This window comes from Rouxiella silvae, assembly GCF_002093625.1.
GTDB classification, from domain to species: Bacteria; Pseudomonadota; Gammaproteobacteria; order Enterobacterales; family Enterobacteriaceae; genus Rouxiella; species Rouxiella silvae.
This window is the reverse complement of sequence record NZ_MRWD01000051.1, coordinates 1-41,796: the sequence shown is the minus strand read 5'-3', so window position 1 is coordinate 41,796 and position 41,796 is coordinate 1. Positions and strand designations below refer to the sequence as shown.

The window sequence follows — 41,796 nt, the reverse complement described above, 5'->3', positions numbered from 1 at the left end:
CCTGATATTGATATTTATAGATAAAACATTCACCAAGTATTAACTTCAGTAGCTACGGAAATTAATCTATCAGACTATTCTTGAAGATCCCAATGAATTAACACTATCTTTTCACTTCTGCCGATTCCCTTTCAAACGACACAGTTTGGACATATTTAAATTAATGCTTTTACCCTAATACATAAAGCAAGATGCGCAACGTTGATGACTATCAGACCACGGCTCTCGTCAATGCGTCACAATACAAGCGTGGTTGATTTGTTGTCGCTTGCACTTTTTTGCAAAAAAAAAGGCCGCTTTCGCGGCCTTTTTATCAGTGTTGCTTATTCTTTCGGCGTGGCGTTTTCCACCCGACTTTTTAACTTCTGTCCTGGACGGAAGGTAACCACACGGCGCGCCGTAATTGGAATGTCCTCGCCAGTTTTCGGGTTACGCCCCGGACGTTGGTTTTTGTCACGCAGATCGAAATTGCCAAAGCCAGACAATTTAACTTGTTCACCGTTCTCTAAAGCACGACGTACCTCTTCAAAGAACAGCTCAACCAGGTCTTTGGCATCCCGTTTGCTCAGCCCGAGCTTTTCAAACAGGTGTTCTGACATTTCAGCTTTAGTAAGCGCCATAGGTTCAATCCCTCAAGGATGCTTGGAATCGCTGTTTTAGAGCCTCTACACATCTTGCAACAGTAGCGGCGATCTCCTCTTCTTCCAGTGTACGAGCGGTATCCTGCAATACCAGGCTGATAGCCAGACTTTTATAACCGTCCGCCACGCCCTTGCCACGGTACACGTCAAATAAGTTTACGCCAACTACCTGATTTGCGCCAACTTTCTTACACTCTACCAAAATATCGTCTGCGGCGACGTTTTCGGGCACTACAACAGCGATGTCGCGACGGTTCGCTGGGAAGCGAGAAATCTCGCGCGCGTCAGGCAGGACGCGGTCTGCGAGCTTGTTCCACAGCATTTCAAACACCACAGTACGACCATTCAGGTCGAGCTTACGTTCAAGCTCAGGATGCACTACTCCAATGAAACCAATACGTTCGCCGTGTAAATAAATTGCCGCACTCTGCCCCGGATGCAGTGCAGGGTTAACTTCTGGCTTGAACTGAATCTGGTCTAATTTGCCGGTAAGTTCAAGAATCGCTTCAAGATCGCCCTTCAAATCGTAGTAGTCAACCGACTGGCGCGCCAGGTCCCAATGCTCTTCATTTTTGTTGCCAGAAATCACGCCTGACAGCATGACATCCTGACGGATACCTAAATAAGCTGCGGAATCAGGAACAAAACGCAGGCCGCTTTCGAATAAACGTACGCGATTTTGCTGACGATTCTGGTTATTAACCACCGCAGAGAGCAGACCGGTCCAAAGAGACAGACGCATCGCAGACATTTCAATCGAGATTGGGCTCGGCAACAACAGCACCTCTTCACCCGGGTGAAGCCACTGCTGAACCTTAGGATCGACAAAGCTGTAGGTGATCGCTTCCTGGAAACCACGATCGACCAGCAGGTTTTTCACACGCTTGAGCGAAAGGTCCGCCTCACGGTGTTTGGTCATTTCCAGATTCGCTTTTACCGGCACGTCTGGAATATTGTTGTAGCCATAAATACGGGCAACTTCTTCAACCAGGTCCTCTTCGATTTGCATATCGAAGCGCCAGCTTGGCGCAAGAGCAACCCAGCTTCCGGCCAAAACGTCTACCTTAAAGCCCAGACGCTGAAGAATATCGGTAACCTGAGCATCTTCAACGTGATGACCGATCAGACGATCGAGTTTTTCACGACGCAGAGTAATTTTCGCCGCTTTAGGCAGTGCAGACTCGGTAGTCGCATCAATAATCGGACCCGCCTGTCCGCCACAAATTTCAAGCAACAGCGCGGTAGCACGCTCGATAGCTTTATGCTGTAGCTGCGAGTCTACGCCACGTTCATAACGATGCGATGCGTCAGTGTGCAGGCCCTGACGGCGCGCACGGCCAGTAATGGACAGCGGATTGAAGAATGCGCACTCAAGCAGAACGTCTTGAGTCTGCTCATTGACGCCGGAGTGTTCACCGCCAAAAATGCCGCCCATCGCCAGCGCTTTCTTGTGGTCAGCGATCACCAGAACGTCATCGTTTAATTTAACCGTAGTACCGTCCAGCAGCGTCAGCGGTTCGTCTTTCTGCGCGAGACGAACAACGATGCCACCCTCAATGCGATTCAAATCGAAGGCGTGCATTGGCTGACCCAGCTCAAGCAGCACATAGTTGGTGATATCAACCACTGGGTCGATTGAACGAATACCGCAACGACGCAGTTTTTCACTCATCCACAGCGGGGTCGCCGCGGCAACGTTAATGCCTTTAACAACGCGGCCCAAATAGCGCGGACAGGCTTCAGTCGCCTGAACGTCGATAGGCAGCGTGTCGTCGATGGTTGCAGCAACCGGTGACATGTCCGGCTCGTTCAGCGGTAACTGATTGACCACCGCGACATCGCGGGCAATACCCATGATACCCAGGCAGTCGGCACGGTTAGGCGTCACGCTGATTTCAATGGTGTTGTCGTCAAGCTTAAGGAACTCGCGAATGTCGGTGCCAATTGGCGCGTCAAGCGGCAGCTCAATAATACCTTCACTCTCAACGTTGATACCCAATTCAGAAAACGAGCACAGCATGCCTTCAGAAGGTTCGCCGCGAAGTTTTGCTGCCTTGATTTTGAAATCGCCTGGTAATACAGCGCCTACGGTAGCCACGGCCACTTTAAGCCCCTGACGGCAGTTTGGCGCACCGCAAACGATATCAAGCAGGCGATCGCCGCCTACGTTGATTTTAGTCACGCGCAGTTTGTCAGCATTTGGATGTTGGCCGCACTCAACCACTTCACCCACTACTACGCCGTGAAAAGCACCGGCAACGGCATCAACGCCGTCAACTTCTAAACCGGCCATGGTAATTTGTTCTGATAATTCTTCGCTGCTAATGGCTGGGTTTACCCACTCACGCAACCAGAGTTCACTGAATTTCATGTGATATTCCCGCCTTACTTAAACTGTTTGAGGAAACGCAGATCGTTTTCGAAGAATGCACGCAGATCCGTCACGCCATAGCGCAGCATGGTCAGACGCTCCATGCCCATACCGAAGGCGAAACCGGAGTAAATTTCCGGATCGATGCCCACGTTGCGCAACACGTTCGGGTGAACCATGCCGCAGCCCAGCACTTCAAGCCATTTACCATTTTTACCCATCACGTCCACTTCGGCAGAAGGCTCGGTGAAGGGGAAATAGGAAGGACGGAAACGAATCTGCAGATCGGCTTCAAAGAAGTTGTTCAGGAAATCGTGCAGCGTGCCCTTCAGATTACTGAAGCTGATGTCTTTATCAACGATCAGGCCTTCCATCTGATGGAACATTGGCGTGTGGGTCTGGTCGTAATCGTTACGATAAACACGGCCCGGCGCAATGATGCGGATTGGCGGCTGCTGATTTTTCATGGTGCGGATCTGCACGCCTGAAGTCTGGGTGCGCAGCAAACGAGTGGCATCAAACCAGAAGGTGTCGTGATCGGCACGCGCCGGATGGTGGCCTGGAATATTCAGGGCATCAAAGTTGTGGTAGTCATCTTCGATTTCAGGGCCGGTCTCAACCGAAAAGCCAAGCTCGCCGAAGAAGGTTTCGATACGATCGATAGTGCGGGTCACTGGGTGCAGACCGCCGTTCTCGATACGACGACCCGGCAGGGAAACGTCGATAGTCTCCTGTGCCAGACGTGCGTTCAGTGCAGCAGATTCCAAGTCATTTTTACGCGCGTTAAGTGCGTCCTGAACTTCCTGCTTGGCCTGGTTAATCACCGCACCGGCCGCCGGACGTTCTTCGGCTGGCACTTCACGCAGTGAAGTCATCTGTAGGGTCAAATACCCTTTCTTGCCTAAATATTCGACGCGCACTAAATCTAGCGCGACGACGTCCTGGGCACTCTCTACGGCTGCCTTGGCATTGGCAACCAGTTCTGCGAGATGTGACATTGCTTTCCTCTTCTTCTGGTCGATATGACCCGATGTGAAATAAAAGTATGAGTAAATTAATTAAGACCGGTAATAGCAAAAAAAAAGCCTCCACAGGGGAGGCTTTAGCGCTAGTTTCCGTTTCTTCTCTTACGCGCGAAAGCCTTCCTGAGTCAGGCGCTAAAGTAAAAAAAGAAGCGGAAAATAGCAGCATTCATGCTTGCATTACCTTACGTATTTACGGTTTTATCAACACAATATAAAAGAGGGAGCAAGCTCCCTCTTTCACCTGACTTACGCCAGAGCTGCTTTCGCTTTCTCGACCAGTGCAGAGAATGCCACTTTGTCGAATACTGCGATGTCAGCCAAAATCTTACGGTCAATTTCAATAGAAGCTTTTTTCAAGCCATTGATGAATTTGCTGTAAGACATGTCGTTCTGACGAGCTGCTGCGTTGATACGCGCGATCCACAGCTGACGGAACTGACGTTTCTTTTGACGACGGTCACGGTAAGCGTATTGACCAGCTTTGATAACAGCCTGGAATGCAACACGATATACGCGCGAACGGGCACCGTAGTAACCTTTCGCCTGCTTTAAAATTTTCTTGTGACGTGCACGTGCAATCACACCACGTTTTACGCGAGCCATATGCTCTCCTGAGTTTTATTCTTGATTAAAAAAAAGTGATATATCTTTTAACAGATATATTTTTAAGCGTACGGCAAACATGCAGCAACGAGACCCAAATCGTTCTTGGATACCATGCCTTTTGGACGCAGGTGACGTTTACGCTTAGTCGATTTTTTGGTCAGAATATGACGCAGGTTAGCGTGCTTACGCTTAAAACCACCATTGGCAGTCTTTTTGAAGCGTTTAGCGGCGCCGCGTACTGTTTTGATCTTTGGCATTATTAATAATTCCACTTCGCATTGTTAATAACATGAATCAGTAAGGCGAACTTGAATCACAGCGTGCAAGCACACTGTGATTCAGGCTACTTGTAGAGCCTTATTGTTTCTTCTTGGGTGCGAGCACCATAATCATCTGACGGCCTTCGATCTTCGTAGGGAAGGATTCGACAACTGCCAGATCAATATCTTCACACAGGTCTTTACGGACGCGGTTAAGCACTTCCATACCGATCTGCTGGTGCGCCATTTCACGTCCGCGGAAACGCAGCGTGATTTTGGCTTTATCGCCATCTTCCAGAAAGCGAATCAGGTTGCGTAGTTTGACCTGATAGTCGCCATCATCGGTGCCAGGTCGGAATTTAATTTCCTTAACCTGAATAACTTTTTGTTTCTTTTTCTGTTCTTTAGTCGATTTGCTCTTCTCGTAGAGGAACTTGCCGTAATCCATGATTCGGCAAACCGGCGGCTCGGCATTCGGACTGATTTCTACTAAATCAACACCAGCTTCCTCAGCTTTTTCAAGAGCTTCATTTAGACTCACAATACCAAGTTGTTCGCCTTCGACGCCTGTTAGGCGAACTTCTAGGGCGCGAATTTCTCTGTTAATGCGATTAGGACGCGCCGGTTGAACTCGTTTTCCGCCTTTAATACTTTATTCCTCCAGTTGATGAAGACTTCTGCTGCGGATCTCCGCCAGCAGTTTGTCAACGACTTCGCTGACGTCCATGCTTCCCAAGTCTTTGCCACGGCGAGTTCGAACGGCAACTTTGCCTGCTTCGACCTCTTTATCGCCACAAACTAACATATAGGGAACACGACGCAGCGTGTGTTCGCGGATTTTAAAGCCAATCTTCTCATTTCTCAAGTCGGCTTTAACGCGAATACCTGCATCTTGCAGTTTCTTGGTTAATTCTTCGACGTAGGCAGCCTGTGTATCAGTAATATTCATTACCACTACCTGTACCGGTGCAATCCAGGTCGGGAAGAAGCCCGCGTATTCTTCAGTCAGAATACCAATGAAGCGTTCCATTGAACCCAAAATTGCTCGGTGAATCATAACCGGGGTTTTACGATCGTTGCTTTCGCCGATGTAAGTCGCGTCTAAACGCTCCGGTAATGAAAAGTCGAGCTGCACGGTACCACACTGCCACGCACGATCCAAACAATCATGCAAGGTAAATTCAATTTTTGGTCCGTAGAAGGCACCTTCACCCGGCTGATATTCGAAAGCGATGTTATTTTCGACTAACGCAGCGGCCAGGTCTTTTTCTGCACGGTCCCACATTTCGTCAGTACCGATGCGCTTGAGAGGACGGGTCGACAGCTTAACCACAATCTTTTCAAAGCCAAAAGTACCGTACATATCGTAGACCATTTTGATGCAGCTGTTCACTTCATCACGAACCTGCTCTTCTGTACAGAAGATATGTGCATCGTCCTGAGTGAATCCGCGTACGCGCATCAGTCCGTGCAATGCACCCGAAGGTTCATTACGGTGACAGCTGCCAAATTCGGCCATTCGCAGCGGCAAATCGCGGTAAGACTTCAATCCTTGATTGAAAATCTGCACGTGACCCGGACAGTTCATCGGCTTGATGCAGTATTCACGATTCTCGGAAGAGGTGGTAAACATTGCATCTTTGTAGTTGTCCCAGTGGCCGGTTTTTTCCCACAGCACACGGTCCATCATGAACGGGCCTTTGACTTCCTGATACTGATAAGACTTCAGCTTCATGCGCACAAAGGCTTCCAGCTCGCGGAAAATAGTCCAACCGTCATTGTGCCAGAACACCATCCCCGGTGCTTCTTCCTGCATATGGTAGAGGTCGAGCTGCTTACCGATTTTACGGTGATCGCGCTTGCCCGCTTCTTCCAGACGTTGCAGGTAGGAATTCAACTGCTTTTTATCCGCCCAGGCCGTGCCGTAGATGCGCTGCAACATTTTATTGTCGCTGTCACCACGCCAGTAAGCGCCAGAGGTTTTCTGAAGCTTAAAGTGATGGCAGAAACGCATATTGGGTACGTGCGGACCGCGGCACATATCAACATATTCTTCGTGATGATACAGGCCAGGACGGTCGTCATGACTGATGTTTTCATCAAGAATGGCAATCTTGTACTGCTCACCGCGACTCTCGAAGGTGTCGCGCGCTTCCTGCCAACTGACTTTCTTTTTAATAACGTCGTAATTCTTTTCAGCCAGCTCGTGCATGCGCTTTTCAAGCAGGTCGATATCTTCCTGAGTCAGCGTGCGGTCCAGGTCAACGTCGTAATAAAAACCGTTGTCGATAGTAGGACCAATGGCCATTTTGGTGTTAGGCCACAGTTGCTTGATAGCATGCCCCAACAGGTGCGCACAGGAGTGGCGGAGAATTTCTAAACCAGCCTCGTCCTTTGCGGTAATAATGGCTAATTGAGCATCGTTTTCGATAAGGTCGCCAGCATCGACCAGCTCACCGTTCACACGACCGGCGATACAAGCTTTTGCCAGACCTGGACCGATATCCAGGGCAACATCATAAGGGGAAACGGGATGATCAAACTGACGCTGACTTCCATCAGGGAGAGTAATAACAGGCATGTTCTTTCCTCATCTACAGTGGTGCCCCACACGACAGAGCACATATAGAAAAATATATGTATTTGAATTCATTTGGTTAATTGCGCTATTTAGCTTTACCTTGCCAAATATATACACGCCTAAGCCCAAAATACGGCAGAGCCGAGGATGTGACGCAAAAAACTGGCTAGAGTGTAACACCCGTAAAGCGCACTTTTCCAGCAGCCCGAGGCGCTAAATCTTGATTTTTTTCGTGTAATTTCGGGTTGTAAGTTGCATAACGTGCGGAAAACGTATCGATGAGCGGAGGAATATTAAAAATCTCCCCTTTCAAGCCGTGCCGTTAAGGGGAGAAATTGTATTGCCAAGACGGTGAGTTATGCCTAGCGCATTGCCAGATAGGCAGTGTTCACTTTCCATAGATAGCGTGGCGCCTGAGGGGCCGGATGATTCTGTTGAATATGCTTGTAGAACTGTTCTGGCGTCAGTTGATTGATTTTCGCCACGGCATAAACCCGGTCTTTCGAGAAGGTTCTCAACAGTGCTCCAGCTCCGTTTACATAAGCAACCGTAGTGGCATAGCGCAGGGTTTGAGGATTATTTATCCCGGCCAACTGCTGCTGCAACATGCTTAGGTAAGCGGTACCCAAATCAATATTTACTCGCGGATCTTTTAGTTCGTGGGTGCTGGGTTGTCCATAGCGCCCTTTAAGTCGGTAGGCATCTCGCCCGGCGGTGGAAGCTTTCAACTGCATTAATCCCACGGCGTTCGACTTGCTCACTGCACCAGGATTAAATCCTGACTCGACCTGAATAATAGCTTTTACAAGTGTCTCATCAACACCATAGGTGCTGGCGGCCTGTTTAATAACGCTTCCGTAAGGCCCCTGATGCATCAACGAGGAAGAGTCCTCGACAAAGGGTTTATTCGGTAGCAATTTACTTGTTTGCATGGGGGGTTCTTTTGCGCACCCCGCCAGTAATAGCGCAGTCGTCAAATAAACAAATTTTAATTTCACTTGATATCTCTCGCGACTAGGACGAAAGCAAGCATATACACATTTTTTAATCACTAGAATATATTTTTCGTCTATTATTAATAATGGTAGATGAAACAAGGATCTGGGGAATTAGTCGATCGGATAATTCCTGTATTAATGTCAGTTTTTGGTTGTATAGCATTTTTTAATGTTATTTCTTCATTTGTAATTAATGAGCCGTCAGGTCTCGCCGAGTTAAAAATTCACCGTCAGGCACAGAGCCTGTGCACTCGATCGGGGTTTTCATGCGGTAAAAAAGCTAACTTAATGAATTATCAGGCCAGTCAGAAGGGGTGATACCATGTGGCAAGCCGTTAATCGTCTGTTGAGTGAACATCTGGGCAGTGCAGAAATTCGTGAACGCGTAGAGCTGCCGGGCGGGGAGATTCATCCCGCATGGCGCGTCAGCTATGGCGATAAAGACGTTTTTGTGAAGTGTAATACCCGAGAGATGCTCCCACTCTTTGCCGCAGAGGCTGACCAGCTTGCCCTGCTCGCCAAGAGCGGTACGGTGCGGGTGCCAGAGGTTTATGGTGTCGGCAGCGACAGAGATTACAGCTTTTTACTGCTCGAATATCTTCCCCTAACCCTGCTTGATGCTGAGAGTGCTTTTGTTTTGGGTCAGCAGCTGGCCAGTCTACATCAGTGGAGTGAGCAGCTTGAGTTTGGCTTCGATTTTGACAATGAACTTGCTACTGTCCCACAACCCAATGCCTGGCAGCGACGCTGGGCGACCTTTTTCTCTCAGCAGCGCATCGGGTGGCAGTTACAATTGGCTGCCGAAAAAGGCATGCACTTTGGCGACACTGAGCTAATCATTGAACGTGTTCGCGCCAGGCTGCAAAATCATCAGCCTCAACCCTCCCTACTGCACGGCGATCTTTGGCCGCATAACTGCGCACTGTCCAGTGAAGGACCCATAATTTTCGATCCCGCCTGCTACTGGGGAGACCGCGAATGCGATTTGTCCATGCTGCCGCTTTATCCTAATATTCCCTCGCAACTCATTGACGGATATCAAAGTATTACCCCGTTACCTCACGGTTATATTGAGCGACAGTCGGTCTATCAACTTTATTATTTATTAAATCGCAGCAATCTCTTTGGCGGTCAGCATATGGTGGTCGCAGAACGGGCGGTAGAAAGATTATTACGTGAGAAATGACACAGCAAAGTATTAGGAAGAATCTCAATAAACCCGGCCAAAGAAATATGACCGGGTTATGATTTTGATTTTTATGTTTTTTATTAGCCCAGCAAGCCTAATAATTTCAATGCGAAGTAAGCCACGATGGCGATAATAAGCGGCAGAATATACAGCGGGAAAATCTGCAGGAAAATAGTGTGGCGAGGAATTAAGATCCGTTCCTCCAACTGCTGCTGCGTTCTTGCGTCTGTACCTTTGGTTTGTTCCAGAATGAGCTGATCCTGAACGCCTTCACGGATATGTCGCACCTGTCGTGACATGCGTGCTCCGCTTGCCTGCAGGGCGAGTCCCACGAATATAAGCCAGTAAATCACAATGAACATGATATTGGCACTGGTGATGCCCTGCCCTAAAACGGGTAACGGCGCGTTGTACCAAAAAACGTTCAAGAATGGGGTATTAAACTTTGCCATGTCAACCATAACATGAACAAAATCAATCATTACCGCATTAATCCCTTTCTCGGCTTTGGTTTGCTCATAAAAGAAATTAAGCAGTGAGATCACCGTTGAAAGCAACGCAGGTATAAAAATCACCCACCCCAGGATCCTTTTTAAGACGGCGACGCGCCCTGCCTGTTGATACGTCATGAATTCCCCTCGTTAGGACGTCTCATTAGAAACGTCAGTTTACCCGTAGTTAACGAAACACGCCTAAAATTTTAGTTAACATCTTTTAATGGCTCATTATTTCTGCACTGAGTGCCTTAAACGACTGTGTTATGCTCTTTTTCAATCTAGATAATTCAGTGTAATCGGGAGTGGTAAAAATGAGTCATGTAAAACCCGTTCAAGCCGCAATTTTTGACATGGATGGCCTATTAATTGATTCCGAGCCGTTGTGGATGCAGTCTGAGCTGGAAATTTTTTCAAGCATTGGGGTCGATATCACTAAAAAGCATCTTATCCCGCACACGCTGGGGCTGCGTATCGACCAGACGGTGCGTATCTGGGCGCAGGCTTTGCCTTGGAAAGGCCCCAGTGAAGCAGAAGTCACTGCGCGGATTATTGCCCGCACTCTTGAACTGGTTGAAGAAAAAAAGCCGCTGCTGCCCGGCGTGGTGCAGGCATTAGCGCTTTGTCAGGCGCGGGGATTAAAAATCGGCCTGGCTTCCGCTTCACCTCTGCACATGCTTGATAAAGTGTTAGAGATGTTTAATTTACAGGCCTATTTCCAGACCCGCACCTCGGCCGAAAACCTCGCCTACAGCAAGCCACATCCCGAAGTCTATTTGCTTGCCGCTGAAAGCCTAGGTGTCGACCCACTGGACTGCGTCACGCTGGAGGACTCCTTTAACGGCATGATTGCCACCAAGGCCGCCCGCATGCGCTCAATCGTGGTGCCAGACCACACGTTGAGTGATGATCCGCGCTGGACCTTGGCCGATGTCAAACTTGCATCGCTAACTGACCTGACCGCCGAACATCTGGGTTAACCCACGCATCCTCCAAACAGACGATAAAGACGGGCTGTAAAGTCCGTCTTTTTTTTGCGTCGATTTCACAAAGCATGACGTCACACTCAAAAAATAAAACATCATTTCATTTTTATTGAATTCGTATGTCAATGGTCCTATGCTTCTTTTATTGAGGATTAGCGGGGTATTGGAACTTTCCTTCTGAGTCCCCTTTTCATTTCGTACACGAAGAAGAGGCAATGACATGCAAGTCCGTCAAAGTATTCATAGCGATCACGCCAAACAACTCGACACTGCAGGACTTCGCCGTGAATTCCTGATTGAGAAAATCTTTGAGAAAGATACTTATACCCTCACCTACAGCCACATCGATCGCATCATTGTTGGCGGTATCATGCCGGTTAATCGCGCAGTGTCCGTGGGCGATGAAGTGGGTAAACAGTTAGGTGTCAGCTATTTTCTTGAGCGACGTGAACTGGGCGTCATTAACATTGGCGGGCCGGGCCTGGTTGTGGTTGATGGTAAAACTTACGAAATCGGCAATGAAGAAGCGCTTTACGTCGGCAAAGGGGCGAAACAGGTTGAGTTCAGCAGCGTAGACGCCCATCGCCCCGCCAAGTTTTATTACAACAGCGCGCCGGCGCACAGTCGCTTCCCGGATAAAAAGATTACGCTGGCCGAAGCCTCACCCAGCACGTTGGGCGATGCGGCAACCGGCAACCGGCGCACCATCAATAAATTTATCGTCCCTGACGTGCTTGAGACCTGTCAACTCACCATGGGCCTCACCAAACTTGAGCCCGGCAGCCTGTGGAACACCATGCCGTGCCACACACACGAGCGCCGCATGGAGGTCTATTTCTACTTTGACATGGACGAAGACACCGCCGTTTTTCACATGATGGGGCAGCCGCAGGAAACCCGTCATTTGTTGGTGCACAACGAACAGGCGGTGATTTCGCCAAGCTGGTCGATTCACTCGGGGGTGGGCACCAAGCGTTACACCTTCATTTGGGGCATGGTGGGCGAAAATCAGGTATTTGATGATATGGACCACGTGGCCATTAACGAGCTGAGATAGTTTTTACCCCACTGGATTTATCTGCATTCACTGTGTAGCGCCGCTGCATCATCGGCGCTACACAGTTTGAAGGGACATTCGGTTTGAACGGTAAATAAGAGAGTCAATCATGGTGCTTAACAGTTTTGATTTACATGGGAAAGTAGCGCTGGTCACCGGCTGCAACACCGGGTTGGGACAGGCCATGGCCGTCGGTCTGGCGCAGGCTGGATGCGATATTATTGGCGTTAACCGCTCCGAACCCCATGAAACGCTCGACAAAATACACGCGTTGGGTCGGCGATTTCTTGATTTACGCGCTGACCTGACCAGCATTGAATCTATTCCACGCCTGCTTGAGAGCGCCGTCAGCGAGTTTGAACACATTGATATTCTTGTTAATAACGCAGGGATCATTCGACGGGAAGATGCGTTAGAATTTAGTGAACAAGACTGGGACGATGTAATGAACGTTAACAGCAAAACGCTGTTCTTTATGGCGCAGGCCGTAGCGCGGCAGTTTATCAAGCAGGGCCGCGGCGGAAAAATCATTAACATCGCCTCAATGCTCTCTTTTCAAGGCGGCATCCGTGTGCCTTCTTATACCGCCTCAAAAAGCGCCGTGATGGGCATTACCCGACTGCTGGCCAATGAGTGGGCAAAACACAATATTAACGTTAACTCCATTGCCCCCGGTTATATGGTGACCAATAACACCGAACAGCTGCGTGCCGATGAAGGCCGCAGCCAGGAAATACTTGACCGTATTCCCGCGGGGAGGTGGGGCGAACAGCACGATATTATGGGACCCGTAGTGTTTCTGGCGTCGGGCGCTTCGGACTACGTGAATGGCTACACGCTGGCAGTAGACGGTGGTTGGTTAGCCAGATAGTGACAAAATGGCCATGACACTGTCACAAATGCACTATTTTAAACCTATTTTTCAACAAATTGACAAATAGTTACAGGGTAACACCTTCCGCAGAAAACAGCTTTCCTCTATACTGGATAAAATAACAGTTATTCAGTTCGGATGCATTATGACTGCGGAAGGTCATCTCATTTTTTCTATTGCTTGCGCAGTGTTTGCCAAAAAAGCGCAGCTTTCGCCCGAACTCGCCCACGGCGACTGGTGGCATATCATCCCTGCGTCTTTGCTGACCTCGCTGCTTCCGGATATCGATCATCCTAAATCACTGCTCGGTCAGCGGCTAAAATGGATATCGCAGCCGATTGCCCGCATGTTTGGCCATCGCGGGTTCACCCACAGTTTGCTGGCGGTTGCGGCGGGCATTTTCCTGCTCAAAACGAAACTGCCGCACGACTGGGTGATCCCTATCGATGCGCTGCACGCCATGGTGATTGGTTATTTAAGCCACATTATTGCCGATATGCTCACGCCTGCTGGGGTACCGCTGCTTTGGCCATGTCGCTGGCGTTTTCGATTGCCGCTGATCAGCAGCCAAAAAGGCAATCAGCTTGAACGCACCTTCTGCCTGTTAATGGTGGGCCTTACCCTGTTTTGGCCAAACTGGACGCCCATTATCGGGGCACTGAATCCGCACGGGCTCAGCTTCATTTTGAAATATTTAACCTGATAGCGACGATGAAATAGGCGTACTGCGCATAATTTCAACTAAATCAAGCGAAAAGTAATAGCCCATTCTTTTTGGTTATAATAACTCCCTCTTTTGATCTGCTACCCTATGCATCAGCGAAATACACTGGTGCACCCTTCTAAAGGCAGTATTCACTAGTACATTTAATTAAAGTTATCTCTGGAGCTTGGGTATGAATCTTCCGCTCGTATTAAACGTGGTGGTTTTCGTTGCCCTCCTTTTGCTGTTGGCTAAATCTAGCCGTACACAATGGAGTCTGGCAAAAAAGGTCTTGGTTGGCCTGTTAGTCGGTGTGGTATTTGGTCTCGCGTTACAGCTGATTTATGGCCCGGACAGCGCGGTACTCAAAACCTCGATTACCTGGTTTAACATCGTCGGTAACGGCTATGTGCAACTGTTGCAAATGATTGTAATGCCGCTTGTTTTTGTCTCTATTTTGAGCGCGGTAGCACGTCTGCACAACGCCTCGTCATTGGGTAAAATCAGTTTCCTGACCATCGGCACTCTGCTGTTCACCACGCTGATTGCTGCGTTGGTTGGCGTATTCGTTACCAAGCTGTTCGGGCTGACCGCAGAAGGTCTGGTACAGGGCACGCAGGAAACGGCACGTCTGGCAGCTTTACAAACCAACTATGTGGGTAAAGTGGCTGACCTTACCGTGCCGCAGATGGTGCTGTCATTTATCCCTAAAAACCCGTTCGCTGACCTGACCGGTGCAAGCCCAACGTCTATTATCAGCGTGGTTATCTTTGCCGCCTTCGTGGGCGTTGCCGCACTGCAGTTGGTAAAAGACGATGCAGAGAAAGGCCCTAAAGTATTAGCCTTCATCGATATTTTGCAGTCATGGGTGATGAAACTGGTACGGTTGGTAATGAAACTGACCCCGTACGGCGTATTGGCGCTAATGACCAAAGTCGTGGCCGGTTCAAACATCCATGACATCATCAAGCTGGGCAGCTTCGTAGTAGCTTCTTACCTCGGACTGGCAATTATGTTCGCCGTACACGCCCTGCTGCTCTCTTTCACCGGCGTAAACCCGGCGAAGTTTTTCCGCAAAGTATGGCCAGTGCTCTCTTTCGCCTTTACCAGCCGTTCAAGCGCAGCAACCATTCCACTTAGCGTAGAAGCTCAGACTCGTCGTTTAGGTATTCCTGAATCTATCGCCAGCTTTGCTGCGTCGTTTGGTGCAACGATTGGCCAAAACGGCTGTGCGGGACTTTATCCGACCATGCTGGCAGTGATGGTTGCCCCGACCGTGGGCATCAATCCGTTTGAACCGATGTGGATTGCTACCCTGGTGGGTATCGTAACCCTGAGTTCTGCGGGCGTTGCGGGCGTGGGCGGCGGTGCAACTTTCGCCGCGCTTATTGTGTTGCCTGCAATGGGTCTGCCGGTTACGTTGGTCGCACTGCTGATTTCAATCGAACCGTTGATTGATATGGGCCGCACCGCGCTTAACGTCAGTGGTTCAATGACCGCAGGAACAATTACCAGCCAGCTGCTTAAACTCACGGATAAAAAAGTGATGGATGAAGATGAGCACGCCGAGCTGGCGCATCGCTAATTTCCTCCACTAGAATGCAAAAAGGCGAAGCCCCGTGCTTCGCCTTTTTTATGCATTCTAGCCGCGCTTGATGGGCAATTTAAAACGGATACTGATGATACCCCAGCTGTTCGGAGATGTTTCGCGCCGCCGTGTGCAGCATGGCCACGTAATCATTTTTGCTCTCCTCCGAGAAGCGAATAGTCGGGAAGGAGATGCTCAGACCGGCAATCACCACGCCAAAGCGGTCAAATACCGGCACGGCGATACACCGCAGCCCCTGCTCCTGTTCTTCGTTATCTTCGCCATAACCTTGGCTGCGCACCTGATCGAGTACCTTAACCAAGCTTGGCGCATCCATCACCGTATGCTCGGTGCTGCGGGTAAACTGCATGTCGGCAAGCAGTGCGTCTACATCGTTCTGCTCGCCCCAGGCCAGCAGGACTTTGCCGATAGCGGTACTGTGCAGCGGATTACGGCGACCTATGCGCGAATGCATACGCAGGTTATACATCGAATCGATTTTATGAATATAAACGATGCCATCTTCGTCGAGCGCGCCAAGGTGGATGGTTTCACGGGTCAGACGTGATATTTCGCGCATTTGAATATCGGCGCTACGAATAAGATCGACATTCTGCAGAGCTTTCGCGCCCAATTCAAACAGCTTCAGGGTCAACGTATATTTTTCCGACTCCCCTTCCTGGTCGACATAGCCGAGTGATTTCATCGTTTGAAGAAAGCGATAGACCGTGCTTTTGGACATCATAACGCGCTGTGAAAGTTCAGTAATGCCAATTTCACGCTCATCACCCAGTGCTTGTAAAATGCCGAACACTTTAAGTACCGATGAAACGGAGTCGGGTTGCTTATCAAGATCTGCGAGAGCCATAATCTTTTTACCTGCCTGTTTTATATTTTGAGTATTATTCCATAAATGGGCGACAGATACTTTTTTTGTTTCATAAAAAATGGAACGGCATTTCTCTAAGAGTGAACCGGTAAAAATAGAAACTGTGAGTTAAATGTTAATTCTAGTTACAAATAATAAAGTTCACCCTTGGCCTGCGAATTCAGACGCAGGGTAGTTAGCGTGGTAATATTTGCCACTCTCACTAGCACAACGCTGACGATCAGACATGATAACCACGGTTAATGATGGACTCCCGACCCCACAACGCTATGGGGCAATACTGACAATTGCTCTGGGCATCACGGTTTCCGTGCTCGACGGCGCGATTGCCAACGTCGCACTGCCGACAATAGCCCAAGACCTGCACGCAAGCCCCGCTTCTTCAATTTGGATAGTGAATGCCTATCAGTTGGCAATCACCATTTCTTTGCTCTCTTTGGCTTCTCTGGGTGAAATCTTCGGCTATCGCCGGGTTTATATGATAGGCCTGGTCGTTTTCAGCTTTACGTCGCTGGCCTGTGCGCTGTCTGATTCTTTAATAACCCTGACCGTCGCCCGCGTATTACAGGGCTTTGGCGCGGCCTGTATCATGAGCGTGAATGTGGCTCTGGTAAGAATAATTTATCCGCAACGCTTTCTAGGGCGTGGAATGGGCATTAACGCGCTGATCGTCGCGGTCTCTTCCGCGGCAGGACCGACGGTTGCCGCGGCTATCCTCTCCTTCGCCAACTGGCCGTGGTTGTTCGCTATCAATCTGCCTATCGGGTTGATTGCCTTTTGCATGGGGTTGAAGTTCTTGCCCGCCAATTCCACCAAATCATTGGGGCAGAAATTCGATTTTATCAGTGGGATAATGAATGCCTTGACCTTCGGCCTGCTTATCAGCGCCATCAGCGGCTTTGCACAGGGGCAGTCTAGACTGCTTATTCTCGGTGAAGTTATCGTGCTGGTGATTGTTGGCTGGTTCTTTGTGCGTCGTCAGTTAAATAAGACCTCGCCACTGCTGCCGGTCGACCTGCTGCGTATTCCCATCTTTACGCTGTCGATAGGCACGTCGATGTGCTCTTTTGCCGCGCAGATGCTGGCGTTTGTTTCGCTGCCGTTCTTCCTGCAAAATTCATTAGGACTCGACGCCGTCTCGACCGGACTGCTGCTAACTCCGTGGCCGCTGGCGACGATGGTAATGGCACCGATTGCCGGACGTTTGGTTGAACGCTTCCACGCAGGTTTTCTTGGTGGTATTGGACTGGTGGTGTTTTCGTTGGGACTTTACTCCTTGGCGCTGCTGCCTGACCACCCTTCACATCTGAATATTATCTGGCGGATGATAGTCTGCGGTGCTGGTTTCGGCCTGTTCCAGTCACCAAACAACCACACAATTGTTTCTTCTGCCCCGCGCAGTCGCAGCGGCGGGGCCAGCGGCATGTTGGGGACCGCGCGATTACTGGGTCAATCGACGGGAGCCGCGATGGTAGCATTAATGTTTAACCTGTTTGGCAACCACGGCACCCACGCCTCGCTGATCCTCGCCGGTTCCTTGGCGCTGGGCGGCGCATTCATCAGCATTATGCGCATGACTCAGAAATCAGTGACTCAGCAAAAAGTGTAAGCCGTCTGAGCAGTTTAATAAAAAATAAAAGGCCCGGCATACGCTGCCGGGCCTTTCTCATCTGATTAACCTACTGCCTGAGGATTAAAAACTACTTCAGGTATTCACCGCTGCGCAGTGCTTCAATACGTTTGTCCAGCGGCGGGTGCGACATAAATAGCTCGCTAAAGGTCTTGGACTTGCCGTTAATACACAGCGCCATCATGCTGCTCGCTTCCTGCGGTTCATGACTGGTTTTCAAACGCTGCAACGCGGCAATCATCTTCTCGCGCCCTACCAGCTTGGCAGAACCTGCATCGGCGTGAAATTCGCGATGACGCGAGAACCACATGGTAATAATGCTGGCCGCAATACCAAACACCAGTTCAAGCACCATTGAAACCGCAAAATAGACCAGCGGGTTGCCGTTGCCACTCTCTTCATTGTCGCGGTTGCCGGACAAAAAGCCCGAGGCGATTTGCGCCAAGATACGTGAAATAAAGATAACGAAGGTGTTCACAATGCCCTGAACCAAGGTCATGGTCACCATGTCACCGTTTGATATATGACTGATTTCGTGGGCGATAACTGCCTCAGCCTCGTCTTGGCTCATGCTTTGCAGCAGGCCGGTACTGACCGCCACCAGCGACGCATCGCGACGCGCGCCGGTCGCAAAGGCATTAATGTCGGGTGCATGATAAATCGCAACCTGTGGCATTTTAATGCCCGCCTGCTGTGACTGACGACTGACCACGTTCAAGAGCCAGCGCTCGGTTTCATTGCGCGGCTGCTCAATCACTTCTCCACCCACCGAGCGTAACGCCATCCATTTAGACATCAGCAAAGAGACAAACGCACCACCAAAGCCGAACAGACCGGCCATAATCATCAGTCCCATCACGCTGCTAGAACGAATGCCTGTCAGGCTGAGTACCAGCCCGAAAACCACCATTACTGCCAGGTTAGTTAACAGGAACAACGCTATACGCATCATAAAATTAATACTTCCTCATTGTTGTTGTCATTGTTAGAACATTCATACCGTCTTAATCAGACAGGATAACCTGATCCTATGGGCTTACTGACAGGATTCAAGAGGTAAGGCGATTCAAAGCCGCTAATTCACAATACTTTACACTTTGAAGCGTTTTGTAGATAAAGCGCCAGCTCTAATTTGCAGAAAATAAAAAAGCGCACCGGAGTGCGCTAATTTAAAAGACCTTCACTGCCGCAGCATTAAAACCTACTTCGACTGACTGTCCTGGGCTTTTTCAAGCTTGGACAAGTCAACGGCGATGTGGTCAGCCTCGTCGAGGTAAGGATCCGGCGCAACATAATCTTTCGGTAAATCATCGAGAGATTTTATGGGCTTTTTGCCTTCACGTTTAAAGCGCTCATTTAAGCGAGTTAAACGAATCGCGTCGTCTTCTTTATCTTCTTTGTCACGCTGGGCGTAATTCAGAGAGACAACGTCGCGCTTGGTCTTGTTGGCATTGTATTTCGCAATATCCTGCTGGATATACTGGAACTCAGGATCTTTGGCGATACGTGCATCGTGCTCTTTCAACAGTTCAGGAATGAAAGGTTGCAGGTCGCCCGTCTTGGTATAAGTAGCAGCATTAATGCTGTCCCAAGGCATGGCGTTGTCTTCAAATCTCTCACCCACGTCATTGTCGATCAGGCCCGTAGGCATGACGATGTCCGGCGTAACGCCTTTGCGCTGAGTACTGCCACCGTTAATTCGATAGAATTTCTGGATGGTGTACTGCACAGAGCCCAGAGCTGGCCATTCAGGACGCAGCATCTGATCGTAAATACGGTTCAATGAACGGTATTGCTGAACGGTACCTTTACCGAAAGTAGGTTCACCCACGATAAGCGCACGACCGTAATCCTGCATTGCTGCCGCAAAGATTTCGGAAGCCGAAGCACTGTAACGGTCAACCAGCACCACCAGTGGGCCTTTGTAATACACAACGCCGTCAGTGTCGCTGTCTTGGCGAATATGACCGTTGTTGTCACGAACCTGCACCACAGGGCCGCTCGGGAAGAACAGTCCAGACAGAGAAACCGCCTCGGTCAGCGCGCCTCCGCCATTGGTACGCAGGTCGATAACCAGGCTGTTCACGTTCTGCTTGGCCATTTTCTGCAGCTGAACTTTAACATCATCGGTCAAGCCAACGTAGAAGCCAGGAATATCCATCACGGCAACTTTTTCGTTACCGACTTTTTTGATGGTCAACTTAACGGCGCGGTCTTCCAGACGGATTTTCTCACGGGTTAATGTGATAGTACGCGTTTTGGTTCCCTTGCCGGCAGGCAGAACTTCCAGACGAACCTTGCTGCCTTTTGGTCCCTTGATGAGCGAGACAACGTCGTCAAGACGCCAGCCAATTACATCAACCATAGGCTTGCCTGTCTGTCCGACGCCAACGATACGGTCACCCACTGCGATGGTTTTGCTTTTGGCCGCCGGGCCGCCAGCTACCATCGAGTTGATCACGGTATAGTCGTCATCGCCCTGCAGAACAGCACCAATACCTTCCAGAGACAGGCTCATTTCGGTATTAAACTGCTCAGTACTGCGCGGGGACAGATAGTTGGTATGTGGATCAATTTCGTGCGCAAACGCGTTCATTACCAGCTGGAAAACGTCTTCGCTGTTGCTTTGCGTAAGGCGTTTCATTGCAAAGCGATAGCGCTTGCCAAGAATGTCGCGAATTTCCTGATCGTTCTTACCGGTCAGCTTAAGGTTCAGTTCGTCATATTTGACTTTCTGATCCCAAAGATGGTCCAGCTCAGTGGAATCTTTCGGCCACGGAGATTTGGTACGATCGAGGGTTATAGAGTCATTTCCGGTGAAGTCCATCGGGCGCTCAAGCACGGACAAAGCATACTGATAACGCTCAAATCGACGTTTTTGCGCTAAATTATACAGTGCGTACGGCGTAACCAACTGACCAGATTTCAACTCTTCGCCCAGCGTGCCGCGCTTGTCGGCAAATTGGGCAACATCTGAAGCCATGAGTACGTTATGGCCATTATCGAGCATGTTCAGGTAACGATCGAAAATTTTACCCGAAAAATCTGCATCAAGACTGAATTGACGATAGTGCGAACGGGTAAAGCGCGCGGTAACACGCTCACTCACCGTTGCGTCCTGTGGTTCTTGTGCCAATTTAGGGAGCTGACTGATAGTGACCGGTGCACTATCATTCGCAAAGCTGGTGTTAACCAGACCTGTTCCCGCAAAAAGCAGACCCGCAATCACGCTTAATCTGACAAGTTTGTTCATGCCTGAGTTGGCCTCCGTATCAGAACTGCAAGTGTTCTGCGCGCACGATCATCGCCAGACCCGAAGAGAGTTGAACGCGAACGCCATCTTTTGCAATTTCCAAAACGGTGGCATCCATAGCACTCTGACCTGCTCTGACTTTGATTTCCTGGCCAATTTGCAGCTTGGTGATATCTGTAACTGGCACCTGACGCGGTTGGCTCACTTCACGTGCGGGACGTGGAGTGCGCGGTTTGCGATTTTCTTGACCAGCAACAGCGGCAGGCGCATTTTCACGACGCGGAGCAGGTTTTTTTGCTGCCGGACGTGGGCGACGCGGCTCGGCGTTTTCACCGTTAGCTTCGCGACGCTTGGCCTGTTGTTCAGCACGTTGTGCCTGAACGCGGGCTTTCGCTTCTTCCAATTGTTTACGGGCATGCTCGACGTGCTGTTCTTCAAGAACACCACAGGCATTGCCGTCAAGGTCAACGCGCTGAGCGCCAACTTTGACGCCATACAGATAACGCCAACTTGAGGTATAAAGGCGCAGAGCAGAACGCAATTGTGTCTTGCTCAAATTCTCTTCGCCCTGAACGCGCTCTACCAGATCCTGAAAGATACCGATCTTTAATGGGCGCGCTTCACCTTCGGCGCTAAAGCAAAGCGGGAAACGCTCTGCCAAAAAGGCGATGACTTCTTTACTACTGTTCAACTTAGGTTGATTTTCCATGAAATTTCCTGATTACAACGGGTTTGCCAACCGGCGCAGGCATGAACAGGCGTCATTATAATGACCCCGTCCGTAAATGCTACGTTATCCGTCGATCAACTTGCGATCAAATTGACATATTTTGCAGCACCACTGTTTTCCAGGTGCTTACAAAGCCCGGCTACCAATTCTGTTAGCCCCTGTTCATCCACTTCGTCGAAGCGTTGATAAATAGTGCTATCGATATCTAAAACACCTATAACCTGACCTGCAACGGTGATAGGTAAGACGATTTCTGCATTGCTGGCAGCATCACAGGCTATATGGCCAGGGAAGGCATGCACGTCACCCACGCGTTGGACCGCGTTTTCGGCGACTGCCGTTCCACATACGCCTTTACCTACCGGAATGCGCACACAGGCAATTTTGCCCTGAAACGGACCCAGAACCAGCGAGGAGCCGTCCATCAGATAAAATCCCGCCCAGTTCACGCCCTCAAGACGCTCGTAAAGCAAGGCACTGACGTTGGACAAAGTTGCAATAAAATTGTTTTCGCCAGCAATTAACGCGTTCAGGTCACGTTTTAATTCCGTGTAGAATGCTTCTTTAGTCATGTTGTAACCATTAGAACCAGAGGGTAGACCGCTATTTTGCACGCTTAGCCTCTATAAAATAAGCAATAAATGCGTATCTCGGCAAGGTTAATCCTATGTGACTTCAAAAAGACTGGCCTACAATATATGTTTTGCCAAAGACAATTTATGTTCTGACGTTTGCATGATACGTTATTTTACCTAAAAATCCTGACCTTCTTGGCTTTAACATCGCCAGATAACCAAAATGTCTGCTTTTTGAGACAATCAGCCACAATTTCTACTGCAGGTCATTTGCATACAGGCCCTATGAAAATAAACACAATATCAGGCCCGCTGCCACAAACGCGCTATCAGCGTTGCAGCGAGTGCGACTTCCTTTTCACCTTGCCCGCTCTGCGCAGAACGCAAACGGCGCACTGCCCGCGCTGCAATAGCAAGGTTGAGAAAGGCAAAGTTTGTTCTCTGCCTCGCCTGATAGTCATTGCCATCAGCATTCTGGTGTTAATGCCTTTTGCCTACACCGAACCTTTAATCAGTATCCGTTTGCTGGGCACCCGCATCGATGCAAGTCTGTTTGAGGGTATCTGGCAGATGTCGAGCCAAGGATCGCCACTGACCGCCAGTATGGTGGCCTTCTGCACCGTCGGCGCGCCTCTCACACTGGCGGGATCGATTTTGTACCTGCATTTTGGTAATAAATTTGGCATGAACCTCAAGCCAGTGCTGCTGATGCTCGACAGGCTTAAAGATTGGGTGATGCTCGATATCTATCTTATCGGGATGGCGGTTGCCTGTATAAAGGTGAAAGAGTACGCCGATATCGATATGGGACCCGCCTTGGTGGCCTATATCATGATGACGATTTTAGTAACGCTCACGCTGATTAATCTCAATATCGAACAGCTGTGGGAAGAGTTTTATCCGCAGCGTCGCCCGAAAGGCGTGCCGGACTCTCTGGTGCTGTGCCTGTCGTGCAAGTTTACCGGTCATCCTGACGCACGAGGCCGCTGTCCGCGCTGCCACGTTCCTATGTCGCTTCGCTACAAGCACAGCCTGCAAAAAACGTGGGCAGCGCTTATCTCGGCGATGGTGTTGCTGGTGCCAGCCAATTTGCTGCCCATTTCGATTATTTACGCCAATGGCCAGCAACTTAAAGATACGATTTTTTCCGGCGTTGTGTCGCTGGCCACTTCCGGTAACGTGCCCATTGCCGCTATCGTGTTTATTGCCAGCGTGCTGGTGCCTTTTACCAAGGTCATTGTGCTGCTGACCCTGCTGCTCAGCATTCACTTCAAGGCGCATCAGGGATTGAAAACCCGCATTCGCCTGCTGCGACTTGTCACCTGGATTGGCCGCTGGTCAATGCTGGATTTGTTCGTTATTTCACTGATGATGTCATTGGTCAATCGCGACCAGTTACTCTCTTTTACTATGGGTCCGGCCGCTTTTTATTTTGGTTCTGCCGTGATACTGACTATTCTTGCCGTTGAATGGCTCGACAGCCGCCTGATTTGGGATGCACATGCAACAAGAAACGCCGAATACACCGACTGAAGCACGGGTCAAAAATCGACGCCGGATCTCCCCTTTCTGGCTGCTGCCGTTCATCGCGCTGCTGATTGCTGGCTGGCTTATCTACAGCAATTATCAGGAACAGGGCACCACAGTTACCATCGACTTCCAGTCGGCGGCGGGGATCGTTGCCGGCCGTACACCGGTTCGATATCAAGGGGTTGAAGTGGGTACCGTTCAGTCTCTCAGCCTGAGTAAAGACCTGCGCACGATCATGGTCAAGGTCAGTATTCGCAGCGAACTGGCCGACTCTTTGCGTGAAGGCACCCAGTTCTGGCTGGTGACGCCCAAAGCCTCGTTAGCCGGTATTTCCGGACTCGACGCGCTGGTTGGCGGTAACTATATCGGCATGATGCCGGGCAGCGGAAAGGAGCAGGATCACTTTACCGCCCTCGATACCCAACCTAAATATCGTCTCAATACCGGCGAGTTAATGATCCATCTTCACTCGCGGGATTTAGGTTCGTTGAGCACCGGTTCTCTGGTCTACTACCGTAAAATCCCCGTCGGTAAAGTGTATGATTACGATATTGAAGCAGGCAACAACGGCGTAACTATCGACGTGCTTATCGACAAACGCTTCGCACATTTAGTGAAAGACAACAGCCGTTTTTGGAACGTCTCAGGGTTTAAAGGCGACTTTAGCCTGAGTGGCGCAAAAGTTGAAATGGAAAGCCTGGCCGCGCTGGTCAACGGTGCCATTGCGCTCGACTCCCCTGCCGATGGCAATCAGGCCAAGGCCGATCAGTCGTATGAACTATATCCCGACCTTGCGCAGAGTCAGCGCGGTGTAGATATCAATCTTGATTTACCCAGCGGGGACGGCCTCACCGAGGGTCGCACACCGTTAATGTATCAAGGTCTTCAGGTGGGTACGCTGACAAAAGTCACGTTGCAACCTGACAACAAGGTCACCGGTAAACTGACCGTGGATCCGTCGGTTATCGACCTGATGCGCAGCGGGACGCGTATCGAAATGAACAGTCCCAAAATTAGCCTGAACAATGCCAAAATTAGCCAGTTGCTGACCGGCAATACGCTGGAACTCATTCCTGGAGAAGGCGCACCCCAGAACCACTTCACCGTGCTCGACAGCAGTCAGCGCATGCTGCAAGACCCTGGCGTGATGACCTTGCAGCTGCTTGCGCCCCAAAGCTACGGCATTGACGCAGGCCAGCCGCTGCTGCTGCACGGCATCGTGATTGGTCAGGTACTTGACCGATCGCTGACCGATGCAGGCATTGTCTTTAATATCGCTGTGACCTCGAAATACAAGAATCTACTGCATCTTGACAGCAAGTTTGTGGTCAACAGCCGCGTTGACGTCAAACTGGGCCTCGATGGCATGGAAGTACTCGGCGCCAGCGCGCAAGAATGGATAGACGGCGGAATTCGCGTGTTGCCGGGGACTAAAGGCACACCGTCGGGTCAGTATCCGCTCTACAGCAACTCGGAGAAAGCCGAACAGGGTATCAAAGGGGATAAACCGACCACCACGCTGACCCTCTCTGCCAAAAGCTTGCCAGACGTGCAAACCGGCTCTGTCGTGCTGTACCGTAAATTCCAGGTCGGCGAAATTGTTAACGTGCGTCCGAAGGCTAACGAGTTTGAGGTGGATGTTTACATCAGCCCTGAGTACCGCAACCTGTTGACCGCAAAAACAATTTTCTGGGCCGAAGGCGGGGCTAAGGTGCAGCTTAACGGCAGCGGCCTTACCGTGCAGGCGTCACCGCTCGACCGAGCGCTGAAAGGAGCCATCAGTTTCGATAACCTCGAAGGGGTCACGGTCAGCAAAGGCACCAAGCGCGTGCTGTATGATAACGAAACCGCCGCCCGCGCCGTGGGGAGTCAAATCACCCTCAATACCTACGACGCCAGCAAGATTTCTCCGGGAATGCCAATCCGCTATCTTGGCATCACCATTGGCCAGGTTGAATCACTTAAGCTTGACCCCCAGCTGAATCAGGTGGCCGCAAAAGCGGTGCTTTATCCTGAATATGTTGATACTTTTGCGCGCCTTGGTACCCGATTCTCAATTGTTTCTCCCGAGATTTCAGCCGCGGGTGTTCAGAATCTCGATACTCTGTTGCAGCCATATATCAACGTTGAAGCCGGTAAAGGCCCGTCGAATCGCACCTTTGACCTGCAAAACGCGACTATCACCGATTCACGCTACACCGACGGTCTGGCAATTGTGGTTGATGCCACTGAAGTGGGTTCGCTGCAAATCGGCACGCCGGTGCTGTTCCGCGGTATTGAAGTAGGGACTGTGACCGGCTTCCGGCTGGGTGAAATGGCGGATCGCGTTAATGTTTCGCTGCGTATCAGTAAAAAGTATCAATACCTGGTGCGCGACAACACCACCTTCTGGCTAGCCTCTGGATATAATTTACAGTTCGGACTGACCGGTGGCAGCTTCAAGAGCGGCACCTTCCAGCAGTTTATTCGCGGAGGGATCGCCTTTGCTACACCGCCAACCACGCCAGTGGCACCAAAAGCGTCTACCGGACGCCACTTCCTGTTGATGCCTGAGGAACCTAAAAACTGGCAACAGTGGGGGACCGCCATCCCGAATAACTGATCCTGAACCTCCCGTCTTAACGGCGGGCCCGATTGCCTCAGGCCCGCCGTCACTCCCCCATCCTGCGCTTGAGTTTTTTCGTTTAGAGTTTTCCTATGGCACTTTTTGCACAATAAGCTATTCTCAAAATTGGGCTAACTGGTCATACCTGTAGTGGGCTATTTAATTCTAAAACTTAACGAGGGGCATCTGATGGGAAAATCCAGTATTCGAATCGGCAGTTTTGAAATAGATGACGCACAGCTGTCGTCACCCGAGGCCAAAGGGGGCGACAAAGTGCATATACCCTGTAAATCCGATCCCGACTTGTGCATGCAGCTTGATGCATGGGATGACAATGTTAGCGTTCCCGCCGTTTTGGATGGTCGTCACTCTGTGTTGTACAAAGAAAAGTATGACAGCCAAAAAGATGAGTGGATTATGCGTCTTGAGTAACCCAAGGCATTAGCGCCACCCCGCGCCCGGCAAAAAATCGGGCAAATTGGCTTAGCGGCAGTTGAACATAGGACTGAGTTGCCTCGTTGTGCCCTGATGGATTATGAAAGGTGATCACTCCCTGCTTAACGGCGGTGACCAACACCAGATGCCCACCCGTGCGCGGCGGCACGTCTTGCGGATGGCGAATGCTGGGATGCACAGAGGCAATAAAGAAGCGATATAGCTGCAACTCATGGGCAATATCCTCAGCGGTTAATTCAACTCTGACCCGTGCAGAAACATTAATTTCATGTTTTAAAAACTCGACAAATGGCGCATAGATAAGCCCGCGAATATGGTGACCTTGGCGCACATAGGCACCATAGGGCATACTGCGGCGAGTCAGCTCAAGGATGGGCACCACTTCTCCCGTGGTGGCGGCCAGCGCCATTTTCAGGCAACACATACCGCAAACGTGATTAGCCCACTCGATAAACTCCTCCTGCGACTGTGCGCCGGATTCTGGCCAAACCTCGATATCCCGCAAATCTATTTTGCCACTCAGAATATCGGCAGCCGAGGAGGCAGACTCCCACTGGCTGAAATACGGAATAAGCTGCTCGGTGTGGATTATGGGCGGTGATATATGTGCAGCAAACGTCATGGGATTAATTCTCCTGGGCATTGGCAGTTTATGGCAGGATTTTTACGTGCGACGGCCAACTCGCATAAAGCTGGCCGTCGGGGTCAATCAGAAGGTTTCTACCAACTCAAATTTCATCAGCAGCAGCGGCATGTCCGGGGAGAACATATCGTAGGCTTCAAAGAAGCGCTGAAGCTCCACGCGCCAGGAAGCCAGCGTGCGATCGCCCTCCCCCTCAGCATAAGCATGATCTTCAGTGACCAGGTCGAAAGGCACCTGTTTCACTTCCGTGAGCTTAACCGCGCAAACCGGGTGATTTTTACCGTCAACCACCACAAATACTTCCCCCACTTCCGGGGTGCCGTCATCGTCAAGATTGGCGCAGGTCGCCGTTTTAACCCCTGCGATGACTTTCTTCGCCAAATCATCGGCCTGCGCCTCATTGTCTCCAAAAGACCAACGCTCGGCGTCTTTGTACTTTTGCGGAAGAGGTGTAAGCATAATTTATCCTTTTAATTTAACCGGCCTACAGAGTTCACCCTGTAAACACTAGCACGAAATTTTAATAATCGATCACGGGCACTTAACCGGCAGGCTTTGTGGCCACTGACGGACATTGCCACTGCCGTAAAGTACCTGCACACCGCATTCACGGTCAACGCGCGCCAGCGGTTTGCCGGTCGCGTCCACCATCATCGACATTTTCCGGGTCGACACTATCGTCACGCCACTGTTGAAGGCAGAGACGGCCTTAAATACCGGAGGAATAACAAAGCTGCCCTGCGCATTAACGAAACCGTAATCTTCACCCACTTTGGCAAACGCCAGCCCTTCGGAAATCACCCCGAGATCGGCAAAGTTCACCGAAGGTGCCGGATGTCCCTGTGCGTCAATCCAGGTTTTGCTGCCATCAGATTTGGTTAATACCGCCTGACCGCCTTGCATACGGCTGCCAATGCCTGAGACGGTGATCGCCAGCTTGCCGGTTGAGTCCACATAACGAGTGGTCGGTTTGCCGTCGTCGCTATCATAAGAGAGTGACATATCACTGTTTTCCGGCAGAACCCAATTTCCTTCAGGCATGGCGGCTACCCGCGCGCCCTTCTCGTCGATAAGCTCGGTGCCCTGTGGCTGAATGCGCAGCGCACGCGAGTTCACAAACGCCGAACTGGGTAAAATTTGCGGCTGTATCTGCCAAATACCCTGTGAGTTTAAATAACCAATCTGCGGCTGACGAGAAAGTTTCACCCAATCGCCCACGGCGGTGATCTTCGTCTGCTGCTCGTGCAGTTCAATATCGCCCTGCGCGTTGAGCAGCCACGATTGACCTTCGGCCGAACTGGCAAGAATACGCCCATCGTTGAACTGATTGACGCTCAGATCGGTAGTCGGTGCTATCCGCTCCTTGCCGTCGTTGCCGATAATCGCCGACTGCATGCTTGAAGGCGTTTGCTCTGCCGTTTTCAACGGCAAGCTCAGCTGCCAAAGTGCGTTGTTAATACGACGCACGCTGGCATAATCGGCCGCCACTCGCGCTTTACCTGTCGCGTCAATAATGCCCCACAGGCCGTTTGGTAGTTGAACGTCGGCCAACCCGTTGGCATAGGTGCCGACCGACTGATAGGCAGGCTCGGCAATGACTTTTTGGCTCACAACGTCGTAAATACCCCACGCGGCCCCTTCGGCCGCCGTTTCGCGGAACCGGAACCAGCCGTTGCCCATCGACTGCAGTTCAAAGACGTTGGGCAGCGCAAAATGTTTACCGCTGGCGTCAATGACAGTCAATTTTCCCTCCTGATAGTCAAAGGCGTAGCCGTTAACGTAAGGGGCAATGTTGTCTTCGGTCAGAGGAATAATGGTTTTCCCCTGCGCGTCAATCACGCCGGTTCCTTGGGCAGTTTTAACAATAAACTGCTGGGCCATGCCGCCCTGCGCTGACTCACTGCTGTCGGCGGCCTGAATGTCCTGCCATTTGCTTTCGAGCTGAACGCTGCCGTCGGCGCGAATAAATCCGGTGCCCGGCTTAGGCTCATCAGGATCGGGACGGACCAGCGCTAAGGGTGCACTGCTTTCGCTCTTCGGTTGATTGAGCGGCTGGATCCGGTAGTCGTTTAATAGCGAAACATTTTTCGCACTCAGCAGCATTTTACCTGCGTGATCAACAATGTTGATTAACTGTCCGCGATCGTCATGCAGCCAGAGACGACCATTGATCACCTCCGCATTGTTCACCTGTGCCAGCCAATTGACGGCCTGACCTCCGCCAATCAGATTTCCGTCGGGGGAGATTATCGCATTGACCTTGTTTTGCTCACCGTGCGTCGTCAACAGAAAAGGACCGGTCGGCTGATCGGAAGGTGTGCTCTCTTTTGGCAGTACCACCGGCTGTTTTTTACCCGGTACATATACAGCCAGGTTTTCTTTGGCACTATTATCGAGTAAAAAATCGCCCTGTATGGTCAATCCCGCGACAGCCTCATCGCTTAAAGAGGCAAGCAGGTTGCCACTGTTGTCCAGCAGGCTATTTTTCTCTGCCGCTTTCGCCAGCCAGAAATGACTATTTAGCGCTTTTACCGACTGATAAACCTGTTCAACCAGCGAACCATCGGCGCGGATCAGTTGCACGCCTGTTGGCGTTTTAGCCATAGCCAGCGTGCTGTTCACGTCGCTTAGCGTAATATCGCTAAACTGCGGATTAATGCGCCATGCCAGATTTTGATCGGCAATACCAAAGCCGCGATCGCTGTCCCGCGCAATAAACAAGTCACTTTGACCAAAAGGTTGTCTCACTTCCATTTTATCGCTGGCGACGTGACGCTGATCGTCCGGCGAGAGCAACACCGTTTTGTAATCCAGCGCCAGTCGAGCAGGATTACCGTCGCCAAGCTGCACGTCATCCACCAGCTCATCGAGTGGTTTCCCAACCGTTTGACCTTTGCGATTAATAATCTCCGGTTTGCCTGCATTAATCACCACAGCAAGTTCAACCTGAGTAAATGTCCCTGCCTTGTCAAAAGCAGGCTGAATCGCCCAATTTCCGGTTGAATCGATGTAGCCCCACTTGCCTTTCTGCTTAGCAGCCGCCAGCCCGTAGTGAAAATCCCCAACCTGTTCGAAAATAGGTTTAATAACCAGTTGTCCCAGGTTGTCGAGGAATCCCCAACGGTGGCCGCTCAGCCCTTTAGTCAGCGCGACGTCATCGATGGCCTGTTGTGCGTCAGGGAGCAGTACGGCTGCTCGCCCCTCGTGCACCGCTCGGATACAGATATTTTGCGTGGCAGGCAGGGCCAATTCGGCACGCTGCGTGCCCTCAGCGGTGGCGTCAGGCGCAAAGCAGGAGGCGTCAGTTTCAGCCGCCAGCACCGGCAGTGCAAGCGCCATCAGACCCAGCGCGCCACCGGCGGTTAACATTTGACGAACGGCGCGCGCGATTGGTCTGCTATTAATGAGATTCATTGTGCCCCCCCGGCCTGCGTAGAACTGGCACAACTTACCGTTTTCGCAGGCCAGCTTTGCTTACCTTTGGCATCGGCAATAACCCGCTGATTGCATCGCAACAACAATTGCGCCTGAACGACACCGTCAGTATTAATCAGCTGTACCGACCCTTTTGCCGCCACCCAAGCGCGTTTTTCACTAAAATCTGTGGCCCAATCAAACTTCGGCAGCAGCGCAAACGTGCCCGAGCCGTTGATATAGCCGATTTGCGCACCGTAAGTATCTTGTTTCACTGCTTTGGCACGCGTGTCTTTCATCGCGCCAACTTGCGTAAAATAGGCGCCAATCAGGGGTTTGCCATTAGAATCGATAAAACCATACAGTCCATTGCTGCCGCGAAGTGGCACCATACCTTCACTCGACAGAGCAACGGCTATGCTGTTTAAACCAGAATAACGTTGAATTTCATTACCCTGCGTATCGTAAAGTACCGTTTCGCCGGTGTTATCGTCATTCATTGCAATGCGGTCCATAGAGGCCAGCGGCTGTGCGCCCTCTTTATCCTGCAAAGGCTCGACGCCGTTGGCATCAATCAGAGTAATGCGCTTGTCACTCAAGGCGCTCGCCCAGTTCTGCGGCGCAATAAAATTCAGTGCAGCCGAATAAATCGGTGCAATTTGCCAGTCGCCCTGACTGTCAATGGCACCGAAATGCGGGCCAAAGTGCAGCAACGCCCAGTTACCCGCTACGTGAACGGACTCAGGCACGATCTCTTTGCTCACCACCGAACGGCCGTCATCGTCCATTAAACCGACCCCGCCTTTCGACGGCTGAATCAGCCAATGACTGTCGCCCACCTTTTGGGGATTACTGACTAAATCCGTGGCCAAGGCCAGACCCGTCACGGCGCTATACAGGCTGTAACGACGGTTGCTGTCGCTGTGCTCTCCTGGCTGGTCACCGTCGGAAACAAGGAAAATGCTGTCGCCAACCGGCTGGGGTTTACCACTGCGGGCCGCATCGGGTGCAATTGCCCACTGACCCTTAGCGTCGATGACGCCCCATCCTGAATCAACTTTGGCGAGAGCAAAACCGTCGTGGAAAGATTCAAGCTGGGTAAACTGTGCCGCTATTTTGGCGCTGTTGGCAGTAATGTCCCACATGCCCCAGCGACGTGCGCTGTCGTCACCCTGGGTGTAGAGCAGGTCAGTACCGGAGATGCCTTGCGCGGTTTGAATCACGCGCGTCGGAATATCAATAACATTGCCCTGAGAGTCAATCACCTTGCGGCTTTCAACGTTTTTGTCATCAACTATGCTGGCCCAAGTATAGGCGCCATCAAAAGGGGTAATTTGTTTAAATTTAGGCTGAATCACCCATTGGCCATTGGGACCAATCGCGCCTACGGTGCCATTCTCGGTTTTCACGACTAATGGGCCACGCAGTCCGACAGGCCCAATTGTAGCCCACTGCGGACTGGTGAAAATCTCACCTTGGGCAGTCAGTACAGAAGGAGTTTTCTGTTTGTCGATAGGCGTTAACAACGCCATAGGCAAGCCAGCAGATTGACTGTTGGCAGGGGCGTCTTCAAGCGATCGGGTATCCAACGGTTGAACTTTGTACTCATTAAGCGCAGTCAGTGTCGACGGTGTAACGAGCCCTACCCCATTGGCGTCATAAATTTGAACCAGTTGAGCAGATTTGTCTTCACCCGCACGGCTATCGGCCTGCAGTATCCATAAATGACCATTTTGACTGAGCCATTGAGGCCGAGTGGCTTTAACATCAATAACGCGGTTATCAGGGCCGATCATGACGATACCCTTAGCGCCTTTACCGACTAACCAATTGCCCCACACGTGAAAAACGTCTGCCTGATCGGCCGGAATATCCTGAATCTTTTCTAATTTATTGCTGAGTAATTGCTGAGTATTGTTTGCATCGACTACCAGCCAACTGCCTGAACTGAGAGGCTTAACTGACTTATACTGCTCTTTGCTCAGACTCACGCCGGATTTATCGACAAATGTCCAACTTGACTTTCCTTTCACTGCGACAACATCGCCATTGAGCACCGGCTCGTTACGCGTTTTGAGCTTAACCGGGTCAATTGCCCATCCGCCGTTGTCGTCGAGATAGCCCCAATAACCACTCTGTCCCGTATCACGCACCTGTGCGGGTATCAGCCCCGACTGCGGCTCGTCAAGATTCATTACGTCATCGGGCAACGCCAGAGAACGGCCGGTGGAGGCGTTCCACAGAGCCGGAGAAATCTGCATTTGTACGCTGGCCAAAGACTGGCCCTGCTTAAAGCCCTCTGAGTCTAAAGACGCGGCAAACGGCAGCGTTTTTATCACCGCGCCTTTGCGGTCAATCAGGGCCAGGCGATTGTCAGTGACCACCAGCGCTGTGCCCTGAGTGTTAAAATCGGTGGCTCGCGTAAAGCGTGGTGCAATAGCCAAATTGCCTTTTACATCTATATAGCCAAACAAGTCGTCTTTTTTAACCGCAGCCAAATCGTTCACAAAACCGCGCGCTTCGCGATAAGTGGGTTCAATAGCCATATTTCCGGACGTATCAATGTAGCCCCAAAGCCCCTGTTCATCGCGGCTTGAGCCCATTAATACCGGTGCCAATCCTTGTTGGAAAGGTTGCTGGCAGCCGTCGGCTGTTTTTGCATTGGCGCACGCACGTAACCAAGCTTCATCAGCATGAGCCGGAGTGCTGAAGGCGGCGGCCAGAACCAGTGTCAACGCACTGAAATTCATGACATGTTTTAGTGTTTCGGAATAAATCATCCGATTCCCTTATGACTGAAAATGATGAAATTTGACGCTGAGGCCCGCAATCGTTCTCAAGGCACAGCAGGCAGCGAAAATACGATAATAATAAAGTTTAATAGAATTTTGTTCGCTGATTCTTATAGGGTGTCAGCTTGTGCAAGAAAAAGCAGCTATTTTATTAGCTGGTAACCAATGAATACACTTTATAACGTCATCGGGGTGTAAAAAAACCCTATTTTTGACTTAAGAACTTTAAAATTTATCAATGTGCACCGACTCTTCCCTCGCGCACTTTGTTCAAGCACAACAGGCTGCGCCCGCAGGGGGTTTTTACAACACGCTCTCCTACACTTTCAATCAGATACAGGGAGATACCCCGTCCTGCATGAGATGTGCCCCGTGGGCATTGCCAACCAGATTCATCCATTGCATTCTGTAGACTTAAATACGTCGTGGCTCGGATCCGCCGGGCTGACCCTCTTTAAAAGAGACAGATTATCTGACATGAATAATAAAAATCTTTGCACCGTTGCTGACGTGGCCGACCTTGAATCTGGCCTGCGTGAGATTCGCCAACATCTGCACCAAAATCCAGAATTATCCAATGAAGAAGCCAAAACGGCCGAACTGGTGGCTAACAGGCTGCATGCATTAGGTTTTGAAGTGACGACCGGCATAGGCGGCCACGGCGTAGTAGGCTCTTTAAAAGTGGGCACCGGCACCCGCTCTGTTGGCATTCGCGCCGACATGGATGCACTGCCGATTACAGAACAAACCGGTCTGGAGTATGCCAGTCAGGCAAGCGGAAAAATGCACGCCTGTGGTCACGACGGCCACACCACTATGCTGCTTGGCGCGGCACAACAGCTGGCGCGCAGCCGCAACTTTTCAGGCACCGTACATTTAATTTTCCAGCCGGCGGAAGAAATTGGTTTTAACAGCGGCGCCGAGCGTATGCTGGCTGAAGGCCTGTTTGACCGATTCCCGTGCGATGCCGTCTACGGTCTGCACAACCATCCTGGCTATCCGGTCGGTAAAATGATGTTCCGCCCAGGCCCATTTATGGCCGCCTGCGACACCGTTAACATCACCGTTCACGGCAAAGGTGGACATGCGGCACGCCCGCATATGACGGTAGACCCGATTCTGGTTGCCAGCAGCCTGGTCGTCGCACTGCAAAGCGTGATTTCACGTAACATCGATCCTAATGAAACTGCCGTGATTACCATCGGCTCACTGCATTCCGGTCATGCTGCCAACGTTATTCCTGATTCAGCACGCCTTGAAATGAGCGTCCGTTCGTTTGACGCTGGCGTACGCAAAATCCTTGAACAGCGTATTCGCTCACTGGTGACCAGCCACGCAGAAGGCTACGGTTCGCGCGCCGAGATTGAGTATGTGCCCGGCTATCCTGTTTTGGTTAATCACCAACAGGAAACCGACTTTGCCACTCAGGTCGCGCAAGAGTTACTGGGTGAAGAGAACGTGGTTGCCGATTTACCGCCAATATCGGGCAGCGAAGACTTTGCGTATTTCCTGCAGCAAAAACCGGGCTGCTTCTTGCGTCTGGGCAATGGCGACAGTGCGGTGTTACATAATCCAGCCTATAACTTTAATGACGAAAGTTTGCCATTTGGTGTGGCCTACTGGACCCGCTTGGTTGAACGTTATTTGAATAGCCCGAGTTAACGACAGAAGCCAAACCAGCGCATGCCCAGATGAAAATGATTGGCGTGCGCTGCGTTATAATCGGGACCGATAATATTGCCGAAAAACGGACATCCCGTAGCAAAAACCTGATGCAAAAAGTCTGACTCTCGCCCTTCCTGTTTCCATCCTCCCGCTACGCTGACAGTTTCTCCATCGCTCATTTTGAAGTTGGCGACATCCAATGCGTCTGCCGTGGCATGTTCGCTAAGCCTCCCCTGCGCACGGTGATAGATATTACGACAGGCATAGCTGCCAAGATGATCGATGCGAGTCAGCTTTTCACCCAATACACTTTGCGCCATTGGACTTGCCGCTTGGGCAACAAACATCGCCGTGCTAACCGCCAAAGGGCAACTGGCCAGAAAACTTGAGCTCAGTGAAACTGACCCAAAGTTTAGTACTCGCACCGCGCCGTTAAGTGGACACTGTCCCTGCGAAGAGGCAACGGTTTGGAAATTAATGAATCCATCAGCTTTTGCTCTGTCTAGCACGGCCAGACAAGCATCCTGATTTTTGCTTAATCTTCTGAGTTTATACTGAGTAATGAGGCCAGGCGGATCGGTCACCGACAACGGTGTGAAAGGATTGTATTGCTCAGGGAGTTGGCTTTTCAACCAGGGAAAAGTTGTCACCCCTACGACCAATAAAAATAACGCAAAGAGGATATAACGCATACCCTTGCTCCTCTGGCGATGATTGCAGTTCGAATTTTCTATTATAGTGAAAGATATGCGTTTTACTTGAGGAGAGGTCAGGATGGAAGCGATTGCTGATACCGTTGTATCGAATCAGGCAAATATAGTCGCGATTGGTGGCGAAAGTGATGAAGATCTCCAGCAAATAACCCCTATCGACAGCTACATTTTATCTTTAACTCACAAAGATTCACCCCGGATCCTCTACATTTCAACCGCCAGCGGTGACATGCCGGAGAGAATTGAGCAATTTGAGCACAAATTCACTTCTGCGGGATATGAGGTAAGCAGTCTGGCACTGTTTCGGACGCCTTACCCTACGTCAAATCAGGTCGATGATCTGATTTCTAAGGCAGACGTAATCTTTGTTGCAGGCGGTAATACTCGCGCCATGCTGGCTATCTGGAGGGAGTTTTCAATCGACCAATTGGTAAAATCAGCGATGCGTCGAGGCGCGGTGTTGTGCGGAGTCAGTGCAGGAGCCATTTGCTGGTTTGATTTGGGGCATTCGGACTCGGGCGGAGGTTATTCCCTGATACCTGGTCTTGGTTTAATTACAGGCGTAATGTGTCCGCACTTTGGTGCGGAAGCAGGGCGTGAAGCATCTTTTAATGCCCTGCTGGCAGAGCAGAATATTTTACCTGCTTATGCCGCAGACGATGGCGTCGCCCTGCATTTTCGTGATGGAAAACTTCATAAAATAATCAGGACAGAGGCAGCGAGTGAAGGAAAAACGCGGGTATCGCTTAGCGAAAATACTCCGCCCACTGCTCGATAGCCTGCTGGCCAAAATGGGCCAGAATGACTTTGAACCATGCGGTAAACTGCAAAGGCGAGTGGTTGATGGCGTCAAAAATATCGGACACTGTCATCCACTTCCATCCTTCCGCTTCATCAGGGTTAAGAGCCGGTATACGGTTGAACAACCCGATAAAGGTATGATTGTATTCATTTTCGATCAGGCCGTTTGAAACATCAACGCGATATAAAATCTGATCAACCTCCTGCAATGTACAGGTGAACCCCATTTCTTCATCTAGACGTCGCGTTGCCGCTTCAAGATTGCTTTCATCGGGCCGTGGATGCCCACAGCAGGCGTTGGTCCACAGCCCGCCGGAGTGATATTTCCCGCTGGCGCGCTGCTGTAACATTAGCCGTCCCTGACTATCAAAAATAAACACCGAAAATGCCCGATGCAGCGCACCCTGTTGGTGTACCTGCATCTTACTGCCGATGCCGACCTTATTATCCTGTTCATCAACCAGAATCAGGCGTTCTTCTTGCATAATCAGGGACATAACGTTATTTCACTCTAGTCAAACTATAGCGCTCGGTTGCATTAGTGTTTAAAGCCGTTTCGTAGGTCTGCGGCGTGCCATCGAGCTCAATGGTCATAGCTTTATCAATGGGGGTAATTGCACAGGAAAATTTCACTTTCAAACTGTGCACACCGTTAGGCAAGTACAGGTCAACGTACTGATTCTTCTGGAGACCCGCCGCTTCTTTATCGTCGACATACACAATTAACGGACAGCTTTCATCAAGAATAGATCCTGAAAGTTGAGGTTTGCGGTGTACGCGGATTTTAGTGGTATTCGGTTTTTGTGTGGTGTAGGCCTGAAGAACCTGTTGAGTCGGCTCATAGGGGCCACTTGAGCATCCTGCTATCACCAGCGCAGCACAAATCAGGATTAACTTTCGCACGTTAGAGTCTCCGCGATTTAACAAAAGAAAAATTTATCGCCAATGCAGCGATACAAAGTTCACAGAGCTAAACCGTGGCAGAGTACTCATTATGCTTGAATCGGCGATTTCTGATTTCAAACTGCACCAAAGAAAATAATCAACTTAACCCTCAGTGCAGAGAAGAGAAGGCCTCTAATTTAACGAAAGTTAAAACGCGAATATATTCTTATGGTGCGTTTCCCAGAATATTTCCACTTTGGAACTCAACGTGTCCGCCAGCATGAAAGTGTTGCTGCGAAAATTCCTCTCGACCCAAGGGTATCACCTTCGTTATCTCTCCTTCAAAGTTGCCGTCATCTGCTTCAGTGATCTTTGCCTCTAACCGGTAGCTAACCGGTGGATTTCCAACGGGAAAAGTCACCAATGTGACTTTGTCACCCAATGTAAACTGTGTTAGCAGTTGTAATGGCGCTTGCTCAAACATTGCTTCGCTCATTTTTCAGTTCCTTTTGGATGAGGGTTTTCACGAACACATCTGTCTTATGCAGATTGTTACCACGTTTTATTTACTGACTTGCCGTAAGCGTAGATCATTCCGTGATTTTTATTTGCGCCCTTGATTGGAGTTTTTTCAAAAATCTGATCCGCGTGGCGATCCTTAACCTTCCCGCACTCGCATACACTCTGTTCATTACGCCACTATAACGGCAACTTATTAATAAATTTAAGTTTCCTTTAACTCCTTACAAATCTATAAGATGCGGAAGTTACTGCTTAAGTTAAGTTAAATAGCACAAAATGCTCACGCATAAGTTGTACAAGTTGGAATTTATGTATAAGTTTATTGAAGCTCAATGGAGCTCGTAACGAAGATGCTTTGCATTGCCACTGAAGGTGTCACTTGATTTCCACCTTCAGTGGTATTTTTTTACTCCTGCTGGGGTTAAACAATGTCTCAAATTAACAGCGTTGAGTTAAATAACTCCCCTTTTCGTGCAAAAGTCCTTAGAAGCGAACTAGAAGTTATCCAAGATATAAAAATTGAGCTTTCCACCCATGGAAAACTCATCAGCAACAAAGCGATTATGATTAAACTTCTTGAGCTTTTAGAGATTGAAACAGATGTCGTGCAGTTGGATGTCTATAGAAATGCGCTTGAAAGCGTCGTTTATAAAACGCCAGATGACCTAATATGACACCTCCATCACAGGACACGGTAAAAGCGTGTGTCTTGTGATGAAAGTTATCCACTCTGAGAATTGGCACTTGTAATATGCCAAAACTAACGCCTAGATTATTGGCTGGCGGCTCTGATCAACTCAACAACTAACGGCGAAAGCTCTCCACGAAGGGCCGCACGCTCAGATTGGAACAGTGTAGCAACAAAGAATTTATGGTCAGGCAATTCAATACCCCGCACGTCCCCCTCACTATCCCAAGCAGTAATACGAAGTGGATAATCCTCGAGTTCCGAGACGAAATCTGGATTCACCCCAAAACTGCAGTGATAGCCCTCATGGGTATTGAGCTGGCCGTATGCCTTGGCAATAACTGAACCTTCTTTAATACGAATGTCACCGGTTTTCTCAATCAGAGAGCAGACCAATGGCAGAATCACCATGCGGCCTTCTGTATCAGTTTCAGCATGAGCTGCATCTTCCCAGCCCAATACATTGCGAGCATATTCAACGGTTGCATACTGAAAACCACCGCAACTCCCCAGAAAAGGGATATTGTTTTCGCGGGCCCAAGTGATTGCCAAGAAAGCACCCTCATCGTGTAGATAGGGACTCGCTGGCACCACCCAAATAGCATCAAACGCTTCCAATACGCAAGCATCTGTCACACTAGGGGTAGGGAGCCATTCGGCAGAAACGTTGAGTTGCAGAGAATCAGCGGCGAGCTGTACAGCGAGAGGAATAGCCTGGTGGGCAACCACTTCAGAACGAAAATCACCAACCAAAGCAATACGGATTTGCGAGTTCATCATCACTTCCTGTGTAGGTAAAAAGGGATGCTACAGCAGCGCTTAAAAAGCTTCAATAGGGGAAGTTGTGGTTAATATTAGGCAACAAGAAAACCGCCGGTAGGCAGCTATTGATTGTTTACGTGGAATGCTTTCTGATTGTGGCGTTCAAGGCCAGAGACACTAACAGGCATCCAATTAAAATTAAAAAACGATAGCCTATTAAGCGAAAGAGCCATATCCCTCCCACTCCGCCAGCGAGAAACGCCATTAGGGTAAAAAAATGCAGCCTGAGCCTATCGAGGTAAAGTGGCGCGTCTTTGGGTGATTCTTTCCTTCTCAGTACATCAAGAAGCATCGCTAATTCGATGCCAATGTCGGTGGATGTCCCTGAGACATGGGTTGTTCTTACACGTGCATTTGAGATCCGCGTAACGACCGCATTCTGTAAACCCATTAAAAAACTAAGACTCAGGATCAGCACAACAGCAGGAGAAAGCGGCGTTAACCAAGTCTCAACAATGCCTAACAGAACGAGTGCGACGCCTTCAATCAGGATATTAAGAGCATAGATGGAACGAATGTTCTTCCTACGGCCCGCATTGATGAGAGTTGTGGAGAAAGCCGCTCCGGCAATGAAAATACCGACGATTGATAGAAAAAACATGCCGGGACCAAAGCTTGCTTTGGCGAGGTGATCGGATAGTGAAGAGACGTTCCCTGTCATATTGGCAGAGAAAAAACCTACGGCCTCAAATGCCGCCGTATTTAAAGCTCCAGCAACCGCAGCGAGAGTACAGGCCAAGCGACTGTCGGCGCTATTATTACGGGCCTCCTCAATGCTGATGAGCATAATGCTTACCGTATGAAATTCAACTTGCAGATATAATCTGCCTATTTTTGATGATCAACAAGCGGTTAAAGAGTTCGCAGGCCAATCGGAGTTCCCTATTATCTTCGTTAGCATTGCGTAACTGCGGGCAGATTTTTTGGGCAGACGTGAAAACATTCGAGAGATAGATCGTGGCTACGTTAAATATTAGCATGGTGTCCATCGATGATATTAACGACCGATCCGCACAAGTATGGAATACTGTCATAACGCCCTTGGCGACTGTTGTAGCGACTTTTACCCCAAGTAAAACAACACACCTTATAGTGTCCGGATCGAAAGTTTGGATAGTGCCAGGTATCGCTACGCGGGTATTTTTTGATACAGCGGCAGCGTGGGAATTTAGTGTTTGAAACAGGTCATCCGTTTTTGAAGAAATAGATACCGGCATAAAAACTCCATAAAAAAACCCGCTCGTGGCGGGTCTGTGTGGTGAATGACTAAAATTAAGACACCATCGATAGTTCTTTGTTATTCTGCGCTTCTTCTGTGATCTCTAGTGAGCGGTAATATTGCAAGGCAGCAGGGTCTGCAACATACTCAACCTTACCGTGATGCTCCTCAACACATTGAATTATTTTACTTAAGTCAGTTTTAAAGAACTCTTTGCGCATATTAACCTTATTCATGCGCTCATCACTCAGTTTGCAATGCAAAGCATATTCAAGTGCTGGCGCATCGTCACAACTGATCATGGCATGCACATCGAACTCAAACGGCACGCTTGCGCCGCTTAGTTCACTAACACGATCGAGCGGCTCAAGGCGACGGGTCATCCCTATCTTATAGACATTTTCGCCAAGCGACCCAATGTTAGAAATAACATAAACATGCCCCTGTTTAGTCATCTGAGCCATTGATTTTGCTCTCTCGTACTGCTTGTGAACATCTTCAATTTCTTGCTCTAACTGTAAGCATCCCTCTTAAGCGAACCATTCACTTTTAGAGATCTTCCGGCATACTGATTATGTCCCCTGAGGAGAT

39 protein-coding genes, 1 pseudogene and 1 other annotated feature are annotated in these 41,796 nt (G+C 50.0%); of the genes and pseudogenes, 13 read left to right on the top strand and 27 right to left on the bottom strand.

The annotated features are described in order from the left end of the window. Nucleotides 1-323: 323 nt before the first annotated feature. The 9 genes from ihfA to BS639_RS18790 all read right to left on the bottom strand — a co-directional run bounded on the left by ihfA (nucleotide 324) and on the right by BS639_RS18790 (nucleotide 8,482). Entirely contained in the window at nucleotides 324-620 is a 297-nt protein-coding gene (gene ihfA / locus BS639_RS18830; protein ID WP_004717732.1) for an integration host factor subunit alpha, read from the bottom strand. Between the two features lie 4 nt (nucleotides 621-624). Next, nucleotides 625-3,012, bottom strand: coding sequence for a phenylalanine--tRNA ligase subunit beta (pheT, locus tag BS639_RS18825; RefSeq protein WP_084984032.1), 2,388 nt, complete (start codon nucleotides 3,010-3,012; stop codon nucleotides 625-627). 14 nt (nucleotides 3,013-3,026) lie between these two features. Then, nucleotides 3,027-4,010 carry a phenylalanine--tRNA ligase subunit alpha gene (gene pheS / locus BS639_RS18820; RefSeq protein ID WP_084984031.1) on the bottom strand — a complete coding sequence of 328 codons (984 nt, stop codon included), beginning with the start codon at nucleotides 4,008-4,010 and terminating at the stop codon, nucleotides 3,027-3,029. 77 nt (nucleotides 4,011-4,087) lie between these two features. Next, nucleotides 4,088-4,212: a sequence feature (Phe leader region), on the bottom strand. Continuing rightward, complete coding sequence (gene pheM, locus BS639_RS24940; RefSeq protein WP_106120997.1) at nucleotides 4,163-4,207, bottom strand: pheST operon leader peptide PheM; 45 nt, start codon at nucleotides 4,205-4,207, stop codon at nucleotides 4,163-4,165. Its footprint overlaps the feature before it by 45 nt. Nucleotides 4,213-4,283: 71 nt before the next feature. Further along, a complete protein-coding gene (gene rplT / locus BS639_RS18810) occupies nucleotides 4,284-4,640 on the bottom strand; it encodes a 50S ribosomal protein L20 (RefSeq protein WP_013576134.1) in 357 nt (118 codons plus the stop codon). Nucleotides 4,641-4,702: 62 nt separating this feature from the next. Continuing rightward, nucleotides 4,703-4,900 (bottom strand): 50S ribosomal protein L35, encoded by a 198-nt coding sequence (gene rpmI / locus BS639_RS18805; RefSeq protein WP_055770082.1) that lies wholly within the window; start codon nucleotides 4,898-4,900, stop codon nucleotides 4,703-4,705. Between the two features lie 100 nt (nucleotides 4,901-5,000). After that, the gene (gene infC, locus BS639_RS18800) at nucleotides 5,001-5,552 is read right to left on the bottom strand and encodes a translation initiation factor IF-3 (RefSeq protein WP_072156369.1); all 552 of its coding nucleotides are present in this window, start codon (nucleotides 5,550-5,552) and stop codon (nucleotides 5,001-5,003) included. 3 nt (nucleotides 5,553-5,555) lie between these two features. Further along, a complete protein-coding gene (thrS, locus tag BS639_RS18795) occupies nucleotides 5,556-7,484 on the bottom strand; it encodes a threonine--tRNA ligase (protein WP_055770079.1) in 1,929 nt (642 codons plus the stop codon). Nucleotides 7,485-7,846: 362 nt separating this feature from the next. After that, entirely contained in the window at nucleotides 7,847-8,482 is a 636-nt protein-coding gene (locus tag BS639_RS18790; RefSeq protein WP_139804144.1) for a transglycosylase SLT domain-containing protein, read from the bottom strand. A gap of 322 nt (nucleotides 8,483-8,804) precedes the next feature. Between BS639_RS18790 and BS639_RS18785 the strand changes: the two genes are divergently transcribed. Then, the gene (locus tag BS639_RS18785) at nucleotides 8,805-9,668 is read left to right on the top strand and encodes a fructosamine kinase family protein (RefSeq protein ID WP_084984030.1); all 864 of its coding nucleotides are present in this window, start codon (nucleotides 8,805-8,807) and stop codon (nucleotides 9,666-9,668) included. Between the two features lie 83 nt (nucleotides 9,669-9,751). On the opposite strand, the gene BS639_RS18780 is transcribed toward BS639_RS18785, so the two are convergent. Then, nucleotides 9,752-10,300, bottom strand: a complete 549-nt coding sequence (locus BS639_RS18780; RefSeq protein WP_084984029.1) for a YniB family protein — start codon at nucleotides 10,298-10,300, stop codon at nucleotides 9,752-9,754. A gap of 179 nt (nucleotides 10,301-10,479) precedes the next feature. On the opposite strand from BS639_RS18780, the gene hxpB reads away from it, so the two are divergent. From hxpB to BS639_RS18755, 5 genes are all read left to right on the top strand, one after another. Next, on the top strand, nucleotides 10,480-11,145 hold the full coding sequence (hxpB, locus tag BS639_RS18775) for a hexitol phosphatase HxpB (protein ID WP_084984028.1): 666 nt from the start codon (nucleotides 10,480-10,482) through the stop codon (nucleotides 11,143-11,145). 226 nt (nucleotides 11,146-11,371) lie between these two features. Next, complete coding sequence (gene kduI, locus BS639_RS18770; RefSeq protein ID WP_084984027.1) at nucleotides 11,372-12,208, top strand: 5-dehydro-4-deoxy-D-glucuronate isomerase; 837 nt, start codon at nucleotides 11,372-11,374, stop codon at nucleotides 12,206-12,208. A 109-nt stretch (nucleotides 12,209-12,317) separates the two neighbouring features. Continuing rightward, complete coding sequence (kduD, locus tag BS639_RS18765; RefSeq protein ID WP_084984026.1) at nucleotides 12,318-13,079, top strand: 2-dehydro-3-deoxy-D-gluconate 5-dehydrogenase KduD; 762 nt, start codon at nucleotides 12,318-12,320, stop codon at nucleotides 13,077-13,079. A 148-nt stretch (nucleotides 13,080-13,227) separates the two neighbouring features. Continuing rightward, nucleotides 13,228-13,785, top strand: a complete 558-nt coding sequence (locus BS639_RS18760) for a metal-dependent hydrolase (RefSeq protein WP_055770061.1) — start codon at nucleotides 13,228-13,230, stop codon at nucleotides 13,783-13,785. 193 nt (nucleotides 13,786-13,978) lie between these two features. Continuing rightward, the gene (locus tag BS639_RS18755) at nucleotides 13,979-15,370 is read left to right on the top strand and encodes an L-cystine transporter (protein WP_055770058.1); all 1,392 of its coding nucleotides are present in this window, start codon (nucleotides 13,979-13,981) and stop codon (nucleotides 15,368-15,370) included. Between the two features lie 79 nt (nucleotides 15,371-15,449). Here BS639_RS18755 and kdgR read toward each other — a convergent pair whose 3' ends face one another. After that, complete coding sequence (kdgR, locus tag BS639_RS18750; RefSeq protein ID WP_055770056.1) at nucleotides 15,450-16,241, bottom strand: DNA-binding transcriptional regulator KdgR; 792 nt, start codon at nucleotides 16,239-16,241, stop codon at nucleotides 15,450-15,452. Nucleotides 16,242-16,488: 247 nt separating this feature from the next. Between kdgR and BS639_RS18745 the strand changes: the two genes are divergently transcribed. Continuing rightward, the gene (locus BS639_RS18745; protein ID WP_084984025.1) at nucleotides 16,489-17,871 is read left to right on the top strand and encodes an MFS transporter; all 1,383 of its coding nucleotides are present in this window, start codon (nucleotides 16,489-16,491) and stop codon (nucleotides 17,869-17,871) included. A 91-nt stretch (nucleotides 17,872-17,962) separates the two neighbouring features. Here the strand turns inward: BS639_RS18745 and htpX are convergent, their stop codons facing one another. From htpX to BS639_RS18725, 4 genes are all read right to left on the bottom strand, one after another. After that, the gene (htpX, locus tag BS639_RS18740) at nucleotides 17,963-18,844 is read right to left on the bottom strand and encodes a protease HtpX (RefSeq protein ID WP_055770050.1); all 882 of its coding nucleotides are present in this window, start codon (nucleotides 18,842-18,844) and stop codon (nucleotides 17,963-17,965) included. Between the two features lie 249 nt (nucleotides 18,845-19,093). Next, entirely contained in the window at nucleotides 19,094-21,145 is a 2,052-nt protein-coding gene (prc, locus tag BS639_RS18735; RefSeq protein WP_055770047.1) for a carboxy terminal-processing peptidase, read from the bottom strand. Between the two features lie 19 nt (nucleotides 21,146-21,164). Further along, nucleotides 21,165-21,854, bottom strand: a complete 690-nt coding sequence (gene proQ, locus BS639_RS18730) for an RNA chaperone ProQ (protein ID WP_055770044.1) — start codon at nucleotides 21,852-21,854, stop codon at nucleotides 21,165-21,167. A gap of 95 nt (nucleotides 21,855-21,949) precedes the next feature. After that, nucleotides 21,950-22,447 (bottom strand): GAF domain-containing protein, encoded by a 498-nt coding sequence (locus BS639_RS18725; RefSeq protein ID WP_055770041.1) that lies wholly within the window; start codon nucleotides 22,445-22,447, stop codon nucleotides 21,950-21,952. A 288-nt stretch (nucleotides 22,448-22,735) separates the two neighbouring features. Between BS639_RS18725 and yebS the strand changes: the two genes are divergently transcribed. The 3 genes from yebS to BS639_RS18710 all read left to right on the top strand — a co-directional run bounded on the left by yebS (nucleotide 22,736) and on the right by BS639_RS18710 (nucleotide 27,017). Continuing rightward, nucleotides 22,736-23,983 carry a membrane integrity lipid transport subunit YebS gene (gene yebS / locus BS639_RS18720; protein WP_084984024.1) on the top strand — a complete coding sequence of 416 codons (1,248 nt, stop codon included), beginning with the start codon at nucleotides 22,736-22,738 and terminating at the stop codon, nucleotides 23,981-23,983. Continuing rightward, the gene (locus BS639_RS18715) at nucleotides 23,952-26,582 is read left to right on the top strand and encodes a PqiB family protein (protein ID WP_055770036.1); all 2,631 of its coding nucleotides are present in this window, start codon (nucleotides 23,952-23,954) and stop codon (nucleotides 26,580-26,582) included. The genes yebS and BS639_RS18715 overlap by 32 nt, the downstream gene beginning before the upstream one ends. Nucleotides 26,583-26,774: 192 nt before the next feature. Continuing rightward, nucleotides 26,775-27,017: a DUF1480 family protein gene (locus BS639_RS18710; RefSeq protein WP_055770033.1), complete on the top strand. Its 243-nt coding sequence runs from the start codon at nucleotides 26,775-26,777 to the stop codon at nucleotides 27,015-27,017. On the opposite strand, the gene BS639_RS18705 is transcribed toward BS639_RS18710, so the two are convergent. From BS639_RS18705 to BS639_RS18690, 4 genes are all read right to left on the bottom strand, one after another. Beyond that, on the bottom strand, nucleotides 27,001-27,663 hold the full coding sequence (locus tag BS639_RS18705; RefSeq protein ID WP_084984023.1) for a hypothetical protein: 663 nt from the start codon (nucleotides 27,661-27,663) through the stop codon (nucleotides 27,001-27,003). The two genes, BS639_RS18710 and BS639_RS18705, sit on opposite strands and share 17 nt — an antisense overlap. Before the next feature lie 87 nt (nucleotides 27,664-27,750). Continuing rightward, on the bottom strand, nucleotides 27,751-28,143 hold the full coding sequence (locus tag BS639_RS18700; protein ID WP_055770025.1) for an ASCH domain-containing protein: 393 nt from the start codon (nucleotides 28,141-28,143) through the stop codon (nucleotides 27,751-27,753). A 72-nt stretch (nucleotides 28,144-28,215) separates the two neighbouring features. Continuing rightward, nucleotides 28,216-31,098, bottom strand: a complete 2,883-nt coding sequence (locus BS639_RS18695) for a WG repeat-containing protein (RefSeq protein WP_084984022.1) — start codon at nucleotides 31,096-31,098, stop codon at nucleotides 28,216-28,218. Then, complete coding sequence (locus BS639_RS18690) at nucleotides 31,095-33,878, bottom strand: WG repeat-containing protein (protein WP_084984021.1); 2,784 nt, start codon at nucleotides 33,876-33,878, stop codon at nucleotides 31,095-31,097. Before BS639_RS18690 ends, BS639_RS18695 begins: the two co-directional genes overlap by 4 nt. A 489-nt stretch (nucleotides 33,879-34,367) precedes the next feature. Here BS639_RS18690 and BS639_RS18685 point away from each other — a divergent pair, with 489 nt between their 5' ends. Next, on the top strand, nucleotides 34,368-35,552 hold the full coding sequence (locus tag BS639_RS18685; protein WP_084984020.1) for a M20 aminoacylase family protein: 1,185 nt from the start codon (nucleotides 34,368-34,370) through the stop codon (nucleotides 35,550-35,552). Here the strand turns inward: BS639_RS18685 and BS639_RS18680 are convergent. Continuing rightward, the gene (locus BS639_RS18680; protein WP_084984019.1) at nucleotides 35,549-36,247 is read right to left on the bottom strand and encodes an extensin-like domain-containing protein; all 699 of its coding nucleotides are present in this window, start codon (nucleotides 36,245-36,247) and stop codon (nucleotides 35,549-35,551) included. The genes BS639_RS18685 and BS639_RS18680 overlap by 4 nt on opposite strands. Nucleotides 36,248-36,329: 82 nt before the next feature. On the opposite strand from BS639_RS18680, the gene BS639_RS18675 reads away from it, so the two are divergent. Next, a complete protein-coding gene (locus BS639_RS18675) occupies nucleotides 36,330-37,046 on the top strand; it encodes a Type 1 glutamine amidotransferase-like domain-containing protein (RefSeq protein ID WP_084984018.1) in 717 nt (238 codons plus the stop codon). Here BS639_RS18675 and idi read toward each other — a convergent pair. The 3 genes from idi to BS639_RS18660 form a co-directional block, all read right to left on the bottom strand. After that, the gene (gene idi, locus BS639_RS18670; protein ID WP_055770007.1) at nucleotides 37,015-37,566 is read right to left on the bottom strand and encodes an isopentenyl-diphosphate Delta-isomerase; all 552 of its coding nucleotides are present in this window, start codon (nucleotides 37,564-37,566) and stop codon (nucleotides 37,015-37,017) included. The genes BS639_RS18675 and idi overlap by 32 nt on opposite strands. 4 nt (nucleotides 37,567-37,570) lie before the next feature. After that, on the bottom strand, nucleotides 37,571-37,972 hold the full coding sequence (locus BS639_RS18665) for a hypothetical protein (RefSeq protein WP_055770004.1): 402 nt from the start codon (nucleotides 37,970-37,972) through the stop codon (nucleotides 37,571-37,573). Nucleotides 37,973-38,180: 208 nt separating this feature from the next. Beyond that, entirely contained in the window at nucleotides 38,181-38,450 is a 270-nt protein-coding gene (locus BS639_RS18660) for a hypothetical protein (protein ID WP_055770001.1), read from the bottom strand. Between the two features lie 454 nt (nucleotides 38,451-38,904). Here BS639_RS18660 and BS639_RS18655 point away from each other — a divergent pair, with 454 nt between their 5' ends. Further along, a complete protein-coding gene (locus BS639_RS18655) occupies nucleotides 38,905-39,150 on the top strand; it encodes a biofilm development regulator YmgB/AriR family protein (RefSeq protein ID WP_055769997.1) in 246 nt (81 codons plus the stop codon). Between the two features lie 98 nt (nucleotides 39,151-39,248). On the opposite strand, the gene BS639_RS18650 is transcribed toward BS639_RS18655, so the two are convergent. The 4 genes and pseudogenes from BS639_RS18650 to BS639_RS18635 form a co-directional block, all read right to left on the bottom strand. After that, the gene (locus BS639_RS18650; protein WP_456153890.1) at nucleotides 39,249-39,944 is read right to left on the bottom strand and encodes a CTP synthase C-terminal region-related (seleno)protein; all 696 of its coding nucleotides are present in this window, start codon (nucleotides 39,942-39,944) and stop codon (nucleotides 39,249-39,251) included. A gap of 115 nt (nucleotides 39,945-40,059) precedes the next feature. Continuing rightward, on the bottom strand, nucleotides 40,060-40,773 hold the full coding sequence (locus tag BS639_RS18645; RefSeq protein WP_084984016.1) for a YoaK family protein: 714 nt from the start codon (nucleotides 40,771-40,773) through the stop codon (nucleotides 40,060-40,062). Between the two features lie 19 nt (nucleotides 40,774-40,792). Continuing rightward, a complete protein-coding gene (locus tag BS639_RS18640; RefSeq protein ID WP_084984015.1) occupies nucleotides 40,793-41,203 on the bottom strand; it encodes a hypothetical protein in 411 nt (136 codons plus the stop codon). Nucleotides 41,204-41,258: 55 nt separating this feature from the next. Further along, nucleotides 41,259-41,726: pseudogene (locus BS639_RS18635) on the bottom strand (GIY-YIG nuclease family protein); the annotation flags it as partial. Nucleotides 41,727-41,796: the final 70 nt, after the last annotated feature.

Excerpts from the sequence above, each read along its gene's own strand:
- ihfA (WP_004717732.1), bottom strand. The coding sequence starts at position 620 with ATGGCGCTTACTAAAGCTGAAATGTCAGAACACCTGTTTGAAAAGCTC.
- pheT (WP_084984032.1), bottom strand. The coding sequence starts at position 3,012 with ATGAAATTCAGTGAACTCTGGTTGCGTGAGTGGGTAAACCCAGCCATT.
- pheS (WP_084984031.1), bottom strand. The coding sequence starts at position 4,010 with ATGTCACATCTCGCAGAACTGGTTGCCAATGCCAAGGCAGCCGTAGAG.
- rplT (WP_013576134.1), bottom strand. The coding sequence starts at position 4,640 with ATGGCTCGCGTAAAACGTGGTGTGATTGCACGTGCACGTCACAAGAAA.
- rpmI (WP_055770082.1), bottom strand. The coding sequence starts at position 4,900 with ATGCCAAAGATCAAAACAGTACGCGGCGCCGCTAAACGCTTCAAAAAG.
- thrS (WP_055770079.1), bottom strand. The coding sequence starts at position 7,484 with ATGCCTGTTATTACTCTCCCTGATGGAAGTCAGCGTCAGTTTGATCAT.
- BS639_RS18785 (WP_084984030.1), top strand. The coding sequence starts at position 8,805 with ATGTGGCAAGCCGTTAATCGTCTGTTGAGTGAACATCTGGGCAGTGCA.
- BS639_RS18780 (WP_084984029.1), bottom strand. The coding sequence starts at position 10,300 with ATGACGTATCAACAGGCAGGGCGCGTCGCCGTCTTAAAAAGGATCCTG.
- hxpB (WP_084984028.1), top strand. The coding sequence starts at position 10,480 with ATGAGTCATGTAAAACCCGTTCAAGCCGCAATTTTTGACATGGATGGC.
- kduI (WP_084984027.1), top strand. The coding sequence starts at position 11,372 with ATGCAAGTCCGTCAAAGTATTCATAGCGATCACGCCAAACAACTCGAC.
- kduD (WP_084984026.1), top strand. The coding sequence starts at position 12,318 with ATGGTGCTTAACAGTTTTGATTTACATGGGAAAGTAGCGCTGGTCACC.
- BS639_RS18760 (WP_055770061.1), top strand. The coding sequence starts at position 13,228 with ATGACTGCGGAAGGTCATCTCATTTTTTCTATTGCTTGCGCAGTGTTT.
- BS639_RS18755 (WP_055770058.1), top strand. The coding sequence starts at position 13,979 with ATGAATCTTCCGCTCGTATTAAACGTGGTGGTTTTCGTTGCCCTCCTT.
- kdgR (WP_055770056.1), bottom strand. The coding sequence starts at position 16,241 with ATGGCTCTCGCAGATCTTGATAAGCAACCCGACTCCGTTTCATCGGTA.
- BS639_RS18745 (WP_084984025.1), top strand. The coding sequence starts at position 16,489 with ATGATAACCACGGTTAATGATGGACTCCCGACCCCACAACGCTATGGG.
- htpX (WP_055770050.1), bottom strand. The coding sequence starts at position 18,844 with ATGATGCGTATAGCGTTGTTCCTGTTAACTAACCTGGCAGTAATGGTG.
- prc (WP_055770047.1), bottom strand. The coding sequence starts at position 21,145 with ATGAACAAACTTGTCAGATTAAGCGTGATTGCGGGTCTGCTTTTTGCG.
- proQ (WP_055770044.1), bottom strand. The coding sequence starts at position 21,854 with ATGGAAAATCAACCTAAGTTGAACAGTAGTAAAGAAGTCATCGCCTTT.
- BS639_RS18725 (WP_055770041.1), bottom strand. The coding sequence starts at position 22,447 with ATGACTAAAGAAGCATTCTACACGGAATTAAAACGTGACCTGAACGCG.
- yebS (WP_084984024.1), top strand. The coding sequence starts at position 22,736 with ATGAAAATAAACACAATATCAGGCCCGCTGCCACAAACGCGCTATCAG.
- BS639_RS18715 (WP_055770036.1), top strand. The coding sequence starts at position 23,952 with ATGCAACAAGAAACGCCGAATACACCGACTGAAGCACGGGTCAAAAAT.
- BS639_RS18710 (WP_055770033.1), top strand. The coding sequence starts at position 26,775 with ATGGGAAAATCCAGTATTCGAATCGGCAGTTTTGAAATAGATGACGCA.
- BS639_RS18705 (WP_084984023.1), bottom strand. The coding sequence starts at position 27,663 with ATGACGTTTGCTGCACATATATCACCGCCCATAATCCACACCGAGCAG.
- BS639_RS18700 (WP_055770025.1), bottom strand. The coding sequence starts at position 28,143 with ATGCTTACACCTCTTCCGCAAAAGTACAAAGACGCCGAGCGTTGGTCT.
- BS639_RS18695 (WP_084984022.1), bottom strand. The coding sequence starts at position 31,098 with ATGAATCTCATTAATAGCAGACCAATCGCGCGCGCCGTTCGTCAAATG.
- BS639_RS18690 (WP_084984021.1), bottom strand. The coding sequence starts at position 33,878 with ATGATTTATTCCGAAACACTAAAACATGTCATGAATTTCAGTGCGTTG.
- BS639_RS18685 (WP_084984020.1), top strand. The coding sequence starts at position 34,368 with ATGAATAATAAAAATCTTTGCACCGTTGCTGACGTGGCCGACCTTGAA.
- BS639_RS18680 (WP_084984019.1), bottom strand. The coding sequence starts at position 36,247 with ATGCGTTATATCCTCTTTGCGTTATTTTTATTGGTCGTAGGGGTGACA.
- BS639_RS18675 (WP_084984018.1), top strand. The coding sequence starts at position 36,330 with ATGGAAGCGATTGCTGATACCGTTGTATCGAATCAGGCAAATATAGTC.
- idi (WP_055770007.1), bottom strand. The coding sequence starts at position 37,566 with ATGTCCCTGATTATGCAAGAAGAACGCCTGATTCTGGTTGATGAACAG.
- BS639_RS18660 (WP_055770001.1), bottom strand. The coding sequence starts at position 38,450 with ATGAGCGAAGCAATGTTTGAGCAAGCGCCATTACAACTGCTAACACAG.
- BS639_RS18655 (WP_055769997.1), top strand. The coding sequence starts at position 38,905 with ATGTCTCAAATTAACAGCGTTGAGTTAAATAACTCCCCTTTTCGTGCA.
- BS639_RS18650 (WP_456153890.1), bottom strand. The coding sequence starts at position 39,944 with ATGATGAACTCGCAAATCCGTATTGCTTTGGTTGGTGATTTTCGTTCT.
- BS639_RS18645 (WP_084984016.1), bottom strand. The coding sequence starts at position 40,773 with ATGCTCATCAGCATTGAGGAGGCCCGTAATAATAGCGCCGACAGTCGC.
- BS639_RS18640 (WP_084984015.1), bottom strand. The coding sequence starts at position 41,203 with ATGCCGGTATCTATTTCTTCAAAAACGGATGACCTGTTTCAAACACTA.